Genomic DNA, 57,671 nt, shown 5'->3' with positions numbered 1-57,671 from the left:
ACGAGCTGTGCCTGTTCAAGCTCGGCATTCATCTCGGCGAGTTGTGGCACCTGACGCCGCTCGCCGACTGGCTGCGCGCGCACCGGCGCAACCGCTTTCTGCTGACCGCGCCGCCGCTGCATCTGCGCGGGCTCGTCGGATCGCCCGTCAATCCGGTCGCCACCGTTTGAACGCCGGCGCCGCGCGCTCCCGCGCCGGCGCCTGTCCGCCGCTTCGCGCAGACCGCGCGGGCGGATCATCGAGGAATCGCCATGTCCCATTCCCATGCGGCGTCGATCGCCGCGCGCATCGACCGCCTGCCCGCGACGGCCAGCATCTGGACGCTCGTGCTGTTCCTGAGCGTCGGCGGTTTTTTCGAGGTCTACGACCTGTTCCAGATGACCTACCTGCCGCCGGGGCTGATCCGCGACGGCATCTTTCACGCTGGCTCGCACGGCGTGCTCGGCATGTCCGACCAGGGCGCGCTCGGCGCGGCGACGTTCGCCGGGCTGTTTGTCGGCGAGATGTTCGTGTCGCGCCTCGCCGATCGCTTCGGACGGCGCGCACTGTTCACCGGCGCGCTGCTGCTCTACACGGCGGCGAGCCTTGCGATGTGCGTGCAGACCCATGCGCTCGGGATTCTCGTGTGTCGCTTCATCGCGGGCTGCGGCATCGGCGCGGAACTGATCACGATCGGCGCGTTCCTGACCGAGCTGGTGCCGAAAGCGGTGCGCGGCCGTGCGTTCGCGCTGTGCTTCGCGATCGGCTATCTCGCGATGCCGGTGCTCGCGCTGGTGTCGTGGCTATGGGTGCCGCGCGATCCGCTCGGGATGTCCGGGTGGCGCTGGGTCGTGCTGCTCGGCGGCAGCGGCGCAGTCGTCGTCTGGTGGCTGCAGTCGCGGCTGCCGGAGTCGCCGCGCTGGCTTGCCGGCATGGGCCGCGAGGCCGATGCCGAAGCCGTGTTGCGGCGGCTCGAGCAGGCGGTCGAGCGGGAATCCGGCCGACCGCTGCCCGCGGTCCGGATGCCGGCCGTCGCCATGCCGGCCGCGCGGCGCGCGCCGTCGATGTGGGATGCGCGGCATCGCGGCCGCACGGCGATGCTGATCGTGTTCAATGCATTCCTGAGCATCGGCTTCTTTGGCTTCAGCCAGTGGCTGCCGACGCTGCTCGCCGCACAGGGTGCGACCGTCACGAAGAGCCTCTGGTATGCGTTCGTGATCGCGTTTGCGTATCCGGTGTCGCCGTTCGTCGCCGGCCTGCTCGCCGACCGGATCGAGCGCAAGTGGCTGATCGTCGCGTCGGCGTTCGGCGTCGCGCTGTTCGGCACTGCGTTCGCGATGTCGGCGCAGGCTCCGTTCGTGATCGCGTTCGGCCTGCTCGTCACGCTGTCCAACACGGTGCTCGCGAGCAACGGCACGGCGTACCAGTCGGAAGTGTTTCCGACCGAGATCCGCGGGCGCGCGCTCGGCTTCGTGCATTCGATCGGCCGACTGACGGGCATCGCGAGCAGTTTCATCGTCGCGCTGCTGCTCGATCGCGCCGGGGTGTCCGCGGTGTTCGTGCTGATCGGCGGCAGCATGCTGATCGTGATGGTGTCGATCGGTGTGTTCGGGCCGTATACCAACAATCGGGCGCTGGACGAGATCACCGGCCCAAGCGACGAGGGTGCAGAGAACGCGGTGGCGGCGGTGAGTAACACTGATCCGAGAAATTGTCCGGTTCAGAAGTAGGGAAAATCGGCATGTCGTGTCTGGGCGGACACGAAGGCCGTTCGGTGAAGACGGGCAGGCTTGCGGAAGATCGGATCGAGTTGCACTGAAGCAAGCGTCAAAGAGCGAGGCATCAAGGGCAATGTGATGAGTCCAGGCCTCGTCGACACGCCCATTCTTTCCAAATTGGGTATCGACGCAACCGATCTCCCCGCATTCGAGACCGCTGTTGCGGGAAAGATTCCGCTTGGCCGGCCGGGCCACGCAGAAGACCTGGCTCGTGCCGCACTGTTTCTTGTCAGCGATGAAAGCAGCTTCGTTACCGGCATCAACCTGAACGTCGATGGTGGAATGTCATTGGCGCAATTGCAACCATCAATCGTTAGTCAAGGCGCGATGATATCTGGCGACGTACTTCGCCTGAGCGATGACTTTCCCGTGCATCTGATAGGCGACGAGTGCAGGACTTGCCGCCGGTGCCACGTCAATTTTTGCCACGTCCAGGGCTGACGCCGTCACGACATATCGATGCGACGCCCCCTGAGGCGGGCAGGGCCCACCGTATCTGGATTCGCCAAAGTCCGTCAACGTCTCGACAGCGCCCGCCGGCAAGAACTTCGGATCGCCGGAAGCGCCTTTTTCGATTGTCGACTCCGAAGGTGGAATATTGACGATCTCCCAGTGGGTCCAGCCGAGCCCGCCGGTCGGCGCATCGGGGTCGAAAATTGTCACGACGATGCTCTTCGTGCCGCGCGGAACGTGAGTCCACGAAATGCGCGGCGAAACGTTCTGACCGTGACAGCCAAAGCCTCCGTACACGTGTTCGTTCGTAAAGTGTCCGTGACTGAGGTCATCGACCCTGATGGCGAACGGCGCCGCGATGGCTGTCGCCGGGATCACTGCCAGAGCCGCTGAGGTGCATAGAATCGCGGGAAATAAAATCCTCGATTGCATGATGTGCTCCGTTGAAGGGTAAGAGTTCAGTACAACGGTATCGACCGTATCGTGTAGCAATTTGCCCCGGAAGGCAGATTCGCGAACCACGGTGTTGCCTTTGCTGCAACGTCGTTGGCAGGATGAGCGTGCAAGGGCATTTGAACGGGTGGCCACCGTGCGGATTAGCGATTACTTACGAAAAAGCCGCCGCGCGTCATGTGAAATCGCGGCGGTTCTCCGGCAATCGTCAAGGCAACCTATACGACTATGGTCGAGCGTCGATCAGTAGTCCCACTGCACCGGCACGAAGCGGAAACCTTCACCGCTCTTTGCAATGTGACCGATGGAGGGGAACGCGACATGCGCGGCGGCCAGCAGTGAGCCGGTTTCAGCCGCTTCGTTGAGCAGCGCCATACGCACGTCGATAGCGCCTTCAGGATCATGCTCGAAGCCATTTTGCCAATCGGGATTGTCGAAGTTGACTTCGAAAATCGCGTCGCCCACGAACGTCAGTTTCTCGCCGTTGGACGCGATGTCCACGACGCAGTGTCCCGGCGTGTGACCACCCGTCACGCGGGCCGACACGCCCGCGGCGACTTCCACGGTCTGATCGAACTGCACGATGTTTTCGCGGTAAAGTTCCACGAACTTTGCAGCAGCCTTGCGCAGCGCGGGAGGTACCGTTTCCGGCATTACCGTCTTGCTGAAGTCGGGTTTTTTCCAGAATTCAACTTCCGTGGCCGACACGTGAATGCGCACGTCGCGGCGCAGCTTGGCCTTGACGCCATTGACGTTCAGTCCGCCGACATGATCCATGTGCATATGTGTAATCACGATATCGGTGATCGCCGCCAGGTCGATGCCGGCCGCTTCCAGGCGCATCACCGACCGACCGGCGCGCGAGAAGTATTCGAATCCATCACCCACGCCCGAATCGATCAAGATCAGGCGTTCGCCGCTACGCACGAGCGCGATATTCAGCGCCCAGTCGAACATGTCGCGCTGGAGGAAACGACCGTCGAACCATTCGTTGCGGTCAGCTTCGCTCACGTTGGTTGACATGGTGGACGTCGGCAGCGGCAAAACGCCATCGCTGATCAACGCGACGTCGACGTCACCCACGCGCACGGCATAGCGGGAAGGCACGAGTTCGCCTGCTCCGTCTTTTCCAAGGTTGGCGGTGACCGGCTGCACATTGCGGATTGTTTCGCTCATCTTAAATAGTCCTATTGATTAAGTGGGGTAAGCCGAACGGCACGGCATGGTCAAAAAGTACGACCTGGGTAGCGCGCGATCGCGACGCATCGGCTCGACCAAAACCGGGGAGACGGCCCGGCATTGCCGGGCCTCGACAACGATTTCGCTAATTCACGGGCGTGAGGACCGGCGCCCCCTTGCTCTTGATCAGGAACACGACGAATCTTGCCGGTTTCGTGGTGCTGGCATTTCGGCCGACCGTGTGCAGGTCTTTCGGGCCTTCGTGGAACGTGTCACCGGCATGGAGCGTGACTTCGTTCCCGCCATTCAGGCCCATCACGATGCTGCCGTCCAGCACGTAGACGAATGCGTGCGCGTCGTGACGATGAACGGGATCTACGCTGCCGGGCGGATAATCCACGACGATCATCTCGACCTCCTTGCCCGGATACTCGGGCAACGGCTCCGTGGTCAGCGTTGTGACCGTCGCTTGCGGCGCGGCGGCGGCCAGCTGAACGGGCATCAGCAGCGACAGCGCGAGCGGTGCAAGTGCGAGCATGATGCGTTTCATGTCGTTACTCCAGGTTGGCCTTGTCGAGCCCGAACGACTTGTCGAACGATCCGGGTACGATGCGGAACGCGACATTCAGCCGGTTCCAGCAGTTGATCGCACCGACGAGGAAGGTCAGATCCGACAGCTCCTTTTCGGAATAGTGGGTACGCACGCGTTCGTAGAGATCATCCGGCAAGCCATCCGACGGAAGACGCGTCAGGGCTTCGGTCCATGCGAGCGCGGCGCGTTCGCGCGGCGAAAAGAGCGTCGACTCGCGCCAGATCGCGACGTGATGCATGCGCAGTTCGCGCTCGCCGTGGATCCGGGCCATCTTGACGTGCATGTCGACGCAGAACGCGCAGCCGTTCAGTTGTGATGCGCGAATCTCGACGAGCTCGCGGACCGGCGCCTCGATCGTCGTCTTTTGAAACAACCCGTCGAGCTCGACGAGTTTCTTGGTGAATTCCGGCGATTGCTGAAAGTAATTGATACGTTGCGCCATGATCCGTTCTCCTGATTTGTGGAAGTGGGTAATGTCGGCCCTGCGTATCGCGACTGATTGCACGACCCGCTTGGCAGCCATCGTAATCGTGGGTCTCGCAGGCCAGTAGTACTGGGCGCGTGTGCACTCTGTTGTCGCTTCGGCACCAATCGTTCGCCACGTATCCCGGCGAGATTCCGTTACGCCGACACGGCGAGGACACTGCAGATTCCCTGCCGTGCCATCTTCGTGTAGGGGCACAGGCGTTCTGTGTCGCGGACAAGACGTTCCGCGAACTGTCGGTCGATACCCGGCATGCGGACGGTGATATTGGCGATCAGCGCATATCCGCCATCCATCGGATCACGACCGAACGTGACTTCGACGGCCACGGTGGCATCGCGAATATTGATCCGCTCGCGTTGCGCGAGCAGGCTCAGCGCGCCGTGAAAGCACGCGGCGTAGCCGGCGGCAAGAAGCTGTTCGGGATTGGTCCCGCCGCCCGGACCACCGAGCTCGGTCGGCAGCCGCAGATCGAGGGCGAGACAGCCGTCGTCGGAGCGCGCAACGCCCGAAGCACGGCCGTGCCCGGATTTTCCCCCGGAGACGGTGACCGTCGTCGTGTAGAGCGGGGCGAATTCCCGCCCCCGGTATTTGTCGAGCAGCGTCAGCGGCGGAGGTTGCAACCTCTCGTTCTCCATACGTCTCCCGGTCTGTAATCGGCGAACGCGAACGTTCCGAATCTTGCGTATCCGGACGGTGCATGGTGCGTCGAAGCACATCGGCGCAAGGGGGCTGGCCTTGCCGGCAAGTTGATTCCGTCACCCATCGTTCGAACGAGGCCGACGCGCTCTCGCATGCTAGTCAAAGATGCGCCGCCGGACCAGATCGGCTCGGGATGCATGATGTTGCCCGCTCCGTACCAATGCGGCGAGAGCGACGGGTGCCGGGGCGCATGGATTTTTCCACGACTGTGGTGGCGCGACCGATGGGCGCTGGTTGTCGTCGATCATCTTCATCGTGATCGTGCCGCTGGCCTGGCTCACCGAGCCCGCCAGGGGCGGTGGCGGCATGGCGGGAGGCGCGCACTGAACGAGGCTGCCGGGAATCGTACGCAGGTGAACGGACGTGCGCCACCTCCGGCCCGATGCCAGCGAGAAACTGCCCGGGACCCTATAGCGCGATGATCGTGTGGTCGCACGGATGGTCGGCAGGATCTCCGCGCATCGTTTTCAGATCGCGCTCGATCGTGGCGCACAGCGTCGAAATGGGAACGTCGTTCGCACCGCCTTCGAACGGATTCTCGGTGCTTTCGCCGACCTGGTCGAGCGACGTATACATCCACGACACCGCGACGCTGCATGGCACGACCAGCCATATCATGTTGCCGTGCATGAAGCCGCTCACGCCGTCGTTCAGCCGGTTGAATTCGCTCAGAAGACCGAACGGAAGGGAAAGGCAGAAGAACCGGACGAACAGCGAGCTGACGGTCGCGTACTGTCGCGGATACGGGAAGTTCTTGAAACGTTCCGATCTCGACTGGAGCGCGATGAAATCCCCGATCGTCTTGTGAAGCTCCATATAGAAGCTCGTATTCAGCCGACCGGCCGCGTGAAGCGTCCTGAGCGCACTGCATTGGAGGTTCAGCACGAATGTCGCAATGGACGTGGAAGAGAGCGCCTGTTCCGTCTCGGACGGCGACAGGTATTTCAGCAACACTTCCCTGATGTCCTGTTCCCACTCCGGAACGCGATAGAACCGGCGGTACTCCGCGTTGTAGCGCTTGCTCGTGCTTTCCCAGACCCGAGGGCGACGCAGTTCGTAGCGCAGCGCGGTCAGCCATCCAAGGTGTCGATCGATCAACGTGCGGGAAATCGCTTCGTCGCCGGAAAAATCGCGCGCGAGCTGGCCCCAGCGACGACTCTTGCCCACGATTTCGGTCCAGATTTCCAGCGCGTCCGTTGCGCGGTTGTACGTCTGGACATTCTTGAAGCCGACGATGAACGACGTCGCGGTTCCGAGGAGAACCACGATCGTCAGCGGGATCGACAACCATGTGACGCACAGGAACTTGTACAGAATGACCGGCACGGTCTCGAAGACGAAAAGCGCATAGATGTTCCAGCGTGTCCAAATCAGGAACTCCGACAACTTGTACGATTTTCCGAGATGCATTTCATTTGCCTCATCGAGGACTCGGCGCGGCCCCGCATGCATGGCGCAGCGGCCACGTGCGACAGAGCAGCAACGAAGGTCTTCAGCGCACAGGTGCCGCTACCGCCCGACGGGCGTCGCGTCAATCGACGACAGTCACGATATTGACGGTGGCTTGTCTGGCCATCTTTGCGTACGGGCACAGGCGCTCCGCGGCTCGAACCAGTTCTTCCGCGATGTCTTGATCGACGCTGGGCATCCGGACGCGGACGTCGACGAGCAATGCATGGCCGCCGTCCATCGGATCGCGGCAAAACGAAACCCGCACCTCCACGACCGCATTGGCGGGTTTCATGCCGGCGCGTTGCTCGAGCAGATTCAGCGCACCGTGAAAGCACGCGGCGAAGCCTGCCGCGAATAATTGCTCGGGGTTGGTCCCGTTGCCGGGTCCGCCCAACTCGGTGGGCAGGCGCAGATCGACGGCGAGGTTTCCGTCGTCCGAGCGCACGACGCCGGATGCGCGGCCGTGTCCCGTCTCGCCACCGGACACGGTGACGCTCGTCGTATAGAGTGGCTGGAAATCCCGACCTCGATACCTGTCGAGGAGGGAGAGCGGAGGGGCCTGCAGCTTGTTGTCATTCATGATGCGTGCTCGTGTTCGGCGACGCTTCGATTCCCGGTCGTTCATTTGTCGAAGCGTGTTGCAAAGGGGGGCTGCACGGCCCGGGCAGATGGCGTCTTCACGAACAAGTGGAGCGAACGATCGTATGCGGAGCGCGGCGATCTTCGGGTGCAGCCCGAATCCAGGTTCGTCCATGGAGAAGGGCGCCCCCAATGCTAGCGGAGCGCACCGTGCGACGGTATGGCCGTCGCGGGTGATTCAATGTTTCCCGTCGGACACCAATCGGGGCCGTGACGCAGGTCTGTGACACCCCACCGGGCTGCGGCCCGCGCGTCAGCGGCCGACGCAGGCGCGCAGCGTCGTCGCGTGACGCTGCGCTTCGTCCGCGTCGACGATGTTCGCGAACCCGATGACGAGGCCGCGCGGCGTGAGCTGCGTGTGGCTGTTCGCATACCAGATCGACAGCGGCACGACCGCGAGCCCGGCGTCGCGCGCACGTGCGGCGACGGCGACGTCGTCGATCGGCCCATCGGGCCCGTCGGTGAATCGCACCGCGAACTGGATGCCGCCCACCGGCAATTCGACGATCAGCCGCTCGCGGAACGCCTGACGCAACGCATGCACGATCAGCATGCGGCGCTCGCCGTACAGCGCGCGCATGCGTTTCAGATGGCGGGCAAAGTGCCCCTGTTCGATGAAATCGGCCAGCGCCGCCTGCAGGAGCGGCGGCGATCCGGCATTCATGCTGCACGCCACGCGTTCGACGCGTTCCACGGCACGCTCCGGCACGACCGCGTAGGCGAGCCGCAAACCGGGGTACATCGCCTTGCTGAAGGTACTGCAATAGATCACGCGATCGCGCCGGTCGAGACTCTTCAACGCGGGCAGCGGGCGGCCGAGATAGCGAAACTCGCTGTCGTAGTCGTCCTCGACGATCCACCCCGACATTTTTTCGGCCCAGTCGAGCAGCGCGATGCGGCGGGACAGCGACAGCGTATGCCCGAGCGGGCTCTGATGCGACGGCGTCACGACCGCGAAGCGTGCCTGCGCGTCCAACTGCATGCCGCGTTCGACGTCGATTCCGTCGGCGTCCACCGGCACGGGGACGAGTTGTACGCCGGTCTCGGACAGGAACCCGCGTGCGAGCAGATAGCCGGGATCCTCGAACCACACGCGCTCGTCCGCCCGTGCGAGGCTGCGCAGTATGAGTTCCAGCGTGGCGCGGTAGCCGCCGGTGACGAACACCTGCTCCGGCACGCAGGTGACGCCGCGCGACAGCGTCAGATAGGTGGCGATGTGTTCGCGCAGCGGCCGGTAACCGGCCGGATTCGGGTAGCCGAGCAGGGCACGTTCGCTGCTGCGCGCGCGCTGCGACACGAGCCGGTGCCAGACCTTGCGCGGAAATGCGTCGAGCGCCGGGAGCCCCGGTTGCAGCGGGCGCGGCTCGCCGCTCAGCGCGACGGCGATCGGCTGCACCCGGCGTGGCGCCGGAGTGTCGTTCGATCCGACTGACACACGTTGCGGGTCAGCGTGTTCGGCGGGGGCGGGCGGCGGCTGCCTCAGCGAGAGCGGCAGGGACGGCGAGACGAACGTGCCTGCCGCGCCGCGCATTTGCAGATAGCCCTCGTCGACCAGGACCGTGTAGGCCTGCTCAACCGTGCCGCGCGCCGTATTCAGTTGCGTCGCCAGGCCGCGCAGCGCGGGCACGCGATCGCCGGGGCGCAGATGACCGGCGGCGATCGCGGCCTTGAACCGCTCGCAAATCTGCAGATAGACGGGCAATTGGTGTTGCCGGTCGATTTCGATGGACAGCGGGGGCGTCTGCGCAGACATCACGGTCTCTCGGGTGGCGCGAACAGGACAGGGACAGATGCGGTATGGACCAGTCCGATCGACGATTCTTGGCACTTATGGATAGGACATGATTCTTCCACAATTGCGGCACGCCATGCGACGGTCATGACCGCCTTTCAGCGGATCCGACGCCGTCGCGTACCCCTCGCAGTCCAATGCAATCCATTCGTCGGGAGATTGTGTGATGAAGATCGTTGTCATCGGTGGTTCGGGCCTGATCGGCTCGCGTGTCGTCGCGCTGCTCGGCGAAGCCGGCCATCATGCGCTGGCTGCCTCGCCGAGCACCGGCGTCAATATCTTCACGGGCGAAGGCCTGGCTGACGCATTGACGGGCGCGGACATCGTCGTGGACGTGGCGAATGCGCCGTCATGGGAGCCGCAGGCGGTGCTGGACTTCTTCCGCACGTCGGCACGCAATCTCGGCAAGGCGGAAGTGGCCGCCGGCGTGCGCCACCATGTCGCGTTGTCGATCGTCGGCTGCGACCGCATGCCGGCGAACGGCTATTTCGCGGCGAAGGTCGCGCAGGAACAGGCGATCGAAGCGGCTGGCGTTCCGTACACCATCGTTCGCGCGACGCAATTCATGGAATTCATCGGCGGCATCGCGGATGCCGGCACGGTAGACGGCACGGTCCGCATTGGCGACGGCCTGTTTCAGCCGATCGCTGCGGAAGACGTGTCGGCGCTCGTCGCGCAGACCGCGCTCGCCGCGCCGCGGAACGGCACGGTCGAGATCGCGGGCCCGGATCGCGCGCCGTTCGCGGAGATCGTCGCGCGGTACCTGAAATCGGTCGGCGATACGCGTACGGTGGTGACCGATCGCGATGCTCGTTACTACGGCGGACGCGTCGAGGAGAAATCGTTGGTGCCGCTCGGGGGTGTGCGACTCGGCCGCATCGGTCTCGACCAGTGGCTCGCAAGAAGCTGATTCGCGTTCGCCTGTGCAGCGGTTCGCCGGCGCACGCCGGCAACGGGCAATCGGAGTGAGCGACATGTCTGAGGAAGCGGAAATGAATCATTCGGAACCTTCGGAGCACGGCGTTTGTCGCGACCTGACCGGTCGCGCCGATGCGCTGTCCGCGAGCTTCGGTGCGAGCTATGCAGGCATCCTTGCCTTCGTTGCAGTGGCGAGCGAGGGAAGCTTTACCAAGGCCGCCGAACGGCTCGGCGTCGGACGGCCAGCCGTGAGCCGGAATGTCCAGAAGCTCGAAGCGCAGTTGAATACGCGGCTGTTCCAGCGGACCACGCGCATGACCGAGCTGACGAGCGAAGGCCAGCGATTCTTCGAGAATTGCCACCAGGGCGTCGCGCAGATCGTCGAGGCCATGAACGACATGCTGGAACTGCGGCAGGGGCCGCCGCGCGGCCTGATCCGTATCAGCTCGGCGGTGGGATTTGGCCGGAAAATCGTTGCGCCGTTGCTGGAAACGTTTGCGCGGGCGTACCCCGACATCGTCTTCGACCTGCTGCTCGACGACCGGCCGATCGACCTGGTGTCGGAACGGATCGACGTGGCGTTTCGCAATGGCCGCATCGAGGACTCCAGCATCATCGCGCGGCAACTGATTCCGATGCAGATGGCGCTTTGCGCAGCACCATCGTACGTGGCGACGCACGGGCTCCCGAAGAGTCTGGCGGATCTCGACCGGCACGAGTGCATCAACTTCCGATTTGCGAGCGGCCGCATCTTCGAATGGGAATTCAACGTCGACGGCCGAGTACAAAAGTATTTGCCGACGTCCCGCCTCACGTTCAATGACGCGGATCTGGTGTTGCAGGCGGTTCTACGCGGAGCGGGTATCGCGCAGATGGCGGGCTATCAGATTCGCGACCACCTTGCATCGAACGAGCTCGTAGTCGCGCTGGCGAAGTATTTGCCGGAAGATCGCGGCCACTATATCTGCTATCTCAGCCGGCAACATCTGCCGACACGCATTCGTATCTTCGTCGACTTCATGACCGAGCAGATACGCGCACTTGACCTGAACTGCATGACCCGTTTCAACCCGGATGTCGCGGATGAGTCATCTCCGGCATTAGCTGCTTGAAGAATCCAGGAAGGAAGACGTTGAGGGCGCGCGATTGATCTGTCGAGCATCAGGTACGGGTGAGAAGACGGATGTTGGGACCGCGTCGGGTAGGGGTGACCTTGATTTCAGTACAATCCACCGGTCAAATCGATTCGCACTGCCAATCGCTGGTTCCCCGGACGACTACGTTTGCGCGGCGTCTGTCCAGCCGCACCAGATTCCCGGTATCGAATCACTAGCCGTTCGATCTGCCGGACCGTCAGGCCCAGCCGTTCGGCTGCACGCCGAGGCTTCAAGCCCGTGTCCACCACAGCCTGGATCACCTCGAGTCGATCAAGCTCAGCTGAGGTTGGCCCACGATGCGCTTCGGCGCATGCCTGCCCGCGATCAGAATGCCCGACGCGATGCCATGCCATGCCATGCCAGCGTTGCGCTGCTTCGGATTGCCTGAATTGAGGCTAGCCAAATTTTCGTCCCGGTCTTGGTTCGAAAATTCCGGGTCTTCGGGGCGGGACAGATTGACCGATCGGTATACTGGCGGGCGGAGCCCGCCGGTGTTACTGCAGCGCAGAATGAGGCCGCGCCTCCCTATAGTACTAGCGCGGTTTAATTGCAAGGATGCTGAAACTGCATCGTAAAAGAAAATCCGCGTCGGAGCCACGTGTTCGTAACAGAGATTCGTTATATCAAACCGCTGACACGGACGACACACCCGGCGCCTGCCATTTACCGGCGCCAGTCGCGTCCCTGGCGACTACGCCGGGCAACCTGCGGCACCTCGCAAAAAAGCACAATAAACCCGTAACCGGTGTGCTCCTGAAAAGACATTCGCTCCCCATTTATTTTTTAATTCTTGTTTTACGAACTCACGCTACACTGGTTTAAACCTAAGTCGACATTCCAGCCGTGACGATTCATGCATCAGCGATCGGGAACGAAAAACCGCCGCTGATTGATTCAAAAAACGCTTCGGTTGGGCTTTGTCGATAAAATATCGAAAAAATCGCTCTCGAATTCGACCGAATAGGAAAGAGCATGTCAGAACCGGGGACAGAAATCCGCAGCGCGGGCAGATTGCCCGCTTTTGACGCGACGGCGTGCCCGGGCACCAGGGCCCGCCAGACCGGCGTCGTCAATCACCTGCGTGCCTGGCGATTTCCGCGTATCGCGCGATGAGTTCGATACGGAACGGGGCCGCCTCCGGCCCGGACGTGGGCGCGCGCGACCAGGACGCATCTGAAGCGCATGCGCTGATCGGCGTATCGCCTGCGCTCCGCCAATTGGTCGCCATGATCGACCGCGTCGCGCCGACCGGGCACACACTTCTCATCGTCGGGCCAACGGGTTCCGGCAAGGAACTCGTCGCGCGGCGTCTTCACGCAAACGGGCCGCGTCGCGACATGCCATTCATCGACGTAAACTGCGGCGCCATCCCCCACGACCTGATCGAAGCGGAGTTCTTCGGGCACGTGCGAGGCGCCTTCACGGGCGCCGTCGAACACCACCGCGGCCTGTTCGAGCAGGTAGGTTCGGGAACGCTCTTTCTCGACGAGATCGGCGAGCTTCCGCTTGCGCTGCAGCCCAAACTGCTCCGTGTGCTCGAAACGCGCACATTCCGGCCGATCGGGGCATCGGCAAGCCTGCGGTTTGACGGGCGCGTCGTCGCGGCGACGCATCGAAACCTGCTGGAAGACGCGCGCGCCGGACGGTTCCGCGAAGACCTTTTCTATCGGCTCGCGGTATTCATCCTCAACGTGCCGGGGCTCGCCCAGCGAAGCGAAGACATCCCGCTCCTTGCAGCCCATTTTGCGGCCCGGCAAGCGCGGGCGCTCGCGTTCACGCCGGCGGCAATCAAGCGCCTGTGTGAACAACCATGGCCAGGCAATGTTCGCCAGTTGCGCAACCTCGTGAGTCAGCTCAGCGTGTTTGCGCAGCATCCCCGGATCGATGCCGAGACCTTGGCGCCGTTTCTCGCGACGGACGCGCACGACGACGACGCGCGCGCCCATCTCGCGGATCGCCTGCTGGAGCTCGGCGGCGACGACAAGCTGGCCGCGGCCGAACAGTTGCTGATCGATCGCGCGCTGGAGAGGACGTCGAACAACAAGAGCGCCGCGGCCGCGATGCTCGGTGTAAGCCGCAAGGTCATCGAGCGCCGGCTCAAAGCACGCGAAGTGCAACATGGGGAAGCGAGGCAGTGCCTGGAGTGTGCGGAGGCGCTGATCGGCTCAGGCCAGCTTCGCGAAGCCGTTGCGCTGCTGCGTCGTTGCGTCGATCTGCTGCACAAGGCCAGCCAGACCGAAGATGGCTGCCGGCTGTTGTTCGGCGCGTATCGCCTGCTTGCCGTCAGCCTGCGCGGCGTCAATGGCTGGCAGTGTTCCGAGGCAATGGAGTGTTACAAGGCCGCGTTGTCGATCGGCGACGGCGTATGCGATGCGTTTGAACTCGCGGCGGTTCAGTTCGGCGTCTGGACGACGCAATTGGTGACATTGCAGCTCAGCAAGGCGCGCGCCACGGCCCAGGAACTCATTCAGCGCGCGCACGCGATGGGGGAACGGGCCGCGCTCGACGAGGCCCACGTCGCGCTGGCCAATACGCTTTTCTGGCTCGGCGACAGCGAGGAAGCGCTCGCGTCGCTGTCCCGCGGCGGGTTGCGCGGCATCGGCCGCGCTGACCGCAGGCTCGGGGTCCAGGGCGTCGATGTCGCAGGACTGGCATTGACGCTCGAGGGGCTCGCCGCATACCAGACCGGGTCGGTCGACGACGCGCGCCGTGCGATGGACGGGTTGATCGCGCGATCGGACGAAGAACATCCGCATTCGCCGAGTCGCGCGGTTGATCTGCAAGGTGCTGCGTGGCTCGCGATGCTGTTCTGCGACACAGATCGGCTCGGGGATCTGACGACCGCGCTCGACGCCGTATCGTTAGCGGGCCGTCCGGCTTGTTGCAGCGGGGCGGCCCGAATATTCAGGGCCTGCTATCTGAGCATGGTCGGCAAGGATGGCGAAGCCGAGGCGATGCTGCTGGATGGCTACGACAACGACATCGCGAAGCATGGCGGCGCGCTGTTCCATTCGATCAAGGCCTGGAAGCATGGCGAGCTCCTGTTGAGCACTGGGCGTGCTCGGCAATGCGAAGCGCTCGTTTCAGAGGCGATTGACGAGGTGATCCGCAGGCAGGAGCGTGCTTATCTCGGCGAGTTGCTGATCGTCAAGGCACGTGCACAATGGATGCTCGGCGACACCGGCGCGGCGGAGCAGGGGCTGCGCATCGCGATCTCGACGGCTCTGGCGCTCGGCTCGGTGCCCGCGCGCCTTGCCGCGACGACGTATCTGGCGGAACTGTTGCGACAGCCCGCACGGACAACGCCTGACGTCGAAGCGCACGAGCGACCGCTGCACGTGCCTGCGGTTGCGCTCGCGGGCCCGAACCACGCGCGTGGGATGCTGTAGCGATCGCATCAACGCGATTTCCCGAAGGTCCAGCACGGCGGTTCGGTTCCTCCGACTTCGGAGTCGTACGCCGATCAACCTTCTCCAGCTGCCGCGCTCGCGGCGGTCCCTCCATACCGCCTTCCGTCGAGTCCCGTCGAGCCCAGTCGAGCCCCGGACTTGCGTGCCGTTGCATCCCCGGAAACCGACCCATGTAGCCGCGCATGGACGAATTCGTCCATCGCGCTCGAAGCTACCGGACGAATTCGTCCTTCGATCGGCGAGCCGCAGTGGATCTCGCGGACGGATGCCTGACGTGCGGTAATTGGCACACGTGTTGCTTTGATTGTGCCTGCGGAGACTTCGCGAATCGGTGCGACCATCCTTTCAAGGAGAACGTTGTGAACAGGGAAACCGGGCATGTCATTCCGCCTTATGGCGTAGCGATCCATCAGGCCATATCGGACGGAGATGTAGCGAAGATGAAGGCCTTGCTCAGCCAGGCCGAGGAGGTTCTGAAGCAGCAGGGGGATCTTGCCGCCGCAGTCGGCAAGCTCAAGCTGGAGATTGCGAGGCGCGAGCAGGCCTGAGCGGCCGTCGCACGCTTTGCCGTTTCGTTCACCACCGAGGAGAACCACATGTCAGAGAACACACGTACCGGGCTGTTCCCGGCGGGCTACCTCATCGGCACCGGCATGCCCGGTGCGCCGTCGCTCAGGCTCGCATTGCTCGTGGATACGCCCGAAGGCAGTGTGGTGGGCACGGCAACGATCGGACAGGCCACGAATCCGCCGGTCGACTTCCATGCCGACGTCTGGGGCAACTTCACCTATCTGGCGCTGATGCCGCCGGTCAACACGCGCATCCTGGTGACGCTGCACGGCAACGACGGCGGCCCGAACTCGAATTCCATCGTCACGTTCCGGCTGCATCTCGTGCTGGAAAGCGACTGGCAAAGCGGCATCGCGACGTACAGCTTCTTCGCCAACGGCAGCTGGCGCGAAGTCGAGAACGTGCCTGCCAGGATCGATCGGGAATTCGTGCCGCTCGAGCCGGGGCCGGTGATCGTCGAACCGCACGGCGGCCCGCGGCCGTTGTACGGCGCCCCGATTCAGCAAGCGGCGGCCTCCGGCGATCTCGCGCACATGAAGACGGTCGCGGCAGCGGCAAAGCACCAGTTGCAAAGCCGTGACGAAATCGCGGCGGCGCTCGTGGCGCTGAAGACCGAAATCGCGCGTCTGGAAGCCGGGAACTGAAGCCGGTCCGGTTGCCCCGATCCTTAATTGCTACAGGAGCCATTCAATGTCCGCCGCTCTTTTTCCCGTGACTTTCCGTGTCGCAACGCCGGCGATAGGCGCACCAGTCCTCACGCTCGCGCTATTGATCAACTCGGCCGCCAAGAAGGTCAGCGGCGTGGCGCGCGTCACCCAGACGACCTGGCCGCCGCTCGAATTCCGTGCGCAAGTATGGGGACAATTCAGCCCGCTCGTGCTGACCCCCGGTGGCAAGACGCAACTCGCCCTCAGCGTGGAGGGCAATCCATCCGGGCCGACCAGCGGCCTGGCCGAAACGTTCCGGCTGCAGGGCATCGTCGAGGCGGACTGGCAGTCGGGCGTCGCCAGCTACCGGTTCTTCGACGGCGCGCGCTGGCATGAAGTGGACCACGCGCTCATGACTGTGACCGGCGCGCTGCAACCGTTCGAGCCCCGGCATCCGGTTACGCCGTTGTACGGCGTCGGGCTGCAGCAGGCGCGGCAATCGGGCGATCTCGGCCGGATGAAGGCGCTGGCCCGCCAGGCCGAGCAGCAGCTCGCCGATGCGGGCCGCATCGAGGAAGCCCTCGCCGGCCTGAACGCCGAGATTGCCCGGTTGGAAGGCGTACGCTGAGCGTTTGCAAAGTGGAGGTGTCCGCCGCGGTGCGCGGGCGGGCACCTTCCCGGCGGCCAGCGAATTTCCGTGGCGGGGCAGGCGATACTCGAGGGACATCGATATGGAAGACAATCAATTGCGCCCGGTTCGCTTCCTCAGCGAAGAGGACTACGAACGATCCATCCCGGTTCACGTCGTGTGGGAAATCACGCTGGCCTGCGACCTGAAGTGCCTGCACTGCGGATCGCGCGCGGGCCACCGGCGCACCAGCGAGCTGTCGACCGACGAGTGCCTCGAAGTGATCGACGCGCTGGCCAGGCTCGGCACGCGCGAAGTGTCGATGATCGGAGGCGAGGCTTACCTGCGCAAGGACTGGGCGCAACTCATCAAGGCCATCCGCTCACACGGGATGTACTGCGCGGTGCAGACGGGCGGCCGCAACCTGACGCCCGCCCGGCTCGCGCAGGCCGTCGACGCGGGCCTGAACGGGCTGGGCGTGTCGCTGGACGGCCTGGCGCCGCTGCACGACAAGGTGCGCAACGTGCCGGGCTCGTTCGAGCGGGCCGTGGATACGCTGAAGCGCGCCCGCGCGCACGGTCTTGCCGTCAGCGTGAACACGCAGATCGGTTCGGAAACGATGCGCGACCTCCCCGCGCTGATGGATACGATCATCGAGCTCGGGGCCACGCACTGGCAGATTCAGCTGACGGTCGCGATGGGCAACGCGGTCGATCACGACGAACTGCTGCTGCAGCCGTACCAGCTCGAGGAATTGATGCCGTTGCTGGCGGACCTCTACAAGCGCGGGCTCGATCGCGGATTACTCATGAATGTCGGCAACAACATCGGCTACTTCGGGCCGTACGAGTATCTGTGGCGCGGTTTTGGCGACGAGCGGGTGCACTGGACCGGATGCGCGGCTGGGCAGACCGTTCTTGCGCTGGAAGCGGACGGCACCGTCAAGGGCTGTCCGTCGCTTGCGACGGTCGGGTTCGCGGGCGGCAACGTTCGTGACCTGTCGCTGGAAGAGATCTGGCGCACGAGCGACGCGATCCATTTCGGCCGGCTCCGCTCGGTGGACGACCTGTGGGGATTTTGCCGCACGTGCTACTACGCCGACGTGTGTCGCGGCGGCTGTACATGGACCTCGCATTCGCTGCTCGGCAAGCCGGGCAATAACCCGTATTGCCATTACCGGGTGCTCGAACTGAAGAAGCAGGGGCTCCGCGAACGCATCGAGAAGATCGAGGAGGCGGCGCCTGCGTCCTTCGCGGTTGGCCGCTTCGACCTGGTTACCGAACGCATTGCGGACGGCACGCCGGTGTCGAGCATTTCCCGTTCGGGGCAGACCGTCGAGCTGGCGTGGAAACACAAGGGCAAGCGTGCGCCGGCGGTCGGAAGAATCCCGCCGAGGCTGGCCGTGTGCCGTGCGTGCAACAGCTACGTGCATCAGCACGACGCCCGATGCCCGCACTGCGGCGCGGACATTGCGGCGGCCGAGCGGGCTTATGAACAGGACGCGCAGCGTCGTCATGCGCTCATCGAGGAAGTCGAGCGGCTGTTGAGTTGATCGGTACCGGCCACACGTCCTTGCTCGGGACAACGACCATGCGGGCCGCGATGCCGCGCCTGTTCGCCCGGCGATGTCGTGCATCGGGGTGCTGCCGACGAAGCGGAATCTGCAGGATGCGGGCGTCCTGACAGGACGCGAATCAATTTCCACAGGAGATAAGCCATGGATACGTGCATTTGTCAGCCATCCGATCTATCGCCGTATTCGCCCTGTTGCGCATGGGTGCAATGAACATGGCCACTTACCCGATCAACGTCACCAGCACTTACGGTGCGGCGGTGAATGTTTACACGACGATGTCGCCGACCCCGACCAATCCGCCGTCGACCGATCCCTCGGCCTACGTGCCGACCTATACGCTGCTCGGCAGCGTCCCGGCGGACGGCACCGGTCATTTCACGACCGACGAGCCGATCGCGCGCGTCGTGATTACGCGTCAGACGGACGAATTTCCGCTCAAGGTGGCCGTCGTGGAAGCACTCACGCCCGGGTCGCAGACGATTCCGCTCGCGCAGTCCGACGCGGATGTCGCAACGGCGGGCTGGAACTTCTACCGGAATATCGTGAGCCAGCCGTTCACGCCGACGGCACTGAACTTCAACGCGCTGGTTGAGAACACGCCGGTGACCAGCCTGCCGGATGCGGCGGCGACCTATTTCTCGCAGAACGGCGCAGCGGGGCTTACGTTTGGCCTCTATTCCGCGCTGGGCTACTGGGCGACGAATCAGCTCTATGCATTTCCCGGCACCTACTATTGCTACGAACCGCCGGCAGCGAGTTCGATGGGCTTCATCGTGCCAACAACCTGCGTCGGCACACTGACGATCACTGACGGCAAGGCGGTGTACACGCCGACCGGAGGCACGCCGATTCCACTCGATTTCGCGACCTCACGGCTATCCAGTGCAGGGGCAACCGCTAAAAACGGCATGCTGCTCACGGCTGTCATACGCGACCTCGCGTGGGAAGGGCACCCGGACACGATCACGTGGGCTTTCGTCGGCACGTACAACGGCCAGCAGTTCATCGCGCAGTCGTACCAGGACCCGACGCTGCCCTGGTACGCGGTGCTCTACGATCTCGTCTACGGTGCGTTCTTCACCGTCCAGCTCGCGATGGCCGTGGATGCGGCGATCAACCTGCTGGGCGCGATTCCCGGCGGGCTGCAATGGCTCGCGACCAACGTCGGCGAGATCGCCGGCAAGATTCGCGGCGCGCTCAACGCGAACGGCGACAGCGCGGCCCCGGACAGCGCAGTGGGGGACGATGCCGATCCCATCAACGTGGACGTCGACATCGACATCGATGTCGATATCGACGTGGATGTGGACATCGATATCGACGTGGATGTGGACGTGGATGTCGACATCGACGTGGACGTCGATTTCATTGCCGTGGTCGACGTGGATGTCGATGTCGATATCGACGTCGACATCGATGTTGTGACCGACAGCGACATCGACGTGGACGTGGACGTGGATATCGACACCGACGTCGATGTGCAGCCAGGGACGCTATCGCGCGTGCTCGGCGCGGTCGGCAACTGGATCATGACCAAGGCGCTGCCGACGCTCGTCGAGGGCGTCGCGATCTACGTCGCGTTCCAGACAGCCGGCAAGCTGCTCGACGCATGGCGGCAGGCAGACGAGCGCGACATGCAGAATCTCCAGCCGCGCCAGACGTCCGGGCTGGGCCTGCTCGTCAACTACATGCTGAACGATCCGATCCCGGTCGACACACGCTGGACCACCTTCAGCCAATACGTGCAGGAAGTGCAGGGCGATTCAACCACGCTACAGGTGACGCTGTCGACCATCCTGCAGACGAAGAACAGCCTGGCGGATACCGAAGCGCAGAACTGGCGATGGCCGCAGGACGCCCAGAACGCACTGGTGGCACAGATGAAGCAGAACACCGGCACCAACGCGTACCTGGCGTTCCAGACGCTCGCGAAAGCGACGTACCAGAACCGGCCGCTGCCCGTGAAGACGGGGGCGTCTGTTGCGATGGTCTACCTGAAGGGCTAATTGCCCGTCCGTTACGAGGATCGATCATGAGCACTGCCTGGCCGCAGCCGGACCCCGAGCGCTATCCCGATGCGGAAACGCATCGCCGCCGCTGGCGGCATCTCGCGCGCGAGATTGCGGCGCGTGCGGCGTCCATTACCGACGATCCGGCTGCGATTGCGCCGCCGGACCGGCCCGGTTCGCTCGAGATCCTCGGCTCCGGGATCGAGGCGAGCGGTTTCACGCGTGCAGACGAGGCGCGCATTCGTGCGGCAGATCATGTGTTCTTCTGCGTCGCGGACCCGGCGACGAAGGTCTGGCTGCTGCGCGAGCGGCCCGACGCCTATGACCTCTACACGCTGTACGACGACAGCAAGCGACGCTACGTCACGTACATGCAGATGGCCGAGGCGATGCTGCATCCGGTGCGACAGGGGCAGCGGGTCGTCGCGATCTTTTACGGTCATCCGGGCATCTTCGTGCTGGCGACGCACCGTGCCGTCCGAATTGCAAGGCGTGAAGGGCATCGCGCGGAGATGCGTGCGGCGGTCAGCGCGCTCGACACGCTTTGCGCGGATCTCGGCGTCGATCCCAGCCAGCCCGGCATGCAGATGTATGAGGCGACGGACATGCTGATCCGCAGCCGCCGGCCGGATACGGGATTGCACCTCGTGCTGTGGCAGGTCGGGCTGATCGGCGAGCTCGGCTATCGCCGTCAAGGGTATCTGAACAGCAACTTCTCGGTGTTGCTCGACTATCTCGAGGCGATGTACGGCGCCGACCATCCGGTCGTGAACTATGTCGGCTCGCGCTATCCCGGCGTCGAGCCGCTGATCGACCGTCAGACGATCGCCTCGCTGAGGGATCCGTCGGTACAGAACTGGGTGACCGGCATCTCGACCTTCTACCTGCCGCCCAAGGACGCGGCCCTCGCGGATGCGGCGATGCTCGACCGACTCGGGCTGCTGCACCCGGGCCAGCCGCTGCGCACGAGCGCCGAAGCGTTGCGCGTGATCGATCGCTATGGTCCGCGCGAACGCCGGGCGTTCACCGATTTCGCGACCTTCGATGTGCCGCAGAGCTATCAGTGGCAGCCCGACAGCGCGGCCGCGCGGTTCGTGCTCGCGCTGTGCGACGATCCGCACCTGCGCGAGCGCTATCGCGACGATGCCGCCACGGCCGTCGCCGGCTGGCCGGGCCTGTCGCCACGCGAGCGCGAGCTGCTGAGCCGGCGCGATGCCGGAGCGATCCAGCTCGCCGCAAAGGGACTGCGTGCCGGCGGCGAGCCCGAAAACCGCCGGCTGCTGAGCCTGCTGCTCGACCGCAAGTCGGCGAGCGCGACGCTGCTCGCGGCGGTCAAGCGCGCGCCGGCCGGCCACGTCCAGGCGGCGGCCGCCTCGTGGAGCGACGCACGGGGCATCGCGGCCGACTGGCCTGCGCTCACCGCCGATTTCCAGCAACTGCTGCGTCGCGACTTGGCGGTATGGAGCGGTTTCTATCTGGCCGCTGGGCACGCATTGTCGCTGTCGGTGTTCGGCCGGCCGGACGGCGGTGTCACGCGCGTCGACCTGAATGGGGTGCGTGTGCAGGCCGCGCGTTTCGACAAGGGCGTGCTCACGTGGTCCGCCGATGCCGGAAATCCTTGCTCCGGCTACTTGCAGCCCGATCTGCGCCCCGGCGGCCAGCGGCGCTGGGTCGGACTGATCTGGCCGGCGGGTGCCCACCCCGATACATCGCACAAGCTCGTCGTGGACGAGTGCCTGGCGCGCCCGCGGCTCCCGGCCAGCGCGATCGCCGGAGTCTATCGATGGCTCGCGCCCGACGCCGGCGAGCACCTGATCGCGATCCTGCCGACGGCCGCCGGGATGAGCGTGACGCTCAACGGCACGCCTGTCGACGAACCGCTGTCGATCGGCCGCGACCATTTCACGCTCGGCGTGCGCCGCGTGCCGTTCGCGGCCCGCATCTGCGACGACCTGCCCGCCGCGTACCTGCATGGCGAATACCGACTGCTGCTACGGCACGGGGCGCTGGCTGAAGTGACCTCTGCATGCGTCGATGCCGGCGGCTTCTCGATCGGCGGGCGGCGCGTGGCCGCGACGTTCGACGGCGAAGCGATGCAATGGCGTGACGGGCCGTCCGCGATGGCGAGCGGATCGCTGACATTCACGCTCGACCCGGTCACATTGCGTCCGCTCGTGCACGGCACCGCGCAAGGCGCTAGCGGCGCGAGCAGCGCGCTGCGCGGGATGACGGTCATGAGCGACGCCGACGCCGCCGTGCTCGCTGCGACACCGCGGCTCGGGCTGCCCGACTGGGCGTGGGCGCATCTTGTCGCGATCATGGCCGCAGCGAGCCGCAAGGGCGGGCTGTTCCTGTGGCACGGCTATGAGCGCGCATCGACCAATCTCGCGCGTGTCCGCCAGCTGCTTGCGCGACTGCACCGGGATGGAGCGGACCACCCATGAGCACCGTCATGGGCACGGATGCGTCGATTGCCGACGTCGATCGCGCGGAACTCGTACGCGAAGCCGGACAGCGCCCGCGGCGCACATGGGTGCTGTTCGACTACGACACGGCGCGCTTTCCATTCGCGGCCGTGCTGAGCCGCGACGTGTACAAGGTGCAGCGCCTCGACCGGCTGCATGAGTACCTGCTCGACCATCGGCGGCGTAACGGGCGCAGTGCTCGGATCGGCCCGCGCGACAATTTGATGGTGAGCGCGATGATGGAGCGTCAGTCAGCCGATGCCGATTTCTGGAAGCTCTACCACGGCTTCATGCTCGCGAAGCTCGCGCCCCTGGTAGGGCGCGGGATCTCGTACACGAGCCATCCGAAGCTGCGCATCCACCTGTCCGGCACAGCCAGCATCAGCTCGTTTCATCACGACATCTGCGTGACGCGCCGGATCGACCAGATCAACTTCTGGATGCCGTTCACCGACGTGTTCGACGGCGCGACGTTGTGGCTCGAGCGCGACTACGGCAGCGGCGAGTTTGAATCGGTCCCGGTGCGATACGGGCAAGTGCTGATCTTCGACGGCGGGTATCTGGGCCACGGCACGGTCGCCAATCATTCCGGCGTGACGCGTGTGAGCCTGGACATGCGGTTTTCCTACAAGCGGGCGACGACGCGCGCCGAAGGCGTCGCGCTGATGGACCGGATCGTCAACGTGCTCGAGCGGCCGTGCGGCAGCGGCGGCAACGCCGGGCCCGTCGGGCAATCCCTGATCACGCAGGAGGCACCATGATTCAGGAACTCGGGCAGCAGGCGCTGGCCGTCGCGGTGGACGTGACAGGCCTGGCGCGCAACCGGCCGCGATCGGTCGGCGCGGTGCATTACGGGCCCGACGGCGCGAGCGTCGCGACCATGGGCCACGCCAGCTACGCCGACGTGTCGGATGCGGGCGGCACGATCCGCTATGCGGCATCGCTCGCGGGCGGCGCGCCCCATTCGACGTCCGACATCGTCGTCGATGCGCAAGGCCGAGCGGTGTCGTCGGCGACGCGACTGCTCACCGCCGACGGTACGCTGCGGCGCACGGTGCAAGGCATCTATCGCGCGCTGGCGCTCGACCCCGCCGGCTGGCCGACCGAAGGCGTCGCGCAATTCTCGCTCGCCGGGCCCGACGGGTCGCCAAGCCATGTCGCCGAGATGACCTACGCGAACGAACGGCCTGCGCGTTACTCGCTCGTCAACGATGCATCCGACGGGAAGGGCGCGATCGCGAGCCGCCTCGAGATCGATTTCGCGAACGCCGTGCTGGTCGGCACGCGGCTCAGGGGCGGCGAACTGGCGATTTTCCGCCATGCCGGCCCTGCGCTGACGCTCGCGAGCACCGCGCGCTCGATCCTGACCGCACACGGAACGCCAGGCCGTCTGCTCGCCACCAACTACGCGGAAGACGGCTCAACGGTGCGCCAACGTGTCGAATCCAACTACAGCGGGGTCGCGTTCGATGCGCGCGGCAAGATTCTCGACGGGCATCTGCTCGTCACGCTGCAGCCGGGGGGCAGCAACACGCAGGTGCTGACGCTGTTTCGCTTCACGAACGGCAAGCTGACCTCGACACGCGTGCTGAAACCGGGGGACCCCGTGCCGCCGCCGCGCGAAGCCGCGCCGGCGAAACCTGTGCCGGAGCCCTGGCAGCCCACGCGTGCGCCGGATCGGACGCGGCGGGCATTCCGCGCCGATGGCAGCCTCGCGCAGGTGCGCGACGAATGGTTATCGAGTGGGGGCGCGGCGCCATGGCGCTCGCTCGTCACGGGTTTCGCTACCGACGGCCGGACCGTCGTGCGCGTGACCGACGTCGACTATCGCGCGGCGCAGTTCGCGACCGACGGGCAACCGATCGGCGGCACGATCATCTCCACCCGGTTCGAAGGCGGCGTTCGGTCGAGCACGACCCGCGTCGAGTACTAGATGCAGACGCGGCGTGCATGCCGCGAGCGACGTCATCACCGTCAACCTGTGTTGTTCCTACTCACCTACGGAGAAAAACGATGGCTATCAACAAGAACTGCTCGATCACCAACAAGTCGGGCAAGAGCGTCGTCGTGCTCAACGCGTTCAACTCGTCGACCAACGTCGCGCAGAACTCGTCGAAGCAGGGCTATCTGCAGGAGCTGACGTTGCTGGCGCTATCGTCGGGCGGCAAGGTGCTGGCCAACGGCGCGGCCGGCACGGTCACGCTCGACGGCACCTACACCGATTCGAAGGGGCAGACCAAGCCATGCTTCATTTACCAATTGCTGATTTCGCAGCCGGATTCACTGTTCCCGGTCATGTCGGTCGGCGAAGCACTCGATTTCAGCACGCAGGGCTACCCGCCGATCTCCGTGACCGAAGCTGCCGCCGCGAACATGGCCAAGGCGCTCAGCTTCTGCAAGAACATCATGACGTCGCCGACGTCGAAAATGGCGACCGGCTTCCAGAGCGCGATGACCGACGCATTCAAGCTGCCGTCCGTGTCCGACAGCGAGAAGGCAATTGCCGCCTTCTTCAACCAGTACGACCTGTTCAAGGGGCTCGACTTCCCGAGCTACGTCGCGGTCAGCACCTGGATGCGCGGCTATGCGTATCTATGGGGCATGGACGACAAGGGCCAGCCGGGCCGGACCTACTATGTCTATTCGGCGCCGGGAGACGGCAAGACCGGCGCGACGTCCGAAGGCACGATCGTGTTCGCCAGGAAGTCGGGGGCACCGTCGCCGGCTGATCCGGCCGACCGCCTGAGCGGCATGACGATCACGCTCACCGGGTCAAGTAGCTCGACGAGCACGCTGTCGTTCGACAATGGGCAGATCGTCGATACCGCCGGTGCGGTTGCGCTCAATGCGGCATTCGGCTTCAAGGGGACCTTCACGGGCAAGGAGAGCGACACCACCGCGTGGCCGATCCTGACCGGCACGCTGCTCAACAAGAAGGTAATCGCGATCCCGCTCGCGCCGGAGTCGGGCTGGCACAAGTTCTGGTCGAACCTCACGTTCGAGAAGGTGCTCGGCTACTTCCTGCAGGCGATGGGCGTGTGGATGGCGCTCGATTTCCTGAAGCAAAAGCTGACCGGCAAGGACAACAAGCTCCAGGACGACCAGGCCAACGAGAATCGCGGCGATGCGCCCAACCAGCAACAGCAGCAGGATGCGCAGGATGCCGGCGACGCGATCGGCAACGACGCGCGGCAGCAGGACCAGCAACTAGCCGACCGGGCCGCAGGCGAAGGCAACGTGCAGGTGCCGGCGGACGATGCCGCATTCGCGAACGACGTGAGTGCGGCGCGTGCGTCGGGCTCCGAAGCATACAGCGAGGTGGCCGGGGACAACATCGGCGGCGGGATTGACAGCGCGAGCACACAGCTCAAGGATCTCGCGCAGATCGAGGTCAACGAGCAGATCGAGGAGGCCGAGGGCAACCTGGTCGACGCGAGCTCGAAGCTCGAAGCCGGTCAACTGAGCGAAGCGAACCAAAGCCTGGGCGAGGTCACGCAATCGCTTCCCGACATCGTCGAGAATCTGGGCGACCAGGTGAGCCAGCAATTGAAGGACCAGGTCGAGGAAGCCGTCGAGGTGCAGCAAGAGGCGTCCGACGTCGCCGAAGAGACGAGCGATAACGCCGACGAGGCAGGTTCCGGCGACGAGGAGCCGTTCGAGGATGGTGTCGTTCCCGAGTGACCGGGAGCGCGGAATTCGTCGATCCGCCGGGTCGCCCGTATGGGTGACCCGACATGGCCGTCTCTTTGGCTAGCCGAATCCCGTGGCACTCCCAGGGCTTCTCGCAGGCCAGCGTCGGCCCGAATCCGTTCCGTTGCAGCCATTGAAGCCTCCGGAGCTGGATTGCCAGCGGCCGATCAGCTTACGTTGGGTCGAAAAGCGGGCATTTCTATGTAGCCAAAAGCGGACATTTCAATCTAGCCACTACAAGTCAAAAAAGTGATCATCAGCATTATGTCAAATATGATACTAGACGCAAGTTCATGGAAGCCGGGATCCAGCAGCATCTGATGCCGTAGCGCGCCACTGAGCGAATCGAGTCGACAGTGGATCGCATGACTGGTACTACCGACCGTCAGGCGATGATCCGCGCGACCGGAAGATATTGCATCGATTCACATTCTAAATTTCGTAACACGCAACACAACTGTCTTCCGTCAGGCATTCACTGCGGATCTGTTGGCATTGACATCAAAAAGAGAAAATATCGACGGCATTATCAATGCCGCTCGAGAGTGCCAAAAATAGCAACCATCACCACAAATATTTAATAAAAAAGCTTCATCCATCTCCTCGATTCTGCTTCCACTCATCCATCGGCCCACCCGCCCTGCATCACACCCTGCCTTGCCCGGAGCGGCGCAACGCTCACCCCCGTGCTTTCGACGCAATGCCCCCCTACCTCCAAGGCGGCCGACAGAATCATTTCAAATTTCTCACCAAATCACGACTCGATTAACGAGGCCGATATGAAAATTTAATATCAATAGAAACATCTTGTAATTATAAAAGCCACCCTCTAGCATGCCTCTGCTGTTCGCGACATGTCTTACATCGAAGTCTTCACTTGATTCATTCCTCGAACAAACCCACTCATAATCTGGGGAATTACATGAAGAAACTGTCTCGACTGCTGCCCATCACCGCGATTACCGTCGCGAGTCTCAGTGCTTTTGCCCAGGCCGGCGACCAGTCGGCCGCGGTCGACAAAGCGCTGCAACTGATCCAGCAGAACCCGTCCGCCTTCAGCCTCGCCATCGGCGGCACTGCACGTACGTTGAAGTTCGCGGGGCCGCAAGCGAACGCACCGACGGATGGCGATCAGTTCCAGGTACGCGACGTGATCGTCGATCCCGACGGCACCGAGCACGTGCGCTTCGATCGCTTCTACGCGGGCCTGCCCGTAATCGGCGGCGACGTTGTCGTCCATTCGAGCAAGGGGCAGTTGAAGCAAGCCAGCCTGACCCAGCTCGCACCGATCAATCTCGCCGCCACGATCGGCAAGGTCGGGAACCGCTCGGTGGTACGCAACGCACCCGACGTCGGCGCGGTCAAGGCCAGACGCATCGCGGCCACGCGTTTCGACTCGGACGTCCGTCGCGTCGATGACGCGGGGCTCGTCGTATTCGCGCGCGATGCCGCACCGGTCCTGGCCTACGCGGTGCGCGTATATGGCAAGGCGACCGATGCGCACGGCGATGCGGTGCTGTATTACGTCGACGCGCGCACGGGCACCGTGCTCGACGCGCAAGACCTGATCAAGACCGCCGCCGCGACCGGTACCGGCCGCTCGCTGTACTACGGCAACCTGACGCTCACCACGGACCAGACCGGCACGAACGCGTACCGCATGCTCGATCCGAGCCGCGGCAGCGGCTCGGTCTATGATGGTCGCGGCTTGAGCTCGGACGATGTCGAGCAAGCGACCGACCTGCCGATCTTCACGAGCAGCACGAACGTGTGGGGCAACAATACGACGACCGACCGGCAGACCGTCGCGGCAGACATCGACTATGGCCTCGCATTGACTTGGGACTACTACAAGACCACGCACAACCGCAACGGCATCTTCAACGACGGCCGCGGCGTGAAGAGCTACGCTCACGTGGTATTCAACACCGGCAGCGGCACGACCGGCGCCAATGCGGCATGGCTGTCGTCGCACGTGATGGTGTATGGCGACGGCGATCCGGGCACCCGCCTGCCGAAACCGGTCGTTTCGGTCGATGTCGCCGGGCATGAGATGAGCCACGGCGTGACCGAGGCCACCGCCAACCTGAACTATTCGGGTGACGCGGGCGGCCTGAACGAATCGACGTCCGACATTTTCGGCACGCTCGTGAAGTACTACGCGAACAACCCGAACGATCCCGGCAACTACGTGATCGGCGCACGTGTGGTGAGCGGCGGCCTGCGCAAGATGTACAAGCAGGATCTCGACGGCCGGTCGTTCAGTTGTTATCCGTCGGGCGGCTTCTCATGGTCGAATCCGCGCCACGATCCGCACTTCACGTCGGGCGTCGGCAACCGCTTCTTCTACCTGTTGTCGGAAGGCCCGGCGGTACCGTCGACCGACACCGGCCTGTCGCGGACGCAACTGGTCTGCAACGGCGACACGACCTTCAGCGGCCTGGGTCGCGAAAAGGCCGGCAAGATCTGGTACCGGACGCTGACCGTGTACCTGAACGCCAACTCGAGCTACCCGAACGCGCGACGTGCGTCGATCCAGGCGGCGAACGACCTGTATGGCGCGAACTCGGCGGAAAGCGCAACGGTCGCACGCGCCTGGAGTGCGGTCGGGGTGAACTGACGGCGCGTGTGTGAGCCCGTCGAACGCCTGGTGATCGCGAAGCAGTACTTCGCTCCGGAGGGCGGTAATCCGAACGAGGTCACGCGACGCTCGGGCGAACGACGGGCCGGTGTCGATCAACCGTCTGCGATTTTCAGGCGGTTGATCGGCAGACATTGCTCCTTGGGTGGATTGACACCCACAAGGTCGCGCTCGGTCGCTGGCTGCAATGCCGCCCTTCCCTCATTTGCTGCCATGCCTCACCGCGTCGCCGCCTTCGAAATCGCCGGCCGCTATCGCCAAGGTCACGACACGTTGCGCAACATCACCGCGCGGGCCAGCCTCGTGCGTAACGCGTCCGGCGTCAACTGGGCCGCCGAGGCGTCACCTCCGTCCAGCACGACCGAATGCATCGGCTACTTCGAGGATGCGCTGGAGTCCGGGATCAGGGCGGCCGATGAGGTGATCAAGGCATTGCGCTGACCCGTCGGCCCGCATCCCGGCATCTTCGGGTTCACGCCGTGCTGGCAGCGTACCGACAACGCGTTATATTCTCGTCCGAGGCAGGACGCGCGCTCGCATCCGCGGAAGGCGTCCCGCCGTCGCCGCATTCTCCGACGCGTTTGCTCACCCAGCGAGAACAAATAGATGGACCACGCGCAATACTTCAACCAGAGCTCGATCCAGGCCGCGAATCTTCGTCTGCACTATCTGTCGCAGTTGCTACGTGAACAAACGGGTTCGATCGTCCAGTACGGCATCCTTCGCGGCTATCCCATCGGCTTCAGTCAGTGGGCGGAGGTCGCGGTCGGCGGCTACCTGCTCGGCACCTATGAAATCGCGGTGTGCGCGATTCTGGAAGCGCTCGGCTCGCGCGAAAAGGTGCTGGTCGACCTCGGGGCTGCCGACGGGATCTTCGGCATCGGCCTGGTGAGGAACAACGTCTTTGCCCGCAGCCTGTGCTTCGAGATGGACGACCAGCGCCGCCAGGCCATCCAGCACCGTGCCGCAGAGATGGGGCTGGCGGATCGCGTCGCCGTCTACGGCAAGGCCGATCGCAACCTGCCGGCGATACTCTCGGAGCACGGTGGCGCCCCGGCTGACCGGGTCATCCTGTGCGATATCGAGGGCGCGGAGTTCGACCTGTTCGACGATACGCTGCTGGAACAGCTCTCCGGCAGCCACGTGATCATCGAAATTCACGACTTTCTGCTGTCCGACCCGGAGCAAGCCGCACGCGCATTCGACGAACTGAGCCAGCGCGCGAGCCGGCACTTCCACGTGTACGAGATCCGCGACGGGTTGCGGGACATTCGCAATATCCCGTTGCTGCGCCACTGGTCGGACTGGGATGCCTGGCTGATGTGCGTCGAGGCGCGTTACCGGATGATGCGGTGGCTCTGGCTCGAGCCGAAAAGCCAGCCGCGGCGCGCCGACCAGGACATCGATCGGCTGATCCTCGACTACCAACGCCGGATCTTTGCGGCCTGACGAACGCGCGTAGCGCGGATCGGCGCGGCGCATCGGGCGAACGCGACGAGTCCGTCGCGCGCTGCGATAACAGGTAGCCCGGTTTTTCCATCAGTCCGGCTACATCATTTGCGCGCGCAATCAATTATCGGGAAGCAATCGAGCCCGATTCGTCGCCATGCGATAGCGCGGCGAATCAAATTTTCGGCCTTGGCACGCATTCGCTCGTGACGAATGCGACGCTCGAACGCAATTGAATGCATTGCCCGTCAATCGGCTCCACGCAAGGCACCGCGCTGCGATTCCAGCGCGTCGCGCACGGCTTCGGTGACGCTTCGCCAGTTGCCGGGTGTCGCCTGACGAAAGACACGAATGTCCGGGTACCAGGGCCCCGCGTCGCCGCGCGCGCCCCAGCGCCACTCCGGCGCGCCGAGCATGACCCACGCCGGCAGCCCGAGCGCGCCGGCCAAATGCACGGGCGCCGAGCAGATCGAGATGGTCAGGTCTAGCGATGCCGCAAATACAGCCGTATCGTAAAGATCGTTCCATTCATCAGATCGATTCAGGATCGACAGTCGGCTGCGAGCCGCGAAGTCCGGCTCGAGCGGATGCTTCTGGAGCACGAACCAGTCGACGTTCTCGATCTCGGCCAACGGCTGGAGATCTTCCGGCGCAAGACTGCGAGCACGCCCCGCAAAGTAATTCGGCGACGTGTCCCAGCACAAGCCGATCCGCAGCCGGTCGGATGCGCTTCGACGGTCGGCCCTTGCCTTGGCGACATCCGGGTCCCTCAGTTTGATATAGCCGTCCCGATAGGTCGGCACCTCGCCTTCGATTGCGCCCAGCCGCGCAGGCAGCAAGTTCTCGAATATCCAGTAGTCGTAGGTGCCCCAGGTCTCGACGGGCCACGCGCTCAACAGCTCGTCGACACCGTCGAGGCCGTGCAGAAGCTGCATCAGTTCCGGTTTGACGCAGAGCGTGACATGGGCGCCCGCTGCCTTCAGGGTTCGAGCGTAGCGTGCGTACATCAGGCAATCGCCGAGGCCGAGATGGCTGATCACCAGCAGGCGCTTGCCCTCGAGAGGCTGCCCGCGCCACAAACGATCGTGATGAGCAGTCAATACACCGGGGCCACTGCCGAGCGGCGCGAGATCCGCGAGCATTTCGTAGCGACGCCAGCCTGCTCTCGTGTCGCCCAGCAACAGGAGCAGATTCGCCAACGGAAAAAGGACATCGCCTCGATACGGATCCTGTTCGGCGGCCCGATACAGATAGCCCAGGCTTTCCTCCAGGCGGCCCAGCAGGTAGAGCGAGATTCCGCACTGCACCAGCGTGCCGAGATCCGCCGGATACTGTTCCAGGATGGCGCGGGCGATCTGGACGGCCCCGTCATGATCGTCGAGGAATCGATGGCGCGCCCTCAATACGATCCCCGGATCGCCGGATTCGGCGGCCTTCGCGCCATGCCGGCGTGCGGCATCGAAGTCGAGCACCTGAAAACTCGCGTCGGCCAGCATCAGATGCAACTCGGCATTCGATGGAAACGCGTCCACGCCCGCCTTCAAACTGGCGATGGCAGCGGCGCGATCGTGCAGGTGATTGAAACAGATCAGCGCCTTTTCCCGCCATGGAATGGTCGATACAGGCGTCGCAGCGATGGCGCGATCGCAGGCTTCGAGTGCCGCTCCGGTGCGACCCGAGCGCAGCAGTGCATCCACGTAGGGGCGAAATACCGTATCGCTATTCGGATACTTTTCAAACAGGGCCCGGAACAGATCCGCCGACCGGTCGAACTGCCCGACATCCTCTGCTTCGCGCGCCTGTGCGGCAATGCTATTGAATTCCTCTTCAAACGACATTCGTGCTCCGATCGAAAATCACGTAACCAGGCAGTCCCGACATGTCGATGATTTGTCCTGGACTACGAATGGTTGGCAATGTCGACGAACCGGCGCATGGCGTCTACACGCTCGATACGGCCGAAAGCGACCGCGCCTACCAGATCGCATCGTTGCCAGACAACGCATCTGCCATCTCCGATATCGGTTTGCTCCAATCGCCCAATGTGGCTTGTCGATACAACTGCATGGACCTGTACCACGGCGTATCACGATGGCTGTTGTACCAGCGCTCATCGCAGGCAGCCGACAGCAACACCCATACCGGCCGGCCGAGTGCGCCAGCGAGGTGGGCCGGTCCGGTATCCACCGTAATCAATAGATCCAGCGCATTGAAGACGACGGCGGTGTCGCCGAGATCGCTCAACTCGTCACTAATGACGCTAATGCCGTGCTTATTGAGCACTGCATGTTCATTGTCGGTAAGCTGGCCGAACTGCAGCGCGTGAAAGCGGCTCCCCGGCGCGCTGAACAATGGCGAAAGTTGCTCCAGCGAAATGGACCGGTACGGTTCGTGACGCACCGCGGTGTTGCTGCGCCAGATCAGGCCGATCTCGCGAACCCCCTGGCGTCGATTCCTGAAAGTGTCGGCAATACGGGGCGGCAATGCTCGTCCGGCCGGCGCCTGCACGTACGAACCGCTGTAGCCCGGGAAGTATGGCGTCGTCTGATATCGGGCAAAGAGGTCGAAGGTACAGATGATGCAATCACTCTGGTCAATGGCACTGCGGGCGTCCGCAACGATCGTGATCCAGTCCACGGCGGAAAAAACCGGCGCCAGCGTGTCCGGTGCCTGCAAGACGACAGCCAGCGCGCCTTCATCCCGCAAGAGGTGCAAGTACCGGGAAAACATGATCACGTCACCCAGCCCCCCTTCCTGAATGATGAGGACACGCTTGCCCGCGACCGATTCGTCGAATCGCAGCAACTTGCCGACGACCTTCTCGTACTCGATGGTATTGCCTGGATAGATATTCGAAACGATCGCGGCCCGCCCCCATGCATCGCGTAGCCGTCGACTCAGGGCATGGGCTTCACGAAAGCGACCTTGAGCGTATTGCGAGATCGCAAGCTCAACCCTCAGGACCCTGAGGTCCGGTTCGTGGTGAAGCTCGGTGAGTGCCCGAGTCAGCAGCGTTTCGGCTTGCGCAAAGAGGCCGAGATAGTTCATGTCGATGCCGATCTGCGCGCGCAAGAATGGTTCTTCGACTCGTTCCGCGAGCTCTTTCACCACGCGGATTGCTTCCTCCGCGTGACCCGAGAGTCTGAGCGCGCGGCTCAGCGCGAGTCCGGCGCTTGCGGATTTTTCCCGGAGGTAGGCGTTGTATGCACTGTCGAGCCCGATTTGGTCGCCGATCAATTTATCCCCGCGTGATTTTCTGTTTGCCCGCGATGTTCGATTATTACCACGGCGCGGGGTCCCGATGTGGCATAAAAGCACGCCACTCGGCCGAACATTTGTTAAATAGCTTGAATGACCGACAACCGGCCGGCAATTTGCCTTAACATCCGGCCGTCATCCTCGCTGATGCCGAGCACGGTCGACCGGCCGCAGGCAACGGCCACGGTATTTTCTTTCGGGCGCCCGAGCCGGGCGCCGATTTCATTCGCACGCCAGGACCGATCATGTTCCAGTCCCCGGGAGATTCATTCGTCAGCGGCTCGTTGCTCGGCCTGTGCGTCGAGGTGCCGCTCGCCGCGCTGGTTTCGCTGGCGATGCACGGTGTCGACTGGAACGGGCAACGCATCGCGATGCTCGTCGCCACGCCCGTGCTGATCGCATGCATCGCGCTGCTCACTCGCCCGGTGGCATTCAGCACGATCTGGAAGCACAAGCGCTCGCCTTTCGTGCTCGACGACAATGTTCGTGCATCGATTTACGGCCGGCTCAGCGGAATCGCGCTCGGGCTGGTATTCGGCATCATGGTCGCGACGACGTTCTCCTGATCCCGCCAAACCGGATCGCTCGGCACTGTCCGCGTCGAGCCTGAAGCATCGCCCCGTTCACGGGGGCATCGTCCTGCGGCACCGACTTACCCTGCCGCAACCACCGAATTGAACGACGTATCCCACAACGGCGCGACGTTGGCCGGCCCGTCAAGCACGCCGATCCGGGTGAACACATCTGCGACCTGTTGATGCTGCGCGACCACGTCGGGTGTCACCGGCAGTAGCGCAAAGTCCTCGCTGCGCTGGTCGAACATCGTGACGAGATCGGCCACCGGCACGCGCGTCTCGCGGTTCTGCGCGAGCGCGTAGTCGCGGAAATGCCCGTTTGCCCATGCATACGCGTGCCGGAACCGCAGCAGCAGATCGGCGGTGGCCGCCCGGCGGCGCGCGTCGTCGAGCGTGCGGGGATTCGCGTACACGGGGAAATTGCCCGACAGATAGCCCTTCCCTGTCTTCAGCACGCGCGCGCCGTAGCGATTGCGCGCGAGCTGGCCGTTGTAGCCGTAGATCGCCCACGCGTCGATGTCGCCGCGATCGTATGCGGACAGCCCATCGGTCGGCGACAGATTGATCGGCTGGATGTCGTCGAAACCGAGGCCGGCCTCCGTCAGCTGGCGATACAGGAAATAGTGCGACGTCGTCGCGCGCACGTAACCGACGCGCTTGCCCTTCAGGTCCGCGATGGTGCGGATCGGCGTGTCCTTGCGCGCGAGCGTGACCTGGTTGTTCAGGTCTTCGCGCACTCGCGAAATGAACCGCACATTGGCTTTCTGGCGCGCGGCGAATACCGCGGGTATTTCGCTACCCGAACCGATATCGAGCGCGTCTGCATTCAGCGCCTCGATATGCAGCACGCCATTGTTCAGTTCGCGCCAGTCGATCCGGTACGGCGTATCGCCGAGCCCGGCCGCCTGCAGCAGCGCACGCCAGCCACCTTTGTAGGTCGCGACGCGCAACGTCGTGCCGGCGAGATCGGTGTTGACGGCCGGTGCCGCGAATGCGGACCTCCCGGCCAGGGGCGCCGCCACGGCCGCAGCGCCGGCAAGCAGCAGGCGGCGGCGTGCCACCGAGATTGACGACATCGAATGCTCCTGTCGATCGAATGAGTCGTTGGAATCGTCGCGTCAGTGCAGCGCCGGAAATCCGTGGCGTTCGGCCAGCAGCTCGAGAATGCGGCGCGCGTCGGTGACGAAGCGCACGTCGCCGAGCGTCTGCGCATCGTCCGGCGCCGGCTGGTCGCGACCGAGTACGAGGACCGGCAGGCCCTGGTGCGCCTCGTCGAGCGCGGCGATTACCGCGGGCCGCGGCCGCTCGAAGCCGACGCGTTTCACATCGATGCGGCCGGCACGATCGGGCGCACTCGCCAGCAGCCCTTCGATCGACAGTCCGTGCGGACAGACGAAGCGTTGGCCCGGATGCTTCGGATCGGCAAAACCCGGTTCCAGCAGAAACAGCACATCGCGACTCATGTCAAACGGCTCCTGTATTCGTTGATCCATCCAACCGGGATGAACGCGCACACGCGTGCGCTGCGGTTCCCGGCGCATGCCGGCCCGCGACCGGATGCCAGACTCTACCGTTACGCGCCGGACGGCCCTACCAACGTTTTGCGGAATCGATATGCGGGCACGCGTAGCGCATCGGTGGTCCGCCGCACAGTGCGGCGTTGCGTAAAAACATCGCGAGCGCGGCCGCATGTGATGCGGACATCGAACGATTTCATCGATCGATATGACGGCGTGCACGAGTTCGAGGCGCCCGGCGTACGCCGTCCGATCGATGCATTCGCCGCAGCGTGCGCGCCGGACGCGATTGCAACGGACATGCCGGGGCGGCGGCAACGCACATTACAAATCGGACGCGCAGCGATTTGCAAACCACGGATCGACCGTTCGTCGGCGCGCCTGTCGTCAATAGCATCGTGATCCTCGCAGATGTACCCATAAAAAACAGAGGATAGTCATGATCAAAAAATCGGTAGTCCTGGGTTTGGTTTCGATCGGTTCGGTCAGTGCGTACGCGCAGAGTTCGGTCACGTTGTACGGTGTCGTCGACGCCGGCATCGCGTATACGAACAACCAGGGCGGCGCAAGCAACATCCAGCAGACGAGCGGCAAGCTGAGCGGCAGCCGCTGGGGCCTGAAAGGTGCGGAAGACCTCGGCGGCGACCTGCAGGCGGTCTTCACGCTCGAAGGCGGGTTCCGCCCGAGCGACGGCGGGCTCGGCCAGGGCGGCCGCCTGTTCGGCCGCTCCGCATACGTGGGCCTCGGCAAGAAGGGTCTCGGCACGCTGACGTTCGGCCGCCAGTACGAGCCGATCACCGACCTCGTCGCGCAGTACTCGGGCGCCGGCTTCTGGTCGCCGGCCACGCACGTGGGCGACAACGACAACCTGAACCAGAGCTTCCGGCTGAACAACGCGGTGAAATTCCGCAGCGACACGATCGCCGGCTTCACGGCCGACCTGCTTTATGCATTCAGCAATCAGGCAAACGGCGGCGCGGGTACCGGCTTCTCGAACAACAACGCGTGGGGCGCGTCGGCGAACTATGTGAACGGCCCGCTGTCGGTCGGCGGCGGCTACGTGCGATTCAACCACCCGAACGCGACGTCGAACACGAGCGGCGCGGTGGGCGGCGCGACCTCGACCACCGGCAACGACTACAGCGGCGCATTCTTCTACGGGCTGAACGGCGGCGTGCTCAAGCAGCAGATCGGTGCACTCGGCGCGAACTACGCGCTCGGCCGCGCGACGCTCGGCTTCGCCTGGAGCCACACGCAGCTCAACTATGTCGACGGCTCGTCGCGCAAGTTCAACAACTACGACGTGAACGCGCGCTACCAGATCACGCCGGCCGCCACGCTGATCGGCGTCTATACGTTCACCGACGGGCGCGCGAGCGGCCTGCCGGGCACCGGCGGCCAGACGCTGAAGCCGCGCTGGCACCAGTTCACGCTCGGGTTCGACTACGCGCTGTCGAAGCGCACCGATATCTACGTATCGGGCATTTACCAGCTCGCGGCCGGCGATGCGAGCACGGCCACGTCGGGCGGCTACCGCAAGATCGCGGCGATCTCGAACATCGGCAGTGCGTCGTCGACGAACCGCCAGCTCGCGTTCGTCAGCGGGCTGCGCGTGAAGTTCTGACGGCACGCGCAGCGGGCGCAGCGCAATAGGCACGATAAGCAAAGCGGGAATCGTTGTTTGCCGCGCCGCGCCCGGTTGCCGAGAATGTTCGTTTCCCTGCGCGCGGCTCCCGCGCGCAACCTGCGTTCGACCATGACCGATTCCCGCTTTCCTCCCCGTGCACCGCGAAGCGGCCGGCGCGCCGCACTGCGCCAGTTGGCCGGCGGCTGGGCGGCGGCGATGCTGCCTGCCGGCGGTGCGCTCGCGAGCCAGCCGCTCGATGTGCCGCCGTGGACGCGCGCGCCCGGTGCGCCGTTGCTGTCGCCACCGTACGGCATGCCGGGGCAGCACGAGCGCGACGTGATCCGCCGCAGCGCGCGCTCGCCCGTGCTACCCGGTTCCGGCTCGTCGATGACGCCGCTCGCCGACCTGTTCGGCGACATCACGCCGAACGGGCTCGTCTACGAACGTCATCACGCGGGCGTACCGGACATCGATGCGCAGCGTCATCGCATCGTCGTGCACGGCCTCGTGCGCGAGCCGCGCGTCTTCACGTTGGACGACCTGCTGCGTTTTCCGTCCGAATCGCGGATCCACTTCCTCGAATGCTCGGGCAATACCGGCAGCGAATGGAACGGCCCGAGCGGGCTGCCGGTTCAGTTCACGCACGGGCTGCTGTCGTGCTGCGAATGGACCGGCGTCCGGCTGTCGACGCTGCTCGATGAAACGGGCGTCGATGCCGACGCACGCTGGCTGCTCGCCGAAGGCGCGGACGGCGCGGCGATGACGCGCAGCCTGCCGCTCGACCGGATCCTCGAGCGCGCGCTGGTCGTCTATGCGCAGAACGGCGAACGACTGCGGCCGGAGAACGGCTACCCGGTGCGGCTGATCGTGCCGGGTTTCGAAGGCAACACGAACATCAAGTGGCTGCGGCGGCTGAAGCTGGTGCGTGCGCCGGAGATGACACGCGAGGAAACGTCGAAATACACGAATCTGCTGCCCGACGGCTGCGCGCGCCAGTTCGTGTTCGAGATGGACGCGAAGTCGGTCATCACGCGGCCGTCGGCCGGCCATCGGCTCGCCGCGCATGGCTATTACCCGATCAGCGGCTACGCGTGGTCGGGCCGCGGCCGGATTCGCGCGGTCGACGTATCGACCGACGGTGGTCGCACGTGGCGGCCCGCACGGCTCGCCGGCGACGTACGCGACCGTGCGTTGACGCGCTTCGAGGCCGACTGGGTGTGGCGCGGCGAGCCGGCCGACCTGCAAAGCCGCGCGACCGACGAGACGGGCTACGTGCAGCCGACCCGCGACGCGCTCGTCGCCGCGCGCGGCCTGAACTCGCAGTACCACTACAACGGCATCCAGAACTGGCGCGTCGGCGCGGACGGCGAGGTGCGCAATGCGTAAGCCGCTCGCTTGCCTGCTGGCGGCCTGCGCGATGACGTCGAGCGCGTTCGGCGCCGGCTTCGGCCTCGGGCAGCCAGTCGACCGCGCGGCGCTCGCCGCGTGGGACATCGACGTCGCGCCGGACGGCAGCGGCTTGCCGTCAGGCGCGGGCACGGTCGCGCGCGGCGGCCGCGTGTTCGCCGACAAATGCGCGATGTGTCACGGCGCCGGCGGAGAAGGCGGCGTCGGCGATCCGCTCGTCGGCGGCATCGGCTCGCTCGCGAACGTCAAGCCGAAAAAGACGGTCGGCAGCTACTGGCCCTACGCGACGACGCTGTTCGACTACATTCGCCGTGCGATGCCGTACAACGCACCGCAATCGCTGAGCGCGGACGACGTCTATGCGGTCACCGCGTATGTTCTCCACCTGAACGGCATCGTGCCCGGCGACGCCCGGCTCGACGCACGTACGCTGCCGCATGTGCAGATGCCGAACCGCGACGGCTTCGTGCCCGACCCGAGGCCGGGCAAGCTATGACGCGCGCCGCTCCGCTTGCCACCGTATCGGGCACCGCAGTCGCATGAATCGTGCCGCACCTTTCAGCAAGGAACCCGTAATGAGTGATCCATCCCTCGCCGCCCCGCTCGCGCCGTCGCCGTTCGTCGACGTCCGTTCGCCGGCGGATTTCCCCGACAGCCCCGTGTCGCGTGCGCTCGCGCAGCCGCTGATGCTCGGGCTGTTCCTGCCGATCCAGGCCGGCGGATGGAGTGCGTCGACGTTGCCGCGCACGACCGACTGGACGTTCGACTACAACGCCGACCTGGTCGCACGTGCCGAGGCGCTCGGCTTCGATCTCGTGTTCGCGCTGTCGCAATGGCTGCCGAAAGGCGGCTACGGCGGCGTGTTCGATGGCCAGGCGCTCGACTCGTTCATGACGCTGGCCGCGCTGACCGCACGCACCGAGCGGATCATCCTCGTCGCGACGAGCCACGTGCTCTACGGGCCGTGGCACCCGCTGCATTTCGCGAAATTCACCGCAACGCTCGATCACATCTCGCGCGGGCGCTGGGGCGTCAACGTCGTGACGGGCCACCGCGCGATCGAACACGAGATGTTCGGCTGGAACCGGATCGAGCACGACCGCCGCTACGAGCTGGCTGCCGAATTCCTCGACGCGGTCCAGCAGTTGTGGGCGCAACCGGACAACTTCAGCTATACGCCGGCGCTGTCGAGCTGGCGCCTGGGCGGCGCATTCGTGACGCCGAAGCCGCGCTACGGCCGCCCGTTGCTGATCAACGCCACGGGCTCCGACGCCGGCATCGAGTTCGCGGCGCGCTATTCGGACATCGTGTTCGTCACGAGCCCGGCCGGCCCCGACGCCGAACGCGCGATCGACGTGCTGCCCGCGCATACCGCTCGCGTGAAGGCGGCCGCCGCCGCACACGGCCGGACGATCCGCACGCTGCTCAATCCGCTCGTGATCTGCCGCGAGACGGCGGCGGAGGCGCGCGCGTACCGCGACGCGATCGTCGCGCATGCGGACGAAGGCAGCTTCCACCGCTTCGACAGCGATGCGCATGCGTGGCGCGGCGGCTTCGACCAGCGTTCGCAGGCCGCGGCGCGCGCGATCGGCGGCAACATCTCGATCACGGGCTCGCCCGACGAAGTCGCCGACACCATCGTGCGGCTGCACCGCGCCGGCATCGACGGCATCCAGCTGAGCTTCTACGACTTCAGGCCCGATCTCGACTTCTTCGGCGAGCGCGTGCTGCCGCTGCTGCGCGAAGCCGGCTTGCGGCGCTGACGTCCCGCCGCGAATGCCTGCCGCGGCACGCTCAGAACACGCGCCCTTCGGTCAGGTGCGTCGTCACGCCGTTCAGCGTGTAGTCACCGATCACGCGCGCCTTGTGCAGCAGCGGGTTGTGACTGAAGATCGTGCGCAGGTTGCGCCAGTGCCGGTCGAAGTTGTGTGAGCGCGCCGTCGCCGACGCGCCGCCGACTTCGAACAGCCGCTCGGCCGCATGCAGCGCGAGCTTGCTGACGATCAGCTGCGTGCGCGCGGTCGCGAGCGCGCTGTCGAGCACGAGCGCATCCGCGTCGGCAGCGCCTGCTTCGATCGCATCGGCGGAGCGATCGAGCGCCCGCGCGTTTTCGCGCACGAGCGCGTCGATCGCGTGACTGTGCGCGGACAGATCGCCGACAACCTGCTGGACGAAATGATCGTCACGCGCAGTCGGCGCCGGGCTGTGCAGTGCCGGGCGTCCGTGCTCGAGCACGTAGCGACGTGCATCGGCCACCACGTTGCGCACGATGCCCGCCCCCGTCGCGACGAGATGCAGCTGCCGCAGCGCGCCGCAATGACGGCCGACGAGCGTCGAGCCGTCGCGCGGCGCCACTTCGTCCGCGAACACCTGCACGTCGTTCAGCACCAGGCTGCCGCTCGCCGTCATGCGCTGCCCCATCCCGTCCCAGTCGTCGAGCACCTGCAGGCCGTCGCGCGCGACGGGAATGATCACGGCCAGCGCGTCGCCCTGCTCGTCTTCCACGTTGATGCGGGCGAAATCGGCAAACGCGGTGCCCGTCGAATAGTATTTGCGGCCCGTCACACGATGGTGCTCGCCGTTGCGGCGCAGCACGGTCGTGTTCTCGCCCGGCCGCGACGTGCCGAGTTCCGTCGACGCGCCGCCGAAGATCGCGCCGGCCAGCACGCGTTCGAGTTGCACGTCGTTGAACGGCGTGCGCGGCGAGAGCCGCAGCGTCTCGGTCTGGTCGTAGTGAATGCGCAGCGCGTGCGCGAGATTCGAATCGGCGGCGGCCAGCGTCGCGATCGTGTCGAACAGATCGACCAGCGTGCCGCCGAGGCCGCCGCGTTCCACCGGAATCCGCAACGCGCCCAGCGCCGAGCGCCGGAAGATCGCGAAGCCCTCGAACGGCAGTTCGCGGCGCGCTTCACGTTGCGCGGCATCCTGGCCGATCGCATTCGCGACGTCGGGCAGCGTGGCGAGCGCGTCGCGTAACGCATCGCGCGGATCGACGGCATCACGGGCAGTCATCGGGCAAATCCTTGTGCGAGAAGATCGGAAGCGTCGCGACGTGGCGCGATCGCGGCACCGCAAAGTATAGGGACGCATGCAGCGCGCGCGAAAAACCGATTTCAGCTTTTGTTATGCGTGCGCCGGGATTGGTCGTGCATCGCCGCCGCGTCAGTGCTGGATGCCCCAGCGGCGCACGGTCACGCGCTCGAGCGTGTCGAACACGAGGTTCTCGACGAGCAGGCCGATCACGATGACGGCCGCGAGACCCGCGAACACGCGGTCGGTGTACAGCTCGTTGCGGTTCTGGAAGATGTACCAGCCGAGCCCGCCCTGCCCGGCGCTCGCGCCGAACACGAGCTCGGCCGCGATCAGCGTGCGCCACGCGAATGCCCAGCCGACGCGCAGGCCCGACAGGATCGACGGCAGCGCGGCCGGCACGAGGATCAGCGCGATCTGGCGCAGGCCCGTGAGGCCGTAGTTGCGCCCGGCCATCTTCAGCGTGGCCGGCACGCCGGCGAAGCCCGTGTACATGCTGAGCGCGAGCGGCCACAGCACTGCATGCACGAGCACGAACAGCAGGCTGCCGGTGCCGAGCCCGAACCACAACAGCGCGATCGGCAGCAACGCGATCGACGGCAGCGGATTGAACATCGACGTGAGCATCGTCAACAGGTCGCGACCGATGCGCGTCGACACCGCGAGCGACGTCAGCACGAACGCGAAAAACACGCCGAGCGCATATCCGCGCAGCAGTACCGACATCGAGATGCCGGTCTTGACGAGCAGTTCGCCGGACTCGATGCCCTGCACGAATGCAGCCAGCGTCGCGCCGAAGGTCGGCACGAGCAGGTCGTTCGCGACGATGCGCGCGACGATTTCCCATGCGGCGACCAGGACGAGCGCAATGACGCTGCGACGAAACCACCCGGCGTCGACGATGCGACGCGCCAGCGGGGCCGGGGCCGCGCGTTCGGCATCGGGCAGCGTGTCGAGCGTGCGCTCGTACTCGGCGCGAACGGGCGGCAGCGGTGTCAGGGACGGATCGATCGTGCTCATGATGAGGCTGCCTCCGTCGCCGGCGCGCCCGTCGCATCGGTATCGAACAGCAGGCGATGAATCCGTGCGACGTTGTCGCGGAAGTCGCCGGTATCGACGTTGTCGAGCGAATGTTCGTGACTGTTGAGTTCCGCGCGTACGCGGCCCGGATGCGGCGACAGCAGCAGGATCCGGTTGCCGACGACGAGCGCCTCCTCGATCGAATGCGTGACGAACAGCAGCGTGAAGCGGAACTCGTCCCACAACCGCAGCAGTTCCTCCTGCATCTTGCGGCGCGTGAGCGCATCGAGGGCGGCGAACGGTTCGTCCATCAACAGCACGCGCGGCTGCATGGCGAGTGCACGCGCGATCGCGACACGCTGCTTCATGCCGCCCGACAGCGTGTGCGGATAGGCGTCGGCGAATGCACTCAGTCCGACCTTGTCGAGATAGTGCAGCGCACGTTCGCGTGCCTCGGCACGCGACAATTTCGCGGCGACGCGCAACGGAAACGCGACGTTCTCGACGACCGTCTTCCACGGCGGCAACTGGTCGAACTCCTGGAACACCACGACGCGATCGGGTCCCGGCCCGCGCACGGGTTTGCCGTCGAGTGCGATCGAACCGGATACGGGCTCGATGAAACCGGCAATCGCCTTCAGCAGCGTCGACTTCCCGCACCCCGACGGGCCGAGCAGCACGAAGCGATCGCTGCCGTACACGTCGAAGCTCACCTGGTGCGTTGCGCGGACGATCCGCGCGCCGCTCCGGTATTCGAGGCTGACGCGGTCGATGGCCAGCAGGCGCTCGCTGTGCGAACCAGCCGGCGCGGCGTCCACACCGGACTGCCCGGCAACAGGCGTGGCGGGCGCGGCCTGAGCGGCGGACGACGCACCGCGACGCGACGCATACGGCGGCAGCCAGGTTCGGAGTGAATTGGCGTTCACGATCGGGACTCTTGCGGGGAAAGCATCAACATACGGCCGCGCGTGGCGCGGACCAACCATCGATTGCGCATATCGAAACCGCGCCGACGCATAAGCGTCGATCGCGGCGTCGAAGCGCCGGTGCGGTTCAACTGCCGCCGGCAGTCGCCGGATCGTCGAAGAAGTAGTCGCGCCACGATTTCGGTTCGTTGCGGATCGCGCCGGTGCGATGCATGAACTGCGCGAGCGGCAGCGTGTTCTGCGGCGCGGTCTTGAACTGCACCTGCGGATTGCGCAGGATCTTCAGCAGCAATGCGCGATCGATCTTCGACCCGTTCACGCGAATATACGTATCGGCCGCGCGCTCGGGATCGGCCGCGATCTGCCGCGCGGCGTCGGCCAGCGCGGCGACGAACGCGTGGTAGGTCTTCGGGTTGTCGTCGCGGAATTTTTCCGTCGCGTACAGCACCGTCGCGGAGCTCGGGCCGCCGAGCACGTCATACGAATTCAACACGATGTGCGCGTTCGGGTTGCCGGCGAGTTCCTGCTCCTGGAACGGCGGATTGCCGAAGTGCCCGGTGATCACGTTGCTGTTCGCGAGAATCGCGGCGGTCGCGTCGGGGTGCGGAATCGCCTGCGTGAGCGCGTCGAGCTTGTCGAACTGCTTGTCGCCCCACTGCTTCGCGGCCGCATACTGCAGCACGCGCGACTGCACCGACACGCCGACTGCCGGCACCGCGATGCGGTCCTTCGCGCTCAGGTCGGCGATCGTCTTCACGCTCGGGTTGCTGCTGACGAGGTAGTACGGGAAATTGCCGAGCGACGCGACGCCCTTCACGTTCTGCCGGCCGCGCGTGCGGTCCCACACGGTGAGCAACGGCCCGACGCCCGCACCGGCGACGTCGACCGCGCCCGACAGCAGCGCGTCGTTCACGGCCGCGCCGCCCGACAGGCGCACCCAGTCGACCTTGATGTCGAGGCCGGCCTTGCGCCCTTCCTTTTCGATCAGTCGCTGGTCGCGCGCGACGTTCAGCATCAGGTAGACGACGCCGAACTGCTCGGCGATGCGGATGCGGCCCTCCGCATGCGTGGCTTGCGGGAAGGCAGTGCCCGCGAATGCGAGCGCGGCGGTGAGCGTGGCCGCCAGCGCGCGGCGCGCCGGCAAAAACGAAAACGACATCGGGACTCCGGTCGGGATGGGGCGGGAATGAATGACGCGGCGCGCGGCTCAGAAAGGCGCGTCGCCTTCGATCGTCGTGCGGTACAGCTTGCGGCGCAGGTGGTCCGGCGTGCCGGCGGCGAGATGCATCAGCGAACGGTTGTCCCAGAACACGAGGTCGTGCTCGCGCCACCGGTGCCGGTATTGATGCTCGGCGCGGACGCTGTGCGCGAACAGTTCGTCGAGCAGCGCGCGGCTTTCATCGTCCGGCAAGCCGACGATGCGCGTCGTGAAATGCTCGCTGACGAACAGCGCCTTGCGGCCGGTTTCCGGATGCGTGCGCACGACCGGGTGGACTACCGCCGCAACCTGCGCGACCTGCTCGTGCGACAGCTTCGGCCGCCATGGGCTGCGCGCCCGCAGCTCCTCGTAGCGCGCGAGATACGTATGCTCGGCGCGCAGCCCTTCCACCGCGCGGCGCAGGTGGGCCGGCAGTGTGTCCCACGCGAGATGCATGTTCGCGAACAGCGTATCGCCGCCTTCCGCCGGCAATTCCTGCGCGTGCAGCAGCGAGCCGAGGCTCGGCTTTTCCTTGTAAGACAGGTCGGAATGCCAGAAATGGCCGGCGTCGCCGAGCCCGACCGGTTTGCCGTTCTCGACGATGTTCGACACGATCAGCACTTCCGGGTGGTCGGCCAGCGCGAACTGGTGCAGCACGTGGATCTGCAGCGGGCCGAAGCGGCGGCTGAACGCGATGTGCTCGTCCGGCGTGATGCGCTGGTCGCGAAACACCAGCACATGGTGATCGAGATGCGCGCGATGGATCCGCGCGAAATCGTCGGCGCCGACCGGTTGCGACAGGTCGAGGCCGATTACCTCGGCGCCGAGCGGCGCGTCGAACGGCACGATGTCGAAATGCTGCGCCGCGCCGTCCGGCCGCAAGGCGGGATGCCCGGCGGAAAGCGTTGCGGCGTCGCGGATGGCGGTAGTCGTCACGGCACGGCCCCTGATTCGGTCAAAACGCGAATCTACGAGGGCGTGCCGGCGCGCGTCAACGAAGCGATTCGGATACGTTTATCTGCTGCGGTGATAAAGATCGCTGCTTGCGCATACGGCAGCGATTGGGGGCCGAATCGTCCAACCGGCGCCGACGTCCACTGGGCGTCCTTGCCGGCGTGCCGGTCGGAACCGCAAGCAAAGTCGCCCCCTGTCTCTTTTTCCGTATCCGCTCGGATGCGGACAAGTTGCCACAACCTTGTGTGTGGACAGATAGAGATCGCTGCGTGTCCTTCTTTTTGCTCCGGTCCTAGCGGTCAGCCATCGCCAGTCACTTTATAGCGGAAATACTGCTTGTCGACCCACTCGACGCCGCGTCGCCCGTCGCCGAGCATCTCGCTCATCTCGTTCGGCACCCGCACCGAGCCGAAAGGCTCGAACCCGAGCCGCCGGTAGAGTCGGTGCGCCGCAAGCGCATTGCCGTTGCTGCGCACGATGATGTCGCGATAGCCGGGCGCCGCCTCGCCGACGCAGTGCCGCACCAGCGCCTCGCCGAGCCCGCGCGAACGCCAGTCCGGGGCAACCGCCAGCTCGGCGATCGACATTACGGGCCCGTCGCCGAGCGTCGCGCGCAGCGACACCGGCAATTTGCGGTCGTAGCCCGCATCGGCGGACAGCAGGAAACCGGCCAGCGTGTCGCCGGCCGCCCACAGATGGCAACGCGCGGCATGCTTGGTGAACAGTCCGTAGATCCAGCCGCGCTCCGCCGCCTCGTCCAGGTAGTGCCCGGCATATGGCCCCGTCGTAAACGCGTCCATGTACAGCGCGAGCACCTGCCGCTCCCACGCATGGAACAGGCCGATTCCGCCGGAACGAATCTCGCTCGTCGTCATCCCGCCCTCCTACCAGTCGAGCTGATAGGCCGTGCTCACCAGCAGCGACGAGCACAGCGTGGCCAGCTTCACGAGCGGCAGTCCGGCCGAATCGAACCCGTAGTTCGGATAGAAATACTGTCCGAGCCCCTGCACCTGCCGCTCGATCACGATCACGCGGCGATCGCGCGGCGCCGTCTCAATAATCCGTTCGACGATCTCCACCTTGTTCTCGATGTGAATCGACAGGATAACAATGTCGCATGCGCCGTAGTCGTACACCGCGCCATCCGCGTGAACCATCTCAATCGCCGCTCGGCGATAACGCGCCGGGTGCGATGCGCACAGGTGATCGACGAACCGCTCGCCGGTTCTGAGCGATTCCTCGCTGATATCCAGCCCAACGATGCGGGCGCCGCTGAACGACTGCATGAACAGGAGCGACAGCGGCATCCCGCCGGAGCCGACCATCGCCACCGTCGAGCCGGCAGACATGTCCGACAGGAAGATCTCGGTTCTCGCGAGCAGCCGGTAGATCTCCGCGTAGTATTCCTTGATGATCAGCAGCAACCCTTCGCTCGACGGCCCGGCGCGCAGCACGTCGCTCATCTGCCGCTCGAAGCGGACCTCGTTGTCGAGCGACAGCGCCTGAAAGCGCTTCATGTACTCGCGCACCGTCGCGTCGCGCAGGAAGCGCTCGGTCTCGTTCGCGTCGAGCACCGGAGACAGCAGGTAGTTGCGGATCAGCAGCGTCTTCGCGAAACACGCGCGCAGATCGTGCCGGTCGGGCGAGACGAACATCTCGTCGATCCAGCGATGGATCTGCGTCTTCACGAAGTCGATGCGGTGCTGGGTATCGTTGGCCGCGCAATGCGGTGCAAGCGGCAGGTTGGTCAGCATGTCGGTGTCGATCCAATCTCGGGTTGAGGGGCGCCGGCGAGCCGGCGTCAGATCCAGGCCTTCGGCAGCGCGGCAAGGCGTTCGCGCGCGACCGGCCGGGTCTGGCCGAACGGCGGATGCGCCCGCTTCTGCAACGCGTGCGCGAGCATCGTCGGCATCCGCGCAAACAGGAACACCGGCGTGGCCAGCACGGCGGGCACGCCCAGTTCGAGCAGGATCGCCGCGGCGGCCGAGTCGATGTTCGGCGGCAGTCCGCGCAGGTCCTGCATCGCGCCGCATACGGCCCGGTACGCATCGAACGCCGCGCCGTCGACTCCCAGCCGCACCGCGTGGCGCTCGAGCGCGGCCGGCCGCGGATCGCACTCGAGCAGCGGATGACCGAAGCCGGGAATCCGGTCGCCCACCTGCACGCGCTGCGCGACGCGATCGCGAATCTCCGCGGAAGGCCGGCCGACGAGGCTCGCGAAAAACCGCGTCGCGTCGCTGCACGCGCCCACGTGCGCGGAACCGCTGCCCGTCATGCCCGCGATCAGGTTCAGGTCGATGCTCGCGTAGGTGCTCGCCGAGAAGCGCGGCAGTGCGATGGTCGGCGCGACGAGACCGAAGCCGCCATGCAGCGCCACCAGCAGCACGTCGAACAGTCGGGCCTGTGCGTCGCGCGATTCTCCGCCGCACAGGCAGTCCAGCACCGATGCGCTGAAACCGCGCGCGGCGTCCGTCGGCCGAGGCCGAACCGGCGCCTCGTCGTCCACCGCGCGCCACGCCGCCAGCAGGCGCGGCAATACGGCGACGATGCCCAGGCCCGTCGCCACGTCGTCGTCCTGCCCGATGCCCGACAACGCGTCGGGCCACGCAACCGGCCGCGCCTGCGGCCCGGCGGCCAGCCCGGCCGCGATCGCCGAGACCAGGAACACCTCGGGCCGGCGCTGACGGCGGGCCAATTGCGCGGCGAGCAGGCCGTCGTCGGTCGGCCCGTCGTCGGCCAGCCGCGCCGCCAGTGCGCGGTCGAGGGCGCGCACGTCGCCCGCGTCCGGCATCCGGCCCGTGAGCACGTGCAGGATCGCGGCAGTGAAATCGACGGATTCGATCAGCTGCAGCAGATCGACGCCGCGTACCGACAGCCGGTCGGGCGAGATCGACACCGCATCGATCTCGCCTTCGTCGCGTGCGGCGCGCGGACGGGCGGCGTCCGGCGCCGGCAGGTCGTGATCGGTTCGCATCGGCAATGCTCCGCTTACTGCTTTGCCGGTTTCGCGATCAGCACCTCGAAGCCGATCGCGAGCATCCCCGCCCCCTTCGATACGCTGGCGTGCTCGCCGATACCGGCTTCATGCAGGTGCCCGACCGATTCCGCGACCGTGAACTTGCCGTCGAGATGAACCGGATGAACGCCCGCGGCCGCGCGCCGCTCGTTGAAGAACGCGAGCGCCTCCGGCGCCGGATCGCTGCAGGGTTCGTGAATCAGCGCGAAACCGCCGGGCGCCAGCGTGCGGAAGATCTCACGGTACGCGCCGACCGGGTCGGCCCAGTGATGCACGACCGAACGACCGATCACCGCGACGAACGTGCCGTCGTCGAACGGCAGCGCGTGGACATCGCCGGCGCGGATCGCGATCCGTCCTTCCAGCCCTTCCGCGCGCACGTTCTGTTCGGCGCGCTGCACCATGTCGTCGTAGTAGTCGACGCCGACGAAGCCCAGCGGCGCGAGCGACGGGACGCGGGCCAGCTCTATCAGCGTACGCGCGGTACCGGTGCCGACATCGAGCAAGCTGCCCGACGCGATGCGCCGCTGCGCGAGCTCGTGCTCGACGCGCTGCACCAGATTGCGGTTCCATTCGAGCGTGAACGTGTCGACATAGTGATCGTAGGTGTCGGCGTTGACTTCGGCGGGGGTGTTGGTACGCATGCAGGTCTCCAGTCGTGAGGTCTAGGGGTACAACGGTCGTGGAATCATCCGGCTGCGGGGCGCGCGCCGGCCGGAGCTGCGGCCGGCGCGGCGCCGAGCCTGCGCATGAGCCGCAGGAAAATCGTCAGGTACACGGCCTGGCGCACGACACTCACACCCGCGAGCAGCGCGAACAGCTGGGTGAGCGCGAGATGGTGCGTGACGCCGAAGTAGATCGCACCCGGGGTGACGATCCATGAAAAGAACAGCCCGAGCGCCATCGCGCGCGCCGGGCGTTCGAGAATCTGGAAGCAGCCCGTCACGAGGTTCGTCAGCAGATAGCTGAAAATGAACAGCGGCACGTAGTCGAGCAGCGCGGTCGCAACCGCGATCACGCCGACGTCGGACGCGAGAAAACGCAGCGCGAGCGAGCGCAGCAGGAAGAACGCGATGCTGATCGCCGCGGTGAACAGCACGCCCAGCAGCATCACCGACTGCAGGGCCGCACGGGACGGCGCGCGGCTGCGCACGAGATGGCCGATCCGGATCATGAACACCATGCTCAGGCCCTTGATGAGGATGAATCCGATCGTCATCAGCTCGAAGCCGATGCCGTAACCACCGATCGCGCGCACGCCGTAGCGGGCGATCAGCGAATAGACGGCGGTATTCGCGAGAAAGGTCAGCGCCTCGAGTGCGGCCGAGGGCAGGAAGATGTGCAGCAGCCGGCGCTGCGTCGGCCATTCCACGCCGGGGCGCGGCAGCACGACCTGCTCGCGGCGCAGCCGCGGGCGGATGCAGCGGACACACCAGCCAAGATACAGGCTCTTGGTGATCCACGAGGTCAGCGCGAGGCCGAACAGCTGCAGCGACGGATGCTGGCCGAACAGCCCGAACACGAGCAGCGGATCGAGGATGTTGTTGACCACGCCGCATGCGATGCTGATGCGGGCGGGCGACTTGGTGTCGCCGTACGTGCGCATCGCCGCGGAAAGCGCGGTGCTGAGCAGCGTGAGCGGAAAGCTGCCGATCACGAGCGCGTAGTAGCTGAACATGCGTTCGCCGTGAAAATGGCCGCCGGAAATGAACGTCATCAGCGGCACCCGCGTGCCGATCAGCGCCAGCACGACCAGCGCGCCGATCGCGCCCGCGAACACCAGGCTCTGCACGAACAGCCGGCCCTGGTCCTCGCGCGGCGCCTTGGCGAACACCGCGACGAACGACTCCTCGAAACTCTTGCCGAGCAGGAACAGGAACGTCGCCACGCTGCCGTTGACGAGCGCGAGCAGCGCCATGTCCTCCGCCGGCAGGTCGCGAATCCAGCGATAGTCGAACAGCGTCATGCAGTAGCCGAAGATCGACGACAGCACCATCGGATAGAGCATCAGCCAGGTCGCACGCACTTCGGCCGCGAACTGCCGCATGCGGTCGGCCCGCGACGCGCGCGTCGAAGCCAACGCGGCGGACGTCGAGGTCGCGGCAGACGCGGCAGACGCGGCAGACGCGACGGTAGCGCGATCGTCAGACATGGGCATGCCTCTCGTCGATCAGGCGCGGCAGCTTCTGGCGCGCGGAGAAGCGCAAGGCGTCGCGACCGAGCACGTCGAGGCGGCCCTCGCCCTTGTCGATGCATTCGCGCACGTCCTCGATCTCGAGCAGCGCGCCCGCGAGCCGCGACGCGAGCGGCGCGAGCTCGTCGCCGCCCAGATCCAGCGCGACCGTCAGGCAGTCGCGCCCGTGCGTGTCGACGGCCAAGCGAAACTGGCAATCGAGCGGACGGCCGGCGCACGCCGCCAGCCGTTGCGCCAGCAGCTCGGTGCTGACCAGGTTGCCCGCGAACTTGAAGCGCTGATCGGTCCGGCCCTGCAGCACGACGACCGAGCCGCCCTCGCCGCACGTGCAGCGCACCGACGGCCCGACGCGCACGCGATCGCCGATCCGATAGCGCAGCATCGCGAGGCCCGGGTTCGCGCGGCTCGTCACGAGGAGTTGCCCGTCCTCCTCTTCGAGAAAGAACCAGTCGTCAAGCACGTGGTAATGCCCTTCCGCGCAGCGCGGCGTGTGATAGCCGAGAAAGCCCGTTTCGGTCGCGCCGTACAGCCCGAAGAATGCGGCATCGCGCCAGCGCCGCTGCACGATCGCGCGCTTGCGCTCCGTGAACGCCTCGCCGGTGTAGAGGATCTTCGTCACGTCGAGATCGACGCCGTACGCGTCGAGCAGCCGCAGGCATTGCAGCACGCTCGTCGGCGTGCCGACCAGGACGTTGGGGCGGGCGCGGCCGATCAGGTTCAGCATCGCGGGCAAATCGGCACCGTATGCGTCCAGCCGCCCGATCGGGAGTACGTTCGCGCCGATCGCTTCCAGCAGCCGGTTCACGCCGTCGTACAGCGTGGAAAAGCCGCCAGCGGTAAACAGGTTCGCCACCCGGTCGGTCGGCGCGATCGCCGTGCCCGCCAGCGCGTTCGCGAGCGCCCGGCCGTAGGACGTGTCGGGCCGCTTGCGCGCCGGTGCGTTGAGCAGCAGCTTGACCTCGCCGCTCGTGCCCGACGTGGTGTAGAACGTCGCGCCGGCGAGACCGTCGTGATCGAGGCGGTCCAGCACGCGCCGCTTCAGGTCGTCGGCCGTCTCGATCGTGACCTGCGAGCGGAAAGCCGCGTAGCTGGCCACGCCCGCCGGCAGCAAACGCGCATAGCGGGCATCGTACGAAAGCGCTTCGCTCACGGCGGAGGAATCGAAGCGGGTCGTGCGCTCGGACATCGTGGGCTCCTGGTTCAGGCCGCGGTCACGCGCTTTCGCGCAGGAGCCGCAATGAGATCTTGCCGGTGCTCGTGATCGGAAGGTCATCGACGAACAGCACGTCGGCGATGCGCGGATACAGCGGGAACGCGGCCCGGTAGCGGCTCAGGATGCGTGCCTTGAAATCCACGTCCGCGCCGGCCGGCGTCAGGCCGGGCACGACGAACACCGTCAGCGCGCCGGTCTGCGGATCGGCGAGAAAATAGCTCTTCGCGATGTCGTCGTACGCATCGAAATGCTGGTGCAGCAGGCTGACGTTGATGAGCCGGCCGTTGCACTTGACCGTCTCGTCCCGGCGGCCGACCCAGAACACCACGCCGTCGTCGCGGCGGAACACCAGGTCGCCGGATTCCAGCGTCGTGAACCGCCGCAGGCTGCCGTCGGGCAGCAGATAGCCGTGCATCGCATACGGCGTGCGGTAAAGCAGATGGCCGGGCTCGCCGGGCGCGCACGGCCGGCCCTGCGCGTCGACGATCGACAGCTCGATGCGCGGATCGATCGGGCGGCCCGGCGCGAGGACGCCTTCGAAGCAGTACGAATCGACGTGCGGCAGGTCGTCCGGCGTGAGCGGCAGCGCGAAGATTCGCGGCCCCGATTCGGTCTGGCCGAAGTTGTTCCACACGCAGGCGCCGAGCGCGAGCAGGCGGCGCACCTGCGCCGCGTAGATGCGGTCGGATGCATTGAGCACGACGATTCCGTCGAACCGCATGCCCGGCGTCGCCTCGGCCAGGTCGCACACGCGCTCGGCAATGCTGCGGATCAGCGGCACGAAGCGGATCCGGCCGCTGCCCAGGTAGCCGAGTACCTCGTGCGCGGTCAGCGACGCCCGTTCGAGCCAGACGGTCGCGCCGGCCAGCAGGCCGTTCATCATCGTCGAGAAGCCGTACATGTAGTGCGTGGGGAACATGCACAGCACGCCGTCGCCGGGCTGCACGCCCAGATAGCGGCCGACCGCCAGCGCATTCTCGACGAGCTGCGCTTCGTCGTAGACGACGAGCTTCGGCGCGCTCGTCGTGCCCGACGTCATGAAGACGATCTGCGCGCGCGGCGCGCCGGGGTCGGCCCACGCGAACGTATCGGGCCCGGACGCTTCGGCATCGGCCATGGCCGGGTCGAGCACGACGACCGGCGGCCCGTCGCACGCGATCGACCGCGTCGCGACGACCGCGAGCGCATCGAGCCGGTACTGGCGCAGCGCGGCGGACAGCATCTTCGGGTCGCACAGGACGATCCGGCAGCCGAGCGTCGACGCGAGCAGCGTGAACAGGAAATAGTCGAACCCCGAGAAGCCGACCGCGATCAGGCAACCGCGCCCGCGCAGGTGCGGCTCCAGCGTACCGAGCGCGCGCCGGGCAGCCCTGAGCCGCGCGCGCAGGTCTTCCGCCGTCAGGCGCGCCCCGTGCAGCACGATCTGCCAGTTCGCGTCCCGTGCAAGCAGCGACGCGAACTTCATGCGGCCGCTCCTTCCAGCACGAGGGAGGCCGCGAGGCCGCCCATGCCGAACGAATTCTTGAGCACGCGCCGTGCATCGCTCGGTGTCGGGGCGCGCACCACGTTGACGGGGCACTCCTGCGCCTGCTCGTCGAGGTTGATGGTCGCCGGAATGAAGCGCTCCCGCAGCCCGATCGCCGTGTTCAGCACTTCCATCGCGCCCGCCGTCGCGATCAGGTGGCCGTGCTGCGACTTGTTGGCGGTGACGGGCATCCCGGGCCGCGTCGGGAAGATCGCGCGGATCGCCTCCGATTCGTGCTTGTCGTTGAGCACCGTCGATGTCCCGTGCGCGTTGACGTAGTCGATATCGGCCGGCACGCAGCCCGCATCGTCGAGTGCACGCTGCATCGCGAGCCGCATCTCGAGCGACTGCAGATGCGGGATGACGATGTGCTCGGCGGCCAGGCTTGCCCCGTAGCCGGCCACGCGCGCGAGCGGCGTATCGCCCCGGGCGCGCACCGCCGATTCGCGCTCGATCAGGAACAGCACCGCGCCTTCCGCGAGCACGAAGCCCGAGCGACGCACGTCGAACGGCCGCGACCGGTGCCGGGGATCGAGATTCAGGTCGGTCGAGATCACGTCGAGCGATTCGAGCCGCGCGAGATTGAGCGGATTGACCTTGCCCGACACGCCGCCGACGATGGCGGCGTCCACCCGCCCTTGGCGCAGCGCGAGCATGCCCATGCCGATCGCCTGCAGCGACGCGGAGCACAGGCCCACGTGCGCGAGCGCGCAGCCGCTGAACGGAATGTGGCGATGAATCGCGCCGAACACGGAGGTTGCGTCGCCGCTCACGAACTCGCTCATGCGCATGTGCGACACGAGCACGCGGATCAGCGCGTCGCGCGATTTGTCGCCGTTGACCTTCTCGACGAGCTCGAGCGCGCTCTGCACGTCGGTGGCCGGCACGTCGACGCCAACCAGGCAGCCGACGCGCTCCGGCGCGTAGTCGCGCGCGACGAACGGCGCCTGCGCGAGCAGCCGCGCGGCGGCGAGATCGCCGTACAGCTGTTCGGTCGCGATCCGTCGCGACGAAGGCCAGCGCACGCGCTCGTTGCCTTCGTCGGGAACGCCCGCGTGCTGGGTCGTATAGGTCGAGCAATCGAATTTCTCGATCTTCCGGATGCCGGAGCGGCCTTCACGCAGCGCGGCATGCAGTTCGTCGTAGCTGCCGCCGAGCGGCGTGACGGCGCCGAATGCACTGATGACGATGGCGTCCGATCGCGATTTCATCGCCCCACCCCGCTCAGCTTGCGTACCAGGATCGCCCCGAGGCCCGACGACACGCCAATGCCGTTGACCAGCACGGGCGCGCCGACCGGGATGGCCGGATCCGCGATCGCGAGGACCAGGTCGATCAGGTTGTTCGCCCGGCCGGTATAGCCGACATGCGGCTTGTACGCGTGCACGACGGCATTCGGCCACGCATGCTGCACGGCATTGCGCTCCGCCTTACCGAGCGACGGCTCGCCGTTCTGGTACAGCACGACGTGCGGCACGCCGAGCGCGGCCTCGCCGGGAAAGCGGGCGAACAGCCTCGACCAGTCAGCGCTCGACACGGACGTGTCGGGCTTGTACAGCGAATGCACGTCGAGCACCTGCGCGCAAGGCGCGCACCCGTCGCGCGGCGTGCGTTCGACGACGGCGCCAACGGCCCCGAACGCGGGCACGATGCCGACCGGGTGCGACGTCGTGCGCAGCAGACCCATCTTCTCGAACGCCGCGACGTTGTCGGCCGACGTCATGTCGCCAACGGCCGCGATGACTGCCCGGTCGATCGCGCCGCCCTCGATCTGCCGATGCGCTTCCTCGAGCGCGCACAGGCTGGTCAGCGACATCCGCTGCAGCGGATAGCCTTCGCCGCGCAGCGCGAACAGCTTCGATATCTGGTACAGCGCGTTGGTGGTCAGCAGGCGCAGCATGTCGAGCGGATTCAGGTCCGCCTTGACCTCGCCGAAGTAGCCGCAGCCGTCGAGGCCGTGACGCGCGTGCAGCGGCGCGAGCACGGCCATCGTCGCGTCCTCGCCCTCGACCCCCGTGAATACCGCGAACCGCTCGCGCTCTTCGTCCGTGTAGGGCCGGCCGACCGATGCCGCGTCGAACGCCTCGGCGGCCACCTGCAGCGCGAGACGCGAACCCGGGTTCAGCAGCGAACGATCCTCGCGCGCCATGCGCTGCACGAGCGGAAACGGCAGGTTGGCGCGCACGTAGTCGCCGGGCTTCTCGGCCGGCGCGAGCGGCGCGCGCGCGGCGAAGTCGACGTCCAGCAGCGACGCGATGTCGGGAAAAGCGGCCGTCGCGATGCCGAGGCCGGTGATGTACGACATGGCAAGTCCCCATTCACATGAGTCGAAATTCGGGCGGGCGCGCGATGCCGCGCCGCGCGGTGCGGCGTTCCTGCGACGCGGGCGGAACGCCCGGGTCAGCTGAACTGCGCGATACGGCGCTCGATGTAGTTCACCGAGAAGTGCTCGTAGAGATCCTGCAGGCTGCATTTCTCGTGGCCGTTCCAGCTCATCACGTCGCACACCTGCCGCCAGCCGGCCTCGGTCCACTCGGTGCCAGTGTGGTATTGCGGATCGAGCAGCATCCGGTTGAACGGCCACAGGTTTTCGAGGCTGATGCGGTTGTCCACCTTGTCCTTGAGCTCGTAGCACAGGTCGACGTAGTCGATCGAGCTCATGTTCAGCTCGCGGAACAGCGACGCGGAGTCGGCCACCTGTTCGGGACCGCTCAGATACAGGATTTGCGCGACGATGTTCTTGATGTCTTCCTTCATGGTCCACTCTCCTTGATTCACTGGGTCAGCCACTGATGTTTTCGCCATTGCCGAGATCGACGACGCTTCCCGTCGTTTCGAGCGAGCCGTTCGCGAGCAGCAGGACCGTGCGCGCGACCTGGCCGGGCTCGAGGATCTTGCGCATCGGAATCTGGCGGTAGAACGCCGCGGCGTCCTGCGACGCGAGAAAACGCTCGAACAGGTCGGAGCGCACGAACCCCGGTGCGACCGCGTTGACGCGCACGCCGAAGCGCGCCATCTCGAGCGCGAGCGTTTTGGTGAAGCGCTCGATCGCCGCCTTCGACGCGCCGTATGCGCCGTTGCCGGTCTTCGGCTTGCGCGCGGCGATCGACGACACGTTGACGATCGCGCCGCGCCGGCGCGACTGCATCCCGTCGCCGAACGCATGGCAAAACGCCATCGTCGCGCCGAGGTTGATCCGCAGCGTTTCCCAGTAGCGGGCGAACGGGCTGCCGATCAGCAGCGCATCGTCGTTGACGCCCGCGTTGTTCACGAGCACGTCGACGGCCGCCTCCGCGTTCACGTGGTCGGCGAACGCCTGCACGGCGTCCCAGTCGCCGCCGTCGACCCGAAAGCCGCGCGCCGCGCCGTCGTACGCGCGCTCCAGTGCGTCGGCCAGTTCCGGATTCGATCGGTAGGTGAAGTAGACGGTGTGGCCGTCGGCGATCAGCGCGTCGACGATCGCGCGCCCGATCCCGCGGGTGCCGCCCGTGACGATGGCGAGCTTCGTCATGCCGCGTGCTCCCAGCTGAGGATGCCGTCCATCACGC

General features: G+C 65.6%; 51 protein-coding genes and 2 pseudogenes (2 of these 53 only partly in view). 23 read left to right on the top strand and 30 right to left on the bottom strand.

Going from position 1 to position 57,671, the window contains the following annotated elements; all coding sequences use genetic code 11:
- The 3 genes and pseudogenes from DIE03_RS18455 to DIE03_RS18445 form a co-directional block, all read left to right on the top strand.
- Window positions 1-170: part of a cyclase family protein coding region (locus DIE03_RS18455; protein ID WP_124452768.1), annotated on the top strand (this coding region is incomplete at its 5' end). The annotated region extends 703 nt beyond the left edge of the window; the window shows 170 of its 873 annotated nt.
- Window positions 171-251: 81 nt separating this feature from the next.
- Window positions 252-1,709: an MFS transporter gene (locus DIE03_RS18450; RefSeq protein ID WP_124452766.1), complete on the top strand. Its 1,458-nt coding sequence runs from the start codon at window positions 252-254 to the stop codon at window positions 1,707-1,709.
- Between the two features lie 99 nt (window positions 1,710-1,808).
- Window positions 1,809-2,048 (top strand): annotated as a pseudogene (locus DIE03_RS18445) (SDR family oxidoreductase); the annotation flags it as partial.
- A gap of 15 nt (window positions 2,049-2,063) precedes the next feature.
- Here the strand turns inward: DIE03_RS18445 and DIE03_RS18440 are convergent.
- The 8 genes from DIE03_RS18440 to DIE03_RS18405 all read right to left on the bottom strand — a co-directional run bounded on the left by DIE03_RS18440 (window position 2,064) and on the right by DIE03_RS18405 (window position 9,464).
- Window positions 2,064-2,642: a YbhB/YbcL family Raf kinase inhibitor-like protein gene (locus DIE03_RS18440; protein WP_124452764.1), complete on the bottom strand. Its 579-nt coding sequence runs from the start codon at window positions 2,640-2,642 to the stop codon at window positions 2,064-2,066.
- Between the two features lie 264 nt (window positions 2,643-2,906).
- Window positions 2,907-3,839, bottom strand: a complete 933-nt coding sequence (locus DIE03_RS18435; protein WP_124452762.1) for an MBL fold metallo-hydrolase — start codon at window positions 3,837-3,839, stop codon at window positions 2,907-2,909.
- A gap of 148 nt (window positions 3,840-3,987) precedes the next feature.
- The gene (locus DIE03_RS18430; protein ID WP_124452760.1) at window positions 3,988-4,392 is read right to left on the bottom strand and encodes a cupin domain-containing protein; all 405 of its coding nucleotides are present in this window, start codon (window positions 4,390-4,392) and stop codon (window positions 3,988-3,990) included.
- Between the two features lie 4 nt (window positions 4,393-4,396).
- A complete protein-coding gene (locus tag DIE03_RS18425) occupies window positions 4,397-4,876 on the bottom strand; it encodes a carboxymuconolactone decarboxylase family protein (RefSeq protein ID WP_124452758.1) in 480 nt (159 codons plus the stop codon).
- A gap of 179 nt (window positions 4,877-5,055) precedes the next feature.
- Window positions 5,056-5,556 carry an Ohr family peroxiredoxin gene (locus DIE03_RS18420; RefSeq protein ID WP_124452756.1) on the bottom strand — a complete coding sequence of 167 codons (501 nt, stop codon included), beginning with the start codon at window positions 5,554-5,556 and terminating at the stop codon, window positions 5,056-5,058.
- A gap of 472 nt (window positions 5,557-6,028) precedes the next feature.
- Window positions 6,029-7,030, bottom strand: coding sequence for a bestrophin family protein (locus DIE03_RS18415; RefSeq protein WP_124452802.1), 1,002 nt, complete (start codon window positions 7,028-7,030; stop codon window positions 6,029-6,031).
- Window positions 7,031-7,151: 121 nt separating this feature from the next.
- Window positions 7,152-7,652, bottom strand: a complete 501-nt coding sequence (locus DIE03_RS18410) for an Ohr family peroxiredoxin (protein WP_124452753.1) — start codon at window positions 7,650-7,652, stop codon at window positions 7,152-7,154.
- 312 nt (window positions 7,653-7,964) lie between these two features.
- Window positions 7,965-9,464: a PLP-dependent aminotransferase family protein gene (locus tag DIE03_RS18405; RefSeq protein ID WP_124452751.1), complete on the bottom strand. Its 1,500-nt coding sequence runs from the start codon at window positions 9,462-9,464 to the stop codon at window positions 7,965-7,967.
- 205 nt (window positions 9,465-9,669) lie between these two features.
- On the opposite strand from DIE03_RS18405, the gene DIE03_RS18400 reads away from it, so the two are divergent.
- Both DIE03_RS18400 and DIE03_RS18395 read left to right on the top strand, forming a co-directional pair.
- Complete coding sequence (locus DIE03_RS18400) at window positions 9,670-10,413, top strand: SDR family oxidoreductase (protein ID WP_124452749.1); 744 nt, start codon at window positions 9,670-9,672, stop codon at window positions 10,411-10,413.
- 82 nt (window positions 10,414-10,495) lie between these two features.
- Window positions 10,496-11,533: a LysR family transcriptional regulator gene (locus DIE03_RS18395; protein WP_124452801.1), complete on the top strand. Its 1,038-nt coding sequence runs from the start codon at window positions 10,496-10,498 to the stop codon at window positions 11,531-11,533.
- A gap of 143 nt (window positions 11,534-11,676) precedes the next feature.
- On the opposite strand, the pseudogene DIE03_RS18390 reads toward DIE03_RS18395, so the two are convergent.
- Window positions 11,677-11,856, bottom strand: a pseudogene (locus DIE03_RS18390) (helix-turn-helix domain-containing protein); the annotation flags it as partial.
- 831 nt (window positions 11,857-12,687) lie between these two features.
- On the opposite strand from DIE03_RS18390, the gene DIE03_RS18385 reads away from it, so the two are divergent.
- The 13 genes from DIE03_RS18385 (at window position 12,688) to DIE03_RS18330 (ending at window position 30,663) form a co-directional block, all read left to right on the top strand.
- Window positions 12,688-14,967, top strand: a complete 2,280-nt coding sequence (locus DIE03_RS18385; protein ID WP_124452747.1) for a sigma-54 dependent transcriptional regulator — start codon at window positions 12,688-12,690, stop codon at window positions 14,965-14,967.
- Between the two features lie 380 nt (window positions 14,968-15,347).
- Window positions 15,348-15,536 carry a DUF1843 domain-containing protein gene (locus DIE03_RS18380; protein WP_124452745.1) on the top strand — a complete coding sequence of 63 codons (189 nt, stop codon included), beginning with the start codon at window positions 15,348-15,350 and terminating at the stop codon, window positions 15,534-15,536.
- A gap of 48 nt (window positions 15,537-15,584) precedes the next feature.
- On the top strand, window positions 15,585-16,202 hold the full coding sequence (locus DIE03_RS18375) for a DUF1842 domain-containing protein (RefSeq protein WP_124452743.1): 618 nt from the start codon (window positions 15,585-15,587) through the stop codon (window positions 16,200-16,202).
- A 46-nt stretch (window positions 16,203-16,248) separates the two neighbouring features.
- A complete protein-coding gene (locus DIE03_RS18370) occupies window positions 16,249-16,833 on the top strand; it encodes a DUF1842 domain-containing protein (protein ID WP_124452741.1) in 585 nt (194 codons plus the stop codon).
- A gap of 103 nt (window positions 16,834-16,936) precedes the next feature.
- Window positions 16,937-18,385: a GDL motif peptide-associated radical SAM/SPASM maturase gene (locus DIE03_RS18365; RefSeq protein ID WP_124452740.1), complete on the top strand. Its 1,449-nt coding sequence runs from the start codon at window positions 16,937-16,939 to the stop codon at window positions 18,383-18,385.
- Between the two features lie 173 nt (window positions 18,386-18,558).
- A complete protein-coding gene (locus tag DIE03_RS38325) occupies window positions 18,559-20,415 on the top strand; it encodes a hypothetical protein (RefSeq protein ID WP_185658182.1) in 1,857 nt (618 codons plus the stop codon).
- Window positions 20,416-20,441: 26 nt separating this feature from the next.
- Window positions 20,442-22,862 carry an SAM-dependent methyltransferase gene (locus DIE03_RS18360; RefSeq protein WP_185658181.1) on the top strand — a complete coding sequence of 807 codons (2,421 nt, stop codon included), beginning with the start codon at window positions 20,442-20,444 and terminating at the stop codon, window positions 22,860-22,862.
- The gene (locus DIE03_RS18355) at window positions 22,859-23,644 is read left to right on the top strand and encodes a streptomycin biosynthesis enzyme StrG (protein WP_124452736.1); all 786 of its coding nucleotides are present in this window, start codon (window positions 22,859-22,861) and stop codon (window positions 23,642-23,644) included. The genes DIE03_RS18360 and DIE03_RS18355 overlap by 4 nt, the downstream gene beginning before the upstream one ends.
- Window positions 23,641-24,816: a hypothetical protein gene (locus tag DIE03_RS18350; protein ID WP_124452735.1), complete on the top strand. Its 1,176-nt coding sequence runs from the start codon at window positions 23,641-23,643 to the stop codon at window positions 24,814-24,816. Before DIE03_RS18355 ends, DIE03_RS18350 begins: the two co-directional genes overlap by 4 nt.
- Before the next feature lie 80 nt (window positions 24,817-24,896).
- Window positions 24,897-26,564, top strand: coding sequence for a hypothetical protein (locus tag DIE03_RS18345; protein ID WP_124452733.1), 1,668 nt, complete (start codon window positions 24,897-24,899; stop codon window positions 26,562-26,564).
- A gap of 931 nt (window positions 26,565-27,495) precedes the next feature.
- The gene (locus tag DIE03_RS18340; RefSeq protein WP_124452731.1) at window positions 27,496-29,193 is read left to right on the top strand and encodes a M4 family metallopeptidase; all 1,698 of its coding nucleotides are present in this window, start codon (window positions 27,496-27,498) and stop codon (window positions 29,191-29,193) included.
- 30 nt (window positions 29,194-29,223) lie between these two features.
- The gene (locus tag DIE03_RS38320) at window positions 29,224-29,655 is read left to right on the top strand and encodes a hypothetical protein (protein WP_185658180.1); all 432 of its coding nucleotides are present in this window, start codon (window positions 29,224-29,226) and stop codon (window positions 29,653-29,655) included.
- A 165-nt stretch (window positions 29,656-29,820) separates the two neighbouring features.
- Window positions 29,821-30,663 (top strand): hypothetical protein, encoded by an 843-nt coding sequence (locus tag DIE03_RS18330; RefSeq protein ID WP_124452729.1) that lies wholly within the window; start codon window positions 29,821-29,823, stop codon window positions 30,661-30,663.
- A 248-nt stretch (window positions 30,664-30,911) separates the two neighbouring features.
- On the opposite strand, the gene DIE03_RS18325 is transcribed toward DIE03_RS18330, so the two are convergent.
- Entirely contained in the window at window positions 30,912-32,501 is a 1,590-nt protein-coding gene (locus tag DIE03_RS18325) for a tetratricopeptide repeat protein (RefSeq protein WP_124452728.1), read from the bottom strand.
- 136 nt (window positions 32,502-32,637) lie between these two features.
- A complete protein-coding gene (locus DIE03_RS18320) occupies window positions 32,638-33,900 on the bottom strand; it encodes a glycosyltransferase family 9 protein (RefSeq protein ID WP_124452726.1) in 1,263 nt (420 codons plus the stop codon).
- A 266-nt stretch (window positions 33,901-34,166) separates the two neighbouring features.
- Between DIE03_RS18320 and DIE03_RS18315 the strand changes: the two genes are divergently transcribed.
- The gene (locus tag DIE03_RS18315) at window positions 34,167-34,487 is read left to right on the top strand and encodes a hypothetical protein (RefSeq protein WP_124452724.1); all 321 of its coding nucleotides are present in this window, start codon (window positions 34,167-34,169) and stop codon (window positions 34,485-34,487) included.
- Window positions 34,488-34,573: 86 nt separating this feature from the next.
- Here the strand turns inward: DIE03_RS18315 and DIE03_RS18310 are convergent, their stop codons facing one another.
- Window positions 34,574-35,572, bottom strand: coding sequence for an ABC transporter substrate-binding protein (locus DIE03_RS18310; protein ID WP_124452722.1), 999 nt, complete (start codon window positions 35,570-35,572; stop codon window positions 34,574-34,576).
- A 42-nt stretch (window positions 35,573-35,614) separates the two neighbouring features.
- A complete protein-coding gene (locus DIE03_RS18305) occupies window positions 35,615-35,959 on the bottom strand; it encodes a DUF3088 domain-containing protein (protein ID WP_124452720.1) in 345 nt (114 codons plus the stop codon).
- 493 nt (window positions 35,960-36,452) lie between these two features.
- Here DIE03_RS18305 and DIE03_RS18300 point away from each other — a divergent pair, with 493 nt between their 5' ends.
- From DIE03_RS18300 to DIE03_RS18285, 4 genes are all read left to right on the top strand, one after another.
- Window positions 36,453-37,637 carry a porin gene (locus DIE03_RS18300; protein ID WP_124452717.1) on the top strand — a complete coding sequence of 395 codons (1,185 nt, stop codon included), beginning with the start codon at window positions 36,453-36,455 and terminating at the stop codon, window positions 37,635-37,637.
- Between the two features lie 132 nt (window positions 37,638-37,769).
- Window positions 37,770-39,026 carry a sulfite dehydrogenase gene (gene soxC, locus DIE03_RS18295; RefSeq protein ID WP_124452799.1) on the top strand — a complete coding sequence of 419 codons (1,257 nt, stop codon included), beginning with the start codon at window positions 37,770-37,772 and terminating at the stop codon, window positions 39,024-39,026.
- Complete coding sequence (locus DIE03_RS18290; protein ID WP_124452716.1) at window positions 39,019-39,543, top strand: c-type cytochrome; 525 nt, start codon at window positions 39,019-39,021, stop codon at window positions 39,541-39,543. Before soxC ends, DIE03_RS18290 begins: the two co-directional genes overlap by 8 nt.
- 79 nt (window positions 39,544-39,622) lie before the next feature.
- Window positions 39,623-40,810, top strand: a complete 1,188-nt coding sequence (locus tag DIE03_RS18285; RefSeq protein WP_124452714.1) for an LLM class flavin-dependent oxidoreductase — start codon at window positions 39,623-39,625, stop codon at window positions 40,808-40,810.
- A 31-nt stretch (window positions 40,811-40,841) separates the two neighbouring features.
- Here the strand turns inward: DIE03_RS18285 and DIE03_RS18280 are convergent, their stop codons facing one another.
- From DIE03_RS18280 to DIE03_RS18200, 17 genes are all read right to left on the bottom strand, one after another.
- On the bottom strand, window positions 40,842-42,059 hold the full coding sequence (locus DIE03_RS18280) for an acyl-CoA dehydrogenase family protein (protein WP_124452712.1): 1,218 nt from the start codon (window positions 42,057-42,059) through the stop codon (window positions 40,842-40,844).
- A gap of 150 nt (window positions 42,060-42,209) precedes the next feature.
- Window positions 42,210-43,097 (bottom strand): ABC transporter permease, encoded by an 888-nt coding sequence (locus DIE03_RS18275; RefSeq protein WP_124452710.1) that lies wholly within the window; start codon window positions 43,095-43,097, stop codon window positions 42,210-42,212.
- On the bottom strand, window positions 43,094-44,083 hold the full coding sequence (locus DIE03_RS18270) for an ABC transporter ATP-binding protein (RefSeq protein ID WP_124452708.1): 990 nt from the start codon (window positions 44,081-44,083) through the stop codon (window positions 43,094-43,096). The genes DIE03_RS18275 and DIE03_RS18270 overlap by 4 nt, the downstream gene beginning before the upstream one ends.
- Before the next feature lie 67 nt (window positions 44,084-44,150).
- Complete coding sequence (locus tag DIE03_RS18265; RefSeq protein ID WP_124452706.1) at window positions 44,151-45,182, bottom strand: ABC transporter substrate-binding protein; 1,032 nt, start codon at window positions 45,180-45,182, stop codon at window positions 44,151-44,153.
- 48 nt (window positions 45,183-45,230) lie between these two features.
- Complete coding sequence (locus DIE03_RS18260) at window positions 45,231-46,157, bottom strand: TauD/TfdA family dioxygenase (protein ID WP_124452704.1); 927 nt, start codon at window positions 46,155-46,157, stop codon at window positions 45,231-45,233.
- A gap of 317 nt (window positions 46,158-46,474) precedes the next feature.
- Entirely contained in the window at window positions 46,475-47,050 is a 576-nt protein-coding gene (locus DIE03_RS18255; protein WP_124452702.1) for a GNAT family N-acetyltransferase, read from the bottom strand.
- A gap of 9 nt (window positions 47,051-47,059) precedes the next feature.
- Window positions 47,060-47,929: a nicotianamine synthase family protein gene (locus DIE03_RS18250; RefSeq protein WP_124452700.1), complete on the bottom strand. Its 870-nt coding sequence runs from the start codon at window positions 47,927-47,929 to the stop codon at window positions 47,060-47,062.
- Window positions 47,930-47,976: 47 nt separating this feature from the next.
- Complete coding sequence (locus tag DIE03_RS18245; RefSeq protein ID WP_124452698.1) at window positions 47,977-49,149, bottom strand: citrate/2-methylcitrate synthase; 1,173 nt, start codon at window positions 49,147-49,149, stop codon at window positions 47,977-47,979.
- A 14-nt stretch (window positions 49,150-49,163) separates the two neighbouring features.
- Window positions 49,164-49,835: a class I SAM-dependent methyltransferase gene (locus DIE03_RS18240; protein WP_124452696.1), complete on the bottom strand. Its 672-nt coding sequence runs from the start codon at window positions 49,833-49,835 to the stop codon at window positions 49,164-49,166.
- Window positions 49,836-49,879: 44 nt separating this feature from the next.
- Complete coding sequence (locus DIE03_RS18235) at window positions 49,880-51,343, bottom strand: MATE family efflux transporter (RefSeq protein WP_260434909.1); 1,464 nt, start codon at window positions 51,341-51,343, stop codon at window positions 49,880-49,882.
- On the bottom strand, window positions 51,336-52,571 hold the full coding sequence (locus tag DIE03_RS18230) for a hypothetical protein (RefSeq protein ID WP_124452694.1): 1,236 nt from the start codon (window positions 52,569-52,571) through the stop codon (window positions 51,336-51,338). The genes DIE03_RS18235 and DIE03_RS18230 overlap by 8 nt, the downstream gene beginning before the upstream one ends.
- A 25-nt stretch (window positions 52,572-52,596) precedes the next feature.
- Complete coding sequence (locus DIE03_RS18225; RefSeq protein WP_124452692.1) at window positions 52,597-54,063, bottom strand: class I adenylate-forming enzyme family protein; 1,467 nt, start codon at window positions 54,061-54,063, stop codon at window positions 52,597-52,599.
- A complete protein-coding gene (locus DIE03_RS18220) occupies window positions 54,060-55,334 on the bottom strand; it encodes a beta-ketoacyl-[acyl-carrier-protein] synthase family protein (protein WP_124452690.1) in 1,275 nt (424 codons plus the stop codon). Before DIE03_RS18220 ends, DIE03_RS18225 begins: the two co-directional genes overlap by 4 nt.
- Window positions 55,331-56,428, bottom strand: a complete 1,098-nt coding sequence (locus tag DIE03_RS18215) for a beta-ketoacyl synthase N-terminal-like domain-containing protein (protein ID WP_124452688.1) — start codon at window positions 56,426-56,428, stop codon at window positions 55,331-55,333. The genes DIE03_RS18220 and DIE03_RS18215 overlap by 4 nt, the downstream gene beginning before the upstream one ends.
- Window positions 56,429-56,523: 95 nt before the next feature.
- Window positions 56,524-56,880 carry an acyl carrier protein gene (locus DIE03_RS18210; RefSeq protein ID WP_124452686.1) on the bottom strand — a complete coding sequence of 119 codons (357 nt, stop codon included), beginning with the start codon at window positions 56,878-56,880 and terminating at the stop codon, window positions 56,524-56,526.
- 25 nt (window positions 56,881-56,905) lie between these two features.
- A complete protein-coding gene (locus DIE03_RS18205; RefSeq protein WP_124452684.1) occupies window positions 56,906-57,634 on the bottom strand; it encodes an SDR family NAD(P)-dependent oxidoreductase in 729 nt (242 codons plus the stop codon).
- A protein-coding gene (locus DIE03_RS18200) for a hotdog fold domain-containing protein (protein WP_124452682.1) crosses the window boundary here: on the bottom strand, window positions 57,631-57,671 show its 3' end. Its footprint extends 331 nt past the window's final position; only the last 41 of its 372 coding nucleotides appear in the window; its start codon lies beyond the right edge, outside the window; the stop codon is at window positions 57,631-57,633. The genes DIE03_RS18205 and DIE03_RS18200 overlap by 4 nt, the downstream gene beginning before the upstream one ends.

Origin of the sequence: Burkholderia sp. Bp8992 (assembly GCF_003853705.1) — a bacterium.
Lineage (GTDB): Bacteria > Pseudomonadota > Gammaproteobacteria > Burkholderiales > Burkholderiaceae > Burkholderia.
This window is presented reverse-complemented; position numbering and strand designations above follow the sequence as displayed.

Coding starts and splice junctions, on each gene's coding strand:
- DIE03_RS18345 (WP_124452733.1), top strand. CDS start 24,897: ATGGCTATCAACAAGAACTGCTCGATCACCAACAAGTCGGGCAAGAGC.
- DIE03_RS18365 (WP_124452740.1), top strand. CDS start 16,937: ATGGAAGACAATCAATTGCGCCCGGTTCGCTTCCTCAGCGAAGAGGAC.
- DIE03_RS18255 (WP_124452702.1), bottom strand. CDS start 47,050: ATGACGACGAGCGAGATTCGTTCCGGCGGAATCGGCCTGTTCCATGCG.
- DIE03_RS18340 (WP_124452731.1), top strand. CDS start 27,496: ATGAAGAAACTGTCTCGACTGCTGCCCATCACCGCGATTACCGTCGCG.
- DIE03_RS18350 (WP_124452735.1), top strand. CDS start 23,641: ATGATTCAGGAACTCGGGCAGCAGGCGCTGGCCGTCGCGGTGGACGTG.
- DIE03_RS18240 (WP_124452696.1), bottom strand. CDS start 49,835: ATGCGTACCAACACCCCCGCCGAAGTCAACGCCGACACCTACGATCAC.
- DIE03_RS18420 (WP_124452756.1), bottom strand. CDS start 5,556: ATGGAGAACGAGAGGTTGCAACCTCCGCCGCTGACGCTGCTCGACAAA.
- soxC (WP_124452799.1), top strand. CDS start 37,770: ATGACCGATTCCCGCTTTCCTCCCCGTGCACCGCGAAGCGGCCGGCGC.
- DIE03_RS18230 (WP_124452694.1), bottom strand. CDS start 52,571: ATGTCCGAGCGCACGACCCGCTTCGATTCCTCCGCCGTGAGCGAAGCG.
- DIE03_RS18280 (WP_124452712.1), bottom strand. CDS start 42,059: ATGACTGCCCGTGATGCCGTCGATCCGCGCGATGCGTTACGCGACGCG.
- DIE03_RS18220 (WP_124452690.1), bottom strand. CDS start 55,334: ATGAAATCGCGATCGGACGCCATCGTCATCAGTGCATTCGGCGCCGTC.
- DIE03_RS18370 (WP_124452741.1), top strand. CDS start 16,249: ATGTCCGCCGCTCTTTTTCCCGTGACTTTCCGTGTCGCAACGCCGGCG.
- DIE03_RS18430 (WP_124452760.1), bottom strand. CDS start 4,392: ATGAAACGCATCATGCTCGCACTTGCACCGCTCGCGCTGTCGCTGCTG.
- DIE03_RS18215 (WP_124452688.1), bottom strand. CDS start 56,428: ATGTCGTACATCACCGGCCTCGGCATCGCGACGGCCGCTTTTCCCGAC.
- DIE03_RS18315 (WP_124452724.1), top strand. CDS start 34,167: ATGTTCCAGTCCCCGGGAGATTCATTCGTCAGCGGCTCGTTGCTCGGC.
- DIE03_RS18310 (WP_124452722.1), bottom strand. CDS start 35,572: ATGTCGTCAATCTCGGTGGCACGCCGCCGCCTGCTGCTTGCCGGCGCT.
- DIE03_RS18210 (WP_124452686.1), bottom strand. CDS start 56,880: ATGAAGGAAGACATCAAGAACATCGTCGCGCAAATCCTGTATCTGAGC.
- DIE03_RS18450 (WP_124452766.1), top strand. CDS start 252: ATGTCCCATTCCCATGCGGCGTCGATCGCCGCGCGCATCGACCGCCTG.
- DIE03_RS18235 (WP_260434909.1), bottom strand. CDS start 51,343: ATGTCTGACGATCGCGCTACCGTCGCGTCTGCCGCGTCTGCCGCGTCT.
- DIE03_RS18410 (WP_124452753.1), bottom strand. CDS start 7,652: ATGAATGACAACAAGCTGCAGGCCCCTCCGCTCTCCCTCCTCGACAGG.
- DIE03_RS18265 (WP_124452706.1), bottom strand. CDS start 45,182: ATGTCGTTTTCGTTTTTGCCGGCGCGCCGCGCGCTGGCGGCCACGCTC.
- DIE03_RS18375 (WP_124452743.1), top strand. CDS start 15,585: ATGTCAGAGAACACACGTACCGGGCTGTTCCCGGCGGGCTACCTCATC.
- DIE03_RS18440 (WP_124452764.1), bottom strand. CDS start 2,642: ATGCAATCGAGGATTTTATTTCCCGCGATTCTATGCACCTCAGCGGCT.
- DIE03_RS18435 (WP_124452762.1), bottom strand. CDS start 3,839: ATGAGCGAAACAATCCGCAATGTGCAGCCGGTCACCGCCAACCTTGGA.
- DIE03_RS18405 (WP_124452751.1), bottom strand. CDS start 9,464: ATGTCTGCGCAGACGCCCCCGCTGTCCATCGAAATCGACCGGCAACAC.
- DIE03_RS18325 (WP_124452728.1), bottom strand. CDS start 32,501: ATGTCGTTTGAAGAGGAATTCAATAGCATTGCCGCACAGGCGCGCGAA.
- DIE03_RS18385 (WP_124452747.1), top strand. CDS start 12,688: ATGAGTTCGATACGGAACGGGGCCGCCTCCGGCCCGGACGTGGGCGCG.
- DIE03_RS18275 (WP_124452710.1), bottom strand. CDS start 43,097: ATGAGCACGATCGATCCGTCCCTGACACCGCTGCCGCCCGTTCGCGCC.
- DIE03_RS18290 (WP_124452716.1), top strand. CDS start 39,019: ATGCGTAAGCCGCTCGCTTGCCTGCTGGCGGCCTGCGCGATGACGTCG.
- DIE03_RS18400 (WP_124452749.1), top strand. CDS start 9,670: ATGAAGATCGTTGTCATCGGTGGTTCGGGCCTGATCGGCTCGCGTGTC.
- DIE03_RS18355 (WP_124452736.1), top strand. CDS start 22,859: ATGAGCACCGTCATGGGCACGGATGCGTCGATTGCCGACGTCGATCGC.
- DIE03_RS18285 (WP_124452714.1), top strand. CDS start 39,623: ATGAGTGATCCATCCCTCGCCGCCCCGCTCGCGCCGTCGCCGTTCGTC.
- DIE03_RS18300 (WP_124452717.1), top strand. CDS start 36,453: ATGATCAAAAAATCGGTAGTCCTGGGTTTGGTTTCGATCGGTTCGGTC.
- DIE03_RS18360 (WP_185658181.1), top strand. CDS start 20,442: ATGAGCACTGCCTGGCCGCAGCCGGACCCCGAGCGCTATCCCGATGCG.
- DIE03_RS18205 (WP_124452684.1), bottom strand. CDS start 57,634: ATGACGAAGCTCGCCATCGTCACGGGCGGCACCCGCGGGATCGGGCGC.
- DIE03_RS18270 (WP_124452708.1), bottom strand. CDS start 44,083: ATGGTTGGTCCGCGCCACGCGCGGCCGTATGTTGATGCTTTCCCCGCA.
- DIE03_RS18225 (WP_124452692.1), bottom strand. CDS start 54,063: ATGAAGTTCGCGTCGCTGCTTGCACGGGACGCGAACTGGCAGATCGTG.
- DIE03_RS18395 (WP_124452801.1), top strand. CDS start 10,496: ATGAATCATTCGGAACCTTCGGAGCACGGCGTTTGTCGCGACCTGACC.
- DIE03_RS18330 (WP_124452729.1), top strand. CDS start 29,821: ATGGACCACGCGCAATACTTCAACCAGAGCTCGATCCAGGCCGCGAAT.
- DIE03_RS18425 (WP_124452758.1), bottom strand. CDS start 4,876: ATGGCGCAACGTATCAATTACTTTCAGCAATCGCCGGAATTCACCAAG.
- DIE03_RS18250 (WP_124452700.1), bottom strand. CDS start 47,929: ATGCTGACCAACCTGCCGCTTGCACCGCATTGCGCGGCCAACGATACC.
- DIE03_RS18245 (WP_124452698.1), bottom strand. CDS start 49,149: ATGCGAACCGATCACGACCTGCCGGCGCCGGACGCCGCCCGTCCGCGC.
- DIE03_RS18415 (WP_124452802.1), bottom strand. CDS start 7,030: ATGCATCTCGGAAAATCGTACAAGTTGTCGGAGTTCCTGATTTGGACA.
- DIE03_RS18305 (WP_124452720.1), bottom strand. CDS start 35,959: ATGAGTCGCGATGTGCTGTTTCTGCTGGAACCGGGTTTTGCCGATCCG.